The organism is Plebeiibacterium marinum (assembly GCF_026013615.1).
GTDB classification, from domain to species: Bacteria; Bacteroidota; Bacteroidia; order Bacteroidales; family Marinilabiliaceae; genus Saccharicrinis; species Saccharicrinis marinus_A.
Genome location: NZ_JAPDPI010000012.1, coordinates 1 through 57,671 on the forward strand (window position 1 = coordinate 1; position 57,671 = coordinate 57,671).

A 57,671-nucleotide genomic window follows, 5' to 3' on the forward strand; every position below is an offset into this window, starting at 1 on the left:
TTTTTATAAGTGTTAGATTATGAGATACTTAATAAAATCAACTCAAGTTAGGTAAAGATCTTATTTTAAGCATCTTGCAAATAAGTCTCTTATCTAAAATCTAAAATCTAACGATCTGTTATATATAAAACTCTTTATTAATGATATAATTCTAAAGATTAAACACTTACATAAACTTAATGAATTTGTGACCCGGAGAAAAGAAACTCAAAGCTCATATCTTTATTAAAACTAAAAAACTAATCTTCATGAGTTCGAAATTTATTTAAAAAAATATTAGCATATCTTTTCCCTAATTCACGCTGCCCTTCTGAGTTAAAATGCAGTTTATCTCCCCTGTCTGCTAAATCATTTGAATTTACAGCAACAGCGTACTTATCCTTCCTTGCATAACGCTGTATCCGGGCATTCATCTTTTTCCAGTTTTTAGGATCTTTTGAATAATTCCCCAACTTTCCCATTACAATCGGTAATTCTTTGTTCCCCGCCATTGTCCTGAATTGAGTAAATAAACTATCTAAATGTTCCTTACGTTTTTTTATTCTATCCGCTTTTATATCAGATTCACCCTGATGCCAGAGAACACCTTTAATTTCTCCATATTTTTGAGCAATTTCTACCTTTTCTTTAAAATTAGACAAAAGGGGGACACCCCGATGGGGAGCATCTGAAAGCCACTTTAAAATGGAACTTCCTCCTACTGCCGTTGGTACCATTAAAATGCTAATACTATCCGGTATATATGCCAATAATTCCCTGGCAAACGACATCCCACAATCTAAACCGGTCATTTTTGGTTCATAAAAATGCAAGGGTTCTTTGGCTAATATAACCTCGTTCGCCATATTTATGGTTAAAATACGGTTATCCGGGATAGTATCTCCAGGTTCTACAAAGCCTCTTCCTGCCATATTCGATTGTCCGGCCATCATAAACACCCAAACATTGTCTTTATCAGGAATCGTAACTGGCTTTAATTCTTCTTGAGGAAAATTTGCTTGCCTGTTTTGCGACCATGATACTGAAGAGATCGAAACAAAAATAAAAAAAATGATAATATTATTTTTATACATAACTAACTTTAAATATGTTTTAAAATTCAGGCCCTGGAATAAAGTACGGATAAAGTTGTGCAACAATATTAAGGCTTTTCATCATACATTTTCATATCATTCAAAGACAGTTGATGTCATATTTTGACCTTGTGCCATAATATACATTCTTTTTGATTAATATTGGAGTATACTATCGTAGTGAATAATAGTTGAACAGATCACTTATCAAACATAAATTTCAAGGTGAAAAAACTAAAACAATACACATTAGTTGTCCTTATATTTTTGGCTCTGGGTACAAATCTACTTTCAAACAGCCTTTTTTTTGAGAAAATAGAAGGCTTGCCTAATATGCCCAATACACCCATACATGGTATTGTCAAAGATTCTATTGGTTATATATGGTTTGGAACGGAAAACGGGTTATATCGTTTTAATGGATTGGATTTTGAATTATATATAAACTTAAAAAATGACTCAACCACAATACCAGAAAACCGTATCCGCAATATTATTCTGGATAAAGAAGAACAACTCTGGGTTTTAGATTTTAATAACCTATACACTAAATATAATTATTCATCCAACAATTTTATAAGAATTCCAGGCAGCCATGTAAACAACGCTGTAAAAGAAAAACTCAATAGCAGATCCTTCAAACTTAATTATGACAAGGTGATAAAAGACCATAGATTTTATTTATCGAATCACCATTTTTCATCTATAAATATTAAAACTCAAAAGGCCCATACCTATTTTTCTAATTATAAAAAACCAGGATGTTTAACAGAGGATTACATAACCTCTTTTTACATAGATAATCAGGATTTTATATGGATAGGCACCAGGGAAGGATCTATTTACAAAGTAGACTCTAAAAGAAAGCCCTTCGACTACAACCTGAATTTTAAAGCTCAAAATAAAAACACCTTTGAAACCTCTGTTAGAGCCATTCTTAAAACAGATGAAGAATTATGGCTTGCCTCAAACCATAGTGGCATTTCGGTTTATAGAGATGGTGAATTACAATTGAAGCATCCTTACTACAACTCTAATAACAAACAAAGACAAGTAAGAGTATTAACCAAAGACCATTATGGCAATATATGGATTGGAGGAGTTGATGGGCTGGGAATGTTTGACAATAAGAACCAAATAAAAGTCCCTGTTATTAATAAAGAAACAAAACCGGAATTTAACAGATGGTCGGTATACTGTTTGGCGGAGTCTGATTCTGGTTTTATTTGGGCGGGGGTGTTTAATAAACTAGTAAGGATAAATGTCCAAACCCACGAAACAACATATATATATCTGACGGAATTAATTGGAGAACATAGCATCACAGCAATACACCAGGATAGGAAAGGAAATATCTGGTTAGGGACAGAAGGCAGTGGCTTAATACGGCTAAAACGAAATGCTGAGGGTGAAATCAAAGATACCGTGATATTATCAGATGATGTGGTAATAGGAAACAGAATTTACGCCTTATATGAGGATAAACAGGGAACCATCTGGGTAGGGACATCTGAAGGCGTAAGTGCAATAAATCCAAATAATTTAAGCCACAAAGGGATATATTCCCTGAACCAAAATAAACCTTGTTATATTAGTTCAATCACAGGCGACAATGCCGGAAACATTTGGGTTACACATAAAGAAGGCTTATTTAAAATTGAGTTGAAGAATAATTTTACAACGCATTATAATCTGGGGACTCATGCTAACGATTGGGTATTTTTAAACGGAGCATCTTTTAACGACAAGGATAGCATACTTTATTTTGGAGCCAGAGAAGGGTATGTTAAATTTCAACCAAACAATATCCGGAAAGACAACCTGGCACCCAAATTATTTCTTTCTTCATTATCAGTTGCCGGAATTAAAATTGAACCACAAACACTTATTGATGGAAACGCGATTCTGGAGCATGCCCTTTTTAAAACCAAAAACATACGATTATCCAATAAAAACAGGAATTTCTCATTGGAAATGATTGCTTTTTATTACCAAAATCCTAATGGTGTAAAATACTATTATCAGCTCGATGGGATTGATGATAGCTGGCAAGAAACAAAGGAAAACAAAGTTGCATATAAAAAAATCCCCCCTGGAAATTACGTTTTTAAAGCAAAGGCTTTATCACCAGACGGCATTTGGTCTGATGAAAAACAACTGAAAATATTCGTTTCATCGCCTTGGTATGCTACAACACATGCTATAATTATATATATAGTACTGGTGCTTTCTGTATTATACTTAATATATTTTGAACTAAAAGCTCGTGAGAAATTAAAAAACAAGATTTTGCTAGAACGCTTAAACGCTGAGAAAAACGAAGAAATAAACACAGAGAAGTTAGAATTTTTCACCAATGTGTCACATGAATTAAGAACCCCTCTTACATTAATCACAGATCCGGTAAAGCAACTAAAATCTACGGATATAAGTCTCGACAAAAAACGTCTGTATATTGACATTATAGACAGAAATGTGACCCATCTTACATCATTAATTAATCAGATTTTAGATTTTAGAAAAACAGAGGCCGGTAAAATAAAGCTTAATTACGAAATAAAGGATGGTATAAAAATCATATATGAAACCATGAAAACCTTTGATGCCATGGCTAACCAAAGGCAAATTGAACTCAATTTTTCAACCAACTTCTTAACTTTTATAGGATTATTTGATGAAGATAAATTAAAAAAAATAGTCTTAAACATCATTTCAAATTCGTTTAAATACACACCCGATAAAGGAATTGTCAATGTAGATGTAACTATCAACCAAGAGGAAACACAGTTGAAAATCAAAATATCGGATAATGGGGTTGGCATAAGTAAAAATAAACTAAATAAAGTTTTTGATCCATTTAATAGTATAGGCACCAAACCTTTTCAGGGATCAACCTCAGGCATGGGGCTTGCCCTTACTAAAAAATGGATAGAACAATTAAATGGCAAAATTGACATTACAAGCCAACACAAAAAGGGAACCGCTGTAACTATTACACTACCCGTAAGGGGGCAAAACGACCAAATAGGAAAAGAAGTTGATGAGCTTGTTGATGAAAATATGGTTGGTGGAGAATACATAGATGCCATTGATGATTCAAAAACTGTTATTCTAATTGTTGAGGACAACCAGGATATCCTTTCTTACCTGAACCAGGAATTAAAAAAAGACAATTCCATACTTATGGCAAACAACGGACTTGAGGGACTGGATTTAGCATTTAAACATATTCCTGACATTATAATAACCGATGTAATGATGCCGGAAATGGATGGCATAGAGATGTGTTCAAAAATAAAAAACGATGAAAAAACTTCTCATATACCTGTAATTATGCTGACTGCAAAAACATCAAGCAACTCACAGGTGGAAGGATTAAAAACAGGTGCAGATGTTTATATCCCTAAACCTTTTAATATTGAAGTTATTAAAGCACAAGTAGAAAGCATCATTCAGAACCGGAAACGATTACAAGAAAAGCTCGCCGGAAGAAAATTTGCTTCTCAATTAAAAGAATCCATAAATCCTATTGACAGCGCCTTTTTAAACAAAGCAAATAAAGCTATTGAAGAAAACCTTGGCAAACCGGGTTTTAAACAAGAGGATCTGGCCCGGTTATTAAGAATAAGTACGCGACAATTATCCCGAAAGGTAAAGGCAACAACCGGAAATACGGTTCATGAATACATTACCAAAGTAAGGATGGAAAAGGCATCTGATCTGTTACTCAATTCAAATTTAAATATTACAGAAATAGCTTTTGAATTAGGGTTCTCTGAACAATCAAACTTTTCCAGATCTTTCTCAAAATATTTTGGATGCAGTCCATCAAAATACAAGGAGCAGCCTGTTTGAAACCTATTTACAATACAAACACAACACTACTGATTTACAATGCATTCGCAATACAGATCAGTTATACAGTAATAATATGATATATTTACTTGTCGTAAATTGATACAAGTTGTCTCAATTAGACATTCCTCATCCCCAAGATATTGGGTTACTTTACAATGAATAAAATTCAAATATTCACTGTACGATAAAACACTAAGGGAATTTAAATAATGAATCAGATGAGAACAACAAAGTCAACAGTTTTAATTTTATCTTTTGTGCTCTTTATGATGGGCATTGGTATAAATAGTTGTTATGCCAAACGAACGAAGTATAATTTCAACCATGGTTGGAAATTACATGTAGGAGATCAGGAAGGGGCAGAGAAAATTGGTTTTGATGACAACAGCTGGAAGCAAGTTACATTACCATATGCATGGAACCAGGATGAAGCTTTTAAGAAAGATATTGTTGACCTGTCCACCTCCATTGTTTGGTATCGCAAAACATTTCAATTACCTGAAACCAACAATCACGACAAGGTGTTTGTTGAATTTGAAGGTGTTCGACAAATGGGTGAAGTATATATCAATGGAAAATACATAGGTTTTCATGAAAACGGAGTGATGGCTTTTGGGTTTGACTTAACACCATTTTTAAGCCCTTATCCTGAAAAAAATGTGATTGCGGTAAAAACCGATAACGATTGGAAATACAAAGAACGTCATACCGGAAGTGGTTTTCAATGGAATGATAAAAACTTTAATGCCAATTACGGAGGTATCCCCAAAAATGTATTTTTACATACTACATCAAATGTTTATCAAACATTACCGTTATATACCTCTCTGGGAACAACTGGCACTTACGTATATGCAACCGATTTTGATATAAAAGCTAAAAAAGCAGTTGTAAATATTGACACCCAGGTAAAAAACGAATCTGAATCGATGGTTGATGTACAGCTAAATATCAAAATTGAAGATTTGGATGGTAATATTGTGAAAACTTTTACCGGAGATGTGTATAGCCTGTCACCTAATGGAATGCGTGAAATTCATGCTGCAGATACGGTAACAAATTTAAACTTTTGGAGCTGGGGATATGGTTATCTGTATAATGTATATTCTGAACTTAAAATTGATGGGAAAGTTGTTGACCAGGTTAAAGTTCGTACCGGATTCCGAAAAACAAAATTTGCCAACGGTATGATCTATCTTAATGATCGGGTTATCATGATGAAAGGTTATGCGCAAAGAACGAGTAATGAGTGGCCATCTGTGGGTATGTCTGTTCCTGCTTGGTTAAGTGATTATGGCAACAGTTTGATTACTGAAGGTAATGGAAATATGGTGCGTTGGATGCATGTTACACCATGGAAACAAGATGTAGAGTCGTTTGACAGGATGGGACTGATTCATGCCATGCCTGCCGGGGATGCAGAAAAAGACGTTACAGGAAGGCGCTGGGAACAAAGAAAAGAGCTGATGCGCGATGCCATTATCTACAATAGAAACAACCCCAGCATCCTGTTTTATGAGTGTGGAAATGAAAGCATCTCAGAAGAGCATATGGCAGAAATGAAAGCGATCCGAAACAAATATGATCCTTATGGAGGTAAAGCCATAGGCAGCAGGGAAATGCTGGATAGCAAAGTTGCAGAATATGGGGGTGAAATGCTTTATATCAATAAAAGTGCCGACATTCCTTTTTGGGCCATGGAATATAGCCGTGATGAGGGTTCCCGGAAATATTGGGACGATTTTACAGCTCCTTATCACAAAAATGGAGAAGGTGGAACTTTTGGTACTAATGTAAATGGCAGTAAAATCAAAGACGCTTCCCCATACAACCACAACCAGGATTCTCATGCCATAGAAGATGTTGTACGTTGGTACGATTACTGGGAAATGCGCCCGGGTACAGGAAAAAGGGTGAGTTCTGGTGGTGCCAACATTATTTTTAGTGATACCAACACACACTACCGTGGAGAGCAAAATTTTAGAAGAAGTGGAGAGGTTGATGCCATGCGCATACCCAAAGATAATTACTGGGCTCATAAAGTAATTTGGGATGGTTGGGTTGATACAGATACTGTTAGGGCCCATATATTAGGTCATTGGAATTATGAAAACAACGTAACCAAGGATATTATTGTTGTATCCACAGCTAATAAAGTGGAGTTGTTTAGAAATGGTAAAAGCCTTGGGAAAGGCCAACAGAGCCACAGGTTCCTATTTACCTTTAAGAATGTGAAATTTGAGAAAGGTACTTTAAAAGCCATAGGTTACAATGCTGAAGGCAAACCAGTTTGTGAGGACATAAATAAAACCGTAGGTGAACCATATTCTCTAAAGCTTACTTCAATCCAAAACCTCAATGGCATGGTGGCCGATGGCCAGGATTTAGCTATTGTTCAGGTTGAAGTGGTTGATGAATCAGGAAATCGCTGTCCAACAGCCTTAAACATGATCAATTTTGAGGTAAAAGGAGCTGGAGAATTTGTGGGTGGTATAGCCCATGGAAAAGATAATTATGTTGGAAATAAGCAATTACCTGTTGAATGTGGCGTAAACAGGATTTTTGTCCGCTCAATTGCCAATAAGGCAGGCAAAATTAGCATTCTGGCCACGTCAGATAATCTTAAAAAAGATAAAATCACAATTGAAACCAAGGGAACAGATACAAGGGCTCTTTCTGGAGTAATGCCAGATGATAACTTGCCATCTTACCTAAAAATGGGACCTACTCCCCAAACTCCTTCTTATGAAATATCCAGAATCCCTTTAAAAATAATTTCAGCAAACGCTTCCTCTAACCAGGATTCTGTTGAGTTATCATACGACGATAATGAATTTACAGAATGGCATAATGATGGGCACTTAAATACCGGGGTTATTGAATATGAACTGGAAAGAGAAGCAAACATTAATCAGGTGGTTGCAAAACTTAAGGGATGGCGAAGAAAAAGTTACCCCATAAGTATTTTTGTAGACAACAAGAAAGTGTTTGAAGGCCAATCTCCCCGCAGCCTTGGATATGTAACTTTTAACTTTAAGCCAACAAAAGGGAAAAAAGTTCGCATTGCTTTAACCGGAGCTGCTACCGATGATGATGCTTTTAACATTGTAGAAATAACCGGAAAAGTTGATCTGGCCGGCGTTGAAAAGGAAGGCTCCAAAGGGGGCAGTTTAAATATTTTAGAAATTGAGTTTTATGAACCCGTAGGAATGTAGCCTCCTGTATACATTCATTGAATTATAAAGCATTTGACTTTTAGGAGTCAAATGCTTTTTTGTTTTACAGATATTATTTACTTTCGTTTGAAACCTTAACTATTACAACATATAAACTCATCATTACATTTATATAAATCCTCAATTCTAAAAAAACTAACACAAACAAACCATGAAAAAGTATTTTTTATTTTTAGGCTTATCCTGTCTTATTTGTACCCTTGGCATTGCCCAAAACAACACCATTCATCGTCCCCAATATGAAACCAGTAACACATCATTATTTGAGATTGACAAAATAGAATTAAAGGATGATACTACCATATTGTATTGCGATGTGTACAACAGAGTTGGAATGTGGGTAAGGATTAGCTCCAACAGTTATTTAAAAGGACACTCGGGTCAGGTATATAAATTGCTATATTCGGAAGGCTTTGAACTGGACAAAGAGGTACCCATGCCCCCCTCCGGGAATATTAGTTTTAAACTATTCATGGAGCCTTTAGGTGTAAATGAAAATACCTTTGATTTTATGGAAGGTGAATATGAAAATGCCTTTAAAGTTTTTGGGATAAAAACATTTAAACCTCAAGCCTGTGATGCTCCTATACACTGCAAATTACAAGGAGAAGTGATAGGCCGCCCCCATAGTAGCCGTTTAGTACTCACCAAAGAACGGGGTGATGAGCGCATTTCAGCAATATATATTCCTATCCGGGATGGGAAATTTGAATACACCTTAAACTGCCAACATATAGAATCTTACGACTTAACTTTTTTTGATGAAATGCTAAACGGGGCATGGAGACCCATAAAATTCTTCTCCGACTCTGATTCTATTTCGTTTAAACTGTTTCCTGGTGAGGAGTTCAACAAAAACATAGTTATTGGAGGAACAACTAACAAGGAATACAGTACGCACTTGTCAAAAGCCGACTCAATATTTAATATTCAACAGGTACAACAGCAGTTTGACAGTTTAATGAAGGCAGGGAAATACAATTCTCCTGAATGTATTGAATTACAAAATGAAATCAACTTGGCAAACGACCGTAAACAAAAGGATAGCTTAGGCATATTATTATCACAAATGTATAATAACGGAGAAGCCTATACCCGGGAAGCAAACGAATTGATTTCTCATTCACAAAAACTAAGTCAACAAATTAAAGATTATGACACGGATTATATCAAAAACAATTCATCAATAATGGCCTATAGTTTATTGGTTAACAAAATACAAGAAGCCCTTGATAATCCGCAAGAAGATCTTAATGACTATATAGATTCATATAACATTTATGCAAAAAAATACCCCAAACACCCATATACCCAAAAGCTGTACAATATAGTTGAGAGCTATACTTCCATTAAAGTTGGAGGTTCGTTTATAGATGTTTCTGCTAAAGACTTCGATGGCAATCCTGTTGTTCTGTCTGAACAAATCAAAGGCAAAGTAGCTTTAGTAGACATGTGGGCCTCATGGTGCGGTCCGTGCCGGAAAAATGCCATAAGCATGATTCCTGTATATGAATCGTATAAAGACAAAGGGTTTACGGTTGTAGGTATTGCCAGGGAAAGGGAAATATCATCAGGAATTAACGCTGCTAAAAAAGATAAATACCCCTGGTTAAATCTAATTGAATTAAACGATTCCGGTAAAATTTGGGAAAAATATGGACTTGGAAATTCAGGAGGAAGCTCATTTTTAATAGATAAAGATGGAACTATCCTGGCAATTCACCCCAGTGCGGATGAACTGAAGAAAATACTTGATGGGCTGTTGAAATAGACGGAATATAAAACGCTTCACAATATTTCTCCATCTAAAAACATAAATCAGATTCGTTTTATAATTACGAAGAGGGTATCAAAACGACACCCTCTTTTCTTTTATTGCATTAACCCACTCGATAAAAACGCAACATACGCAATCCCTCCTTATTACCTGCTATTATCCTTTTGTGTTATTTCATTTAACAACCAGGATTCCAATCAAAAATACACACCTTGTCGCTTTTTGAATACTATTGTCCATTTATGATAGGTTTTATAAAATGACTCTCTATAGTTTTACTACAAAGCAAAGAACATAGTATATAAGACTGATTAATAAAGTGAATTTATGCAGAAAACTGCATATAATAAGTTTAAATCCATTTGTTAATTTATGTTACTTTTTGATAATTTATATTTATATTGAAGATCCGTTTTTTCAATTTACTCGGTCCTAAGTCTATGAAGAACTAAAAAAAACCACTAACAACAGCATATTGTTAAACATTAATCTATTATTTATGAAAAAGAACATTAGTTTTTCCGGATGTAATATCTCTGCAAAAAAGAGAGCATCCGGGATAATGAAATTTATGGCATTGCTTTTTGTCATATCCATGTGTAGCATTGTATCTGCAGCCTCTGAAAAAGGCTCATTAAAAACAGACGGCAGTAGCACCACTACTCAAGAATCTAAAGAAGTAAGGGGAATTGTAACTGATGAATCGGGAGAAGCGATACCCGGAGTAAATGTAATCATCAAAGGCACAACAGAAGGTACAATTACTGACATTAACGGAGAATACCTATTATCGAACGTTCCCAACGATGCCGTTTTGCTTTTTTCTTTTGTAGGAATGGAATCACAGGAAGTCGTAGTTGGAGGGAAAAGCATTCTGAATATTATCCTAAAAAGCAGTGCTATAGGTCTTGACGAAATAGTAGCTATTGGTTACGGAACAGCAAACAGAAAAGAAGTAACAGGATCAATTGCCTCGGTTAAATCGGATAATTTTGCAGATGCCCTGCCTATGGCTCCTGATCAGATTTTACAAGGAAAAGTAGCAGGGGTAAACATTGTACAGGCGAGTGGGTCACCTGGAGCTGCGTCTACAGTAAGAATCAGGGGTAGCAGTTCTATTTCTGCAGGTAATGATCCATTATATGTTGTAGATGGAGTACCCATGCAGTTTGGAAGTGCCAACAACAGCGTTAGTTTAGGAGCATCAGGAGGCACAACTCCCCTATCCAGTGATGTGTCAAATCCTTTAAACATCATCAACCCAAGCGATATTGAGAGTATTGATATTTTAAAGGATGCCTCGGCCACAGCTATATATGGATCCCGGGGTGCAAACGGGGTTATCATTATTACTACAAAAAACAAAGGAAGATCAAACGAATTTGTGTCATACGATGGCTTTATGGGAATATCCTATGTTCCAGAAAACCTTCCGTTTTTATCGGCCAGCGAATACCGAAAATTTGCAGAAGACAACGATTTGGCCTACCCCGATGAAGGTGCCAATACAAACTGGCAAGACCAAATATTCAGGACCGCAATCACCCAAAACCACAACCTTTCGATGGCCGGTGGGTCAGAAAACTCCAACTTCAGGGCCTCGTTTGGATACAGTGATGAAGAAGGTGTGATACTGTCATCCGGATTAACTAAATATACAAGTAGGCTGAATGGGATGCATAAAGCATTAGAGGGCAAGCTTCAAATTGATATAAACATGTCATATTCCCATATTGATGAAGACAAAACGCCAATATCATCTTCAATTGGAAATGAAGGAGGTAATATTTTAAAGGACGGGTTACGATGGGCACCTACCCTACCTGTATATAACGAAGATGGATCTTATTATCAAATTGGAGAATTACGTATCAACCCTGTATCCTGGGTTGAGGTGCTGGATGAAACAAAAACCGATGTTTTCTTAGGTAATATTAGTTTTGGTTATGATATTTTCGATTTCTTAAAATATAATTTAGACCTGGGAGTATCCAATGAATATACCAATCGCTATACTTGTATACCAGATACACATCCTGCCGGAGAAACTGAAGGAGGTAGGGCTTCTATCAGTAAATTCCAGAATTCATCAGTAATTGCTGAAACCAATTTTACGTTTGATAAAGATATATCAGACCACAGTCACATTACTGCTTTAGTAGGGTACTCTTACCAAAGGTTCCAAAACGAAAATACCTATACCCAGGCCAACCAGTTTGTATCTACAGTTACTAAATGGAACTTAATGCAATCGGGTACCATATTGGCAAACACATCTTTTAAAGAAGCCAACAGGCTGGCATCATATTATGGTAGGATTAACTATAAATTGAAAAACAAATACCTGTTAACTTTTACTCTACGACGGGACGGCTCCAGCAAGTTTGGAGGAAACAATAAGTGGGGTACTTTTCCCTCAGCTGCTTTAGCCTGGAATATTGCTGACGAAGAATTCCTGACCGGCACACAGGTAAGCAACTTAAAGCTACGCCTGGGTTTAGGGGTAACCGGTAACCAGGAAATTCCAAACTACCTGTACATGGAACAATTGGGTATAACAGGATCAAGCACCTATTATTTAAACGGATCTGCAGTTCCTGCCGTATTACCAACTAACTATGCCAACGAAGATTTGCAGTGGGAAGAAACCAAGCAGACCAATATCGGTGTTGACTTTGGCTTTTTTGCTGAAAGAATTTCCGGTTCTATTGACTATTACAGCAAAAGAACAACTGACCTGCTGCTAAGTTTTTCAACAGCTGCACCATCTGTTGTTTCAACCCAATGGGCCAATGTTGGTGAAGTTACCAATAAAGGTATTGAAGTGAATTTAAGTGGCGTGGTAGTGGATGGTTCCGATTTTACATGGAGAACAAACATCAACTTTGCCACCAATAAAAACAATGTTGAGTCGCTTTCAAATGAAACGTTCAAGCGTGATGAAATCAGAACAACAAACGGATCTGGTGTAGTAGCCAACAACAACAACATTAAAATCATTATTCCAGGAGAACCTTTGGGTACATTTATTGGCCGGAAATTTACAGGTCTCGACGAAAACGGTATGGAAACCTATTTAGATGGAGATGGAGATGGTACTGCTGATGAAGTAGTGATAGGCCATGTGGATCCTGATTTTACTTTTGGTTTCAATAACAATTTTAAATATAAAAACTTTGATGCTGCTATCAACATCAGGGGCGTTGTTGGAAACGATATATATAACAATACCGAAGCAGAATTTTCATATCCTTCCACTGCTCCTGGTGTTAATGTTTTACGTTCTGCTTTAACCTCAGGTACCAGCATGGATCAAACTTCTGAGTTTTCTTCGCGATGGATACAGGATGGAAGTTACCTGCGTGTGGATAATGTAAGCATTGGGTACACTATTGATGTATCAAAAATTGACTTTATTAAAAAAGCCAGGGTATATGTATCTGGCAAAAACTTACTAGTGATTACAAACTATTCCGGATTTGATCCTGAAGTAAACACCAGGTCTTCAGGTATTGACTATCTGTCATATCCAAGACCAAGAACTTTTATGGTTGGAGCAAGTCTTTCTTTCTAATGAATCATAAATAGTAAGAGCTTAATAAATAATGTAATTTAAAATATAAGTCAATGAAACGAGCCATGAGAAAATTTTCTCTCACAGGAAAAACATTATAGGCGAGTTCCCCGTCTGTACAAACGGACAGGCATCGAATACCTTTGGAAATAAAAATTATAATGAGATGAAAAAAATAGATATAAAAATCAATAACATATTAATAGGAGGATTGACTTTTTTCCTATTAATGATGTCGGGCTGTAGCCTTGAAGAAGACACCTATTCGATATACACACCTGATACATTTTATTCAAACGAAGAACAGGTGCTATCCTCTATGTCGGGCATATACAGAAACTTTACAGATATTGCCAGAATGGGTACCCAATACAGGTGTATGGAGTTATCGGGCGACCAGGTGGTTGTTCATGGAAAAATTCAGGGATGGTGGCAAAATGCCAGTTTCGAAAGTCTGATGCAGCATACCTGGGATGATGGCCATGCGTACATAAGAAGCACTTATGATTTCTTTTTTAACATTGTTGGTCAGGCCAATGCTTTAATTGCCTCATTAGAATCTTCTGGCCTGGATGATAAAGTAACCGGTCCCATTGCTGAATTAGTAACATTAAGAGCTTATTCTTATTTCTATCTAATGGACCTCTTTGGCAACGTACCCATCTTTACCGAAGAAAAAGTGGATCCGTTAAACCTGCCTGAACAAAATACAAGAAAACAGGTTTACGATTTTGTAATAGCTGAAATAGAAAGGGCAATCCCTGACTTGCCGGCAAAATCAGAAACTCCGGATAGCTATTACGGACGAATCACTAAAGAAGCTGCCTACGGCATATTGGCTGTTGTATATTTAAATGCAGAAGTATATACAGGAACTGCAGATTGGGATAATGTAATTAAATACACCGATTTGGTTATTAATTCAGGTTCATATAAGTTGTTGGATGATTACTTTGACAACTTTGTATACAACAATGAAAACAATGAAGAATTTATATTTGGTGGTGTATATACCCCGGACATTACCGGAGGTTTAGGCCATCCATTGGTTCAAAAAGTTTTACCTGGTATTTCTGGCGGACTGTTTGATTTGCCTTATACCCCTCAAAATGGTTTTGCCACCAGGCCATCAGCATACAACATTTATGAAGATGGAGATATAAGGAGAGATATGTTCCTGTATTATGGAGAATTAAAAGATCCAAGAAATGGAAATACGGTTATGGTTGAGGAACTAGTACCTGATGGTAATTCTGTTTTGTATGTTGAAGGAAAATCAACAAAAGGGCCTGTTCCATATGAAATTATTCCGGCTACCGGCATCCGTAACCAACCCATGAATGCAGGTATCAAATGGATAAAGTGGGGTATTGATCCCAATACTCAAGGTGGAAATGCCGGAAACGACATTGCCTACATCCGCTATGCCGACATTTTACTTATGAAAGCGGAGGCTTATGCAAGGAAAAATGATTTCTCATCAGCCTTACCTCTAATCAATACTGTAAGAAGAAGGAGTAATGCCGATGATATGGAATCCGTTACTCTTGAAGATGTTTTTGAGGAAAGGAGCAGGGAATTGGCATTTGAAATGCACCGCAGAAGGGATTTAATACGCTTTAACAAGTTTACTGATGCATGGGAATTTAAAGAAGTATCAGAGTCGTTCAGAAACTTATTCCCAATACCGAATACAGCATTGGATGCCAATGATAAATTAAAACAAAACGAGGGATATTAAGAGGGATTTAAGTTAGATAAAAGCCTGTTGGGAAACTTCAATTGTTTCTCAACAGGCTTTTTTTGATTAAATAAATATTCTAATTTACTTGCTCTTATTCTTTTTAGGCTTTAACTCATCGGGTGTGCCCACGGTATAAAGGTTTACTTTTTGTCGCTCTTTCTTTTCAAACAGTTCCAATACTGTTTCCGGTTTAACCTCATCTTTAGGATTAAATTCCGATGAGTTCATATATTTTGCAATGCTTTGGCGCAATTGAGCTGATGCCGGGCCATTATCCGGATCCAGATTTAAGGTTGATACAACCAACTTCCCTTTTCCTACCCTTACTTCAAACAACTGAGCGAGGCGACGGTTTAAAAACCAGGTATCAATAGGCTGAACCAAGGGTTTTAGCTGTGTTGGGAAACTATCAACGCACATAATTTGGCGGCCATTTAAAATTTCCCACCACTGATAATTCGTATGATAAGATGTTGGAAATTCGGAAAATACAGGATGATCTTCTTTTACCAGAATCCCTGTGGTATGCGGTGGTCGCATTTTAAACCATGAGGTATTCCAGAATACAGGCGTAAAATTGGCCACAACATCTTTTCCATTCTCAACTTTACCCGAGGCATCTAAAAATACCTTTCCGCCCTCTTTTAATTTATCCAGGGCCTTTTTATCAAGGTTGGTGGTGTAGTAAACCTCATCTTCAGATATAGGCGCTTGCCTGGATGGATATACCCAAAAATCCCAGCTATTAGTATAGTTAGCAACAGAAATTTCCAACTTGCATTGAACGGCCTTTTTTATTTCTGTCAATAAAAATTCTATTTCTCCTATACTATTCAACATTCCTGTTTTAATATCTGATGCCTGCAATTTGTCTGAAACCAGCGTATCTCCTTTTATTGTTGTAATGCAATATGATGGTTGTATATTATCAAGATCTGCTGGCCCATAATGGGAAACAGAAACCGGACATTTTAAACTTTCCTGGTTTGTATAAACAAATTTACTTAATTCGGCCAAAGGAACTGTTTGATTGCAGAACCGGCTAATTGCTTCTTTGGTTATATAATCCTTTTCTTCCCAAAACACATTTAACAACCCAATAATTGCCGATCCCTGGCCGGGGAAATCATTTAATCCCAAAAGCTGAAATCCATCCAGGGTGGTTGTTCGTAGCTGGGCCTCTATTTCCGCCTTATAACAAAGAGCCTGCAGTTTTCCTGAAGCCATTAAAAAGTCATGGCCCTGATCGCCCATATGCTTTTCTTCCAGCAGTTCCCTGAACATTTCAAAATTCCCGGCTTTGTATACCCCTGTATATTTTTCTATTTCAGAAAAGTCGGGGAACACACAATATTGCCCCATTTCATGGGTAATGTACGGACGGGATTCATCTGCAATCCTTTCTTCGTAATTAAAAATGGCATTAGGTTGTTTCTTAAACGGTAAACCTCGCGGAACCGAGCGTACAATAAACTGACTCTCCGGGTTTACACTCCAGCTTTTACCAATACAGGCTGCAGTATATATTCTTCTGGGGTCTTTAGTTTTCCACTCCACCAAACTTTTATCTAAAAACGGAACATAGTTTCCATACGGCTCATTGCAATATGCCCACAGCACAAATGAAGGATGGTTTCCATATGCCTTGATAATCCGTTCTGTTTCATTTAATACATACTGGTCTGTTGGTCGCCCGCCGCCTAAAGAAGTGCCATGATTTGGCCAACTTGCCGCCTCGGGTTGTAAGTAAATACCCAGCTTGTCTGCCGCATTAAAGGCAGCCTCGGGGGGACAATGGGAGTGGAACCGGATATGGTTTAACCCACTTTTTTTGCACACCTCAAAAATCCTTGCCCAACTCTCTTCATCTGTGGCTGGATATCCTGTTAACGGGAAGGTATTGCATTCCAGAGTACCCCGCATAAATACGGCCCTACCGTTAATTATTATCTTACCCTCTTTAATGGCCACTTCACGCATACCAAACACCTCCTTCTTTTCATCCAGGACTTTACCACCATCTTTAACAAGCACTTTCATTTGATAAAAATCAGGATTGAATTCATCCCATAATTTCATATCATCACCCATGGCATAGGCAATTTCTATCTTTTCAGTGCCTTTGTTCAACTGCAGTTTTTCACTTAACAAAGGTAAGGACGTGGATTCTCCGGAAACAAGCCGGACCTGCAAAACAACATCTGCCTCCACTACCGATTCCGATATGTTTTTCAGGCTAATAACCGTATGTACCATTTTGTTTTTCACATCAGGATACAGCTGAATATCTTCAACATAAACTTTTGAACCGGATTGAATGTACATATCCCCTACTATTCCATTCCAGTTTCCTTGTGTATGGTCTGAAACGGAATGAGAATCCGGCCCAACGTTTATCGAATCCGTCCTGTTATCAACGCAAATTGTAATGTAATTTGTGCCCGGTTTTGCCACATCGGTTATATTAAATTCATGAGGGGTGGAAAGACTGTTTTGATACCCTACTGGCTCATCATTTACCCAAACACGGGTTTGCCAATGGGGCCTTTCTAAATGGAGAACAACCCTTTTCCCATCCCAGTCTGACGGGATGTTTACCTCTTTACGATACCAGGCTGCACCTTTATAATATTTATTGGGAGTTAGCCAAAAAGGGAATTTTACATCACCTTCTTTTCTAAACTTATCATAGCCTGGATTAAAATAAAAGGAGCTATCATAAATAGTTCCTGTCCATGGCGTTTTTAAACCGGGGGTATCGCCTTTGCCATTGTCTTTCATGGAACCCGGCAAAACAACATTTTCAGGTAACGATTGTGAGTACCACTTCTCCTTTTGGCCTGTATCTGATGGATCGGCAGCAAATTGCCAATTACCCGACAAATCGATTCGTGAAGAAGTTTTATGATTACAAGACACCAAAAATACGGCAATACAAAAGGCAATAAATGATAGTTTCATATACACTATTTTATTAATATCAGGATTTAAGTAGTCTCTGCAAGAAAACTCCTGTTTTATAGAGCCCCCACCACTCACCCCCGTCCTCCCGAATACAAGTTCGGGACAGGCTCTGAAGAGGAAATCTCTCGCTCTGGGTGGGTTAGGAATCTCCCTTCAGGTACTTAATCATGATAGTTGATGTTTACACAATTCTACAAATTCAAAAATAGGATTATCCCTGTAGCTATAAAATGCAAAATCATATGAAATGATGGACTATATTATTAATTCATACTTCTATACTCACTAGGCGAAACACCAACGCTCTTTTTAAACATGCGGGTAAAATGCTGGGGGTATTTAAATCCTAGCTCATAGGCAACTTCGCTCACTGATTTTGTTTCGTCAAGCACCCGGTCTTTGGCAATATTCATCACTTTTAAATGGATGTACTCCAAAGCTGACTTGCCTGTTTCTTTTTTTACTAAATCGCCAAAATAGTTAGCCGATAGATGAAGCGCTTCGGCAAAGTACGATACCGATGGCAATCCTATGGTTTGAGGTTTTTCTGTTTCAAAATAATTATTCAGCTCCCTGTCGAACTGCTCTATAGAACCTTGATTCAGGTGTTCACGCGTAATAAACTGCCTGTCGTAAAACCGGATACAATAATCAAGGAACAACTGAATATTGTTTACAATCAGCTTTTTGCTGTGCTTATCAATAGGCTGGGCAATTTCATATGATATTTTGTCAAAACACTCTAAAACCATTCTCCGCTCGCGCTCTGAAATATGCAAAGCTTCGTTAATATCGTATGAAAAAAAGGTATATTCCGAAATGTGTCTTCCCAAACTTGTTCCATGTATTAAATCCGGATGAAATATTAATGCCCATCCCTTCCTTGTTGTCACTTCAGGGTTTCTGATTAATTCCAATAATTGTCCGGGAGAAATAAACACCAAACTTCCTTCTTCGTAATCGTATTTATTACGTCCATACCTAAGCTCACCGCAGTTTACCTCTTTAAGAAAAACAGCATAAACACCATAATAAAAATGGGTATGTTCAGAGAATTCTGAATCAACCTTTGAAAAATCAATAATACTAACCAAAGGATGTAAAGTTTCCACACCATTTATTTTATTATAATCCGCAACTTTTTCAATTCTGTATATATTTTTCATCGTTTATGTTTTTAGTATCAAAATATAAGTATCAAGTATCAAGATTAGTAGCGAGCGATTAAGCTAAAGCGAAGCGTCCTAAAGGCGTAGCCGTCCTATCAGCTATAAGCTATCAGCCATAACCTAATACAAATATACGCTCTTAATAAGTAGAAAAACAGCCTTTTAAACCGAATCAGTAATAATGGTATGTAAACCTGTAATTTGTATAATAACTGAGTAACGAAAGTGTAAGATATTTGTATCGGTAAAATTTGTAAAAGATATTTCGTTATGACAAAGAGTTTAATTGCGTACTATTCCCGCAAAGGTCAAAATTACGTTAATGGAAATATTGTTGACCTGCCGGTTGGCAACACAGAAGTAATTGCACAAAAAATTCAGTCGCTAACGGGTTCTGACCTATTTAAAATAGACACCATAAAAGAATATCCTGTTGATTATATGGAAACCACTCGGGTAGCTAAAGAGGAGCTCAATGCAAATGCCCGACCTGAATTAATTAACACTGTAGAAAATATGGATGAATACGATGTGGTTTATCTGGGCTATCCAAACTGGTGGGGCACTTTTCCCATGGCTGTATTTACATTTTTACAGTCGTACGATTTGTCAGGTAAAACCATTATTCCGTTTTGCACCCACGAGGGAAGCGGCATGGGAGGTTTAAGCGATATTAAACTATTATGCCCTACTGCAAAACTTGATAACGGCATTGCCATAAAGGGAAGCAGTGTTCATGGGGCCGACAAAGTGGTTAAAAACTGGATTTCGAAACTTTCCTATTAACTAAATTAATTTAATGATAGAAGATATTAAAGCAATAAATAAAAATGATCCGGCAGCAGGAGGTATATTATTTTTACTCTATCCGGGATTTTGGGCAATAACCGTGCACCGGTATATCTCACACCCGCTATATTGGATGGGCAACAAAATCAGGAATCCTTTTCATAAAGGTATATTCAGTTTTTTTGCTTTGCTGTTTGCTCAATTATCCCGTTTTATAACTCAAATAGAAATACATCCCGGGGCAAAAATTGGCAAAGGATTGTTTATAGACCATGGCAACGGGGTGGTGATTGGCGAAACTGCTGTAATTGGAGACAATTGTGTGATTTTTCATGGTGTTACCATTGGGGGAACAGGAAACCATACAGGCAAACGGCATCCAACTATCGGAAACAAGGTGTTTATTGGCACAGGAGCTACAATTCTGGGGCCCGTTACAATAGCTGACAATGTAAAAATTGGAGCGCAGAGTGTAATTGTAATGCATAATGTTCCTGCCAATGCAACGGTAATAGGATCTCCTGCCAGGATTGTAAAACTTAATGGCATTAAAACAGATCTTCCTTTAAAAAGAACTGACTATAAAAAAGACGAGAAAAAAATAACAATGCAGGTTTGGAAAAAAACATATCCTGCTTATAAATGTTGTAATGGATAAAACACCCCAATCGCTCATCCCGGCTCTTTAATACTTTTTATTTACATATTTGTTGTATGAAGTTATTGTGTCAGAAGGTTGAAAACCTGAACTGTACATCATGGAAATCAGCTCCCCGTCTGTCACCGGACAGGTCCTCCTTTAAAAGGAGGAGTACCTCGACGCAGGAGAGGGGAGGTGGTTTTATACCTATGTTATTTGAATTTAAAAAATGGAAATATAAGTATTTAAAACCACCTCCCGGTTCGTACCTCACCGTACTCCTCCTTTGTAAGGAGGAGAGCCAATTTACAGCTTGTAAGCACTATTAAACAATCAATAATAATACATGAAACGAACATGTAAATTTTAATCTTAAAAATTACACACAGGGAAATGATTAAAATTTCCTGAGAGTTCCATGTGGTAAATGAAAGAAAATAATATACACATGAAAGATAGTATCAAAATAATCATATTAGCCATCATCTGTTTTGTATTGGGAACTTCAGAGTTTGTTATTGTTGGCGTATTGGATAAAATAGCATCCAGTGCCCATATATCAATAGCCCAGGCAGGACAGCTAATCTCGGTATTTGCCATTACGGCAGCCGTAGGAACACCCATTGCCATCTTCTTTTTAAAAAATGTTCATCAGCGAAAAATTCTAATCCTGTCGCTTGCCATAATTTTAATTGCCTGTGTCATGATGTTTTTATCGTTAAACTATCAAATATTGCTTTTGGCAAGAATTATTATGGCCCTTGGAGTAGGGGTTTTCAATGTATATTGTTTTACAGTAGCCACCAGTCTGGCGCCGGCAAATAAACGAGCCAGTGCAATAGCTACCGTTACTGTAGGATATAATGCGGCATTAATTGTGGGCTTACCTATTGGAAGAATGGTAACTTCAATATGGGGATGGCAATCTATTTTTGCGTTTACAGCCGTATTTTGTTTATTGGCAATACCTGTTATTTACAAACAAATACCTGCAGCGTTTAATAAATCAGCCTCCGGTAATACCAATCAGTTTTCCATATTGTTAAAACCCAAAATCATATTAAATATTTTGGTATCGTTTTTCTGGATTCTGGGATATGCCATGCTTTATTCCTACATCACCCCATTCCTGACAAGCACAACTGCAATGAACGAAAACATTTTGAGCATTGCTTTATTTGCCTTTGGCGTGGCAACACTTATCGGAAATAAATCAGGCGGGTATTTTGGCGATAAAATTGGCAATTCAAAAACAACACTTTACAGCATGGTATTTCATGTAACTTCGTTGGTATTGTTGTCCGTTTTTACCGATGCCATATACTTTACCATATTTATTTTAATGCTTTGGGCTGTTTCTGCCTGGGCTGTTGGTCCTATACTCCGATTCAATGTGTTAGACCTGAGTCCGGAAGCCCCCCAGTTTATATTAAGCCTGTATAATTCGGTTATACAGCTGGGTTTTGCAACGGGTGCAGCCCTGGGCGGTGCTGAATTTGAGCACTTCTCCCCTATTATACTTAGCTGGACGGCAGCAGCCATGGTTTTTATTGCATTGATTTTTACCCTGGTAAATATTTACAGTTCATCCTTACGAACAATCTTGATTAGGAAGTAGTAACAATTAGTTATTGGCTGTTGGTTATTGGTTATTAGCCAATTCGTATTAAATGATAATTATTACATTTTCCAAAATTATGATTGCCATTCAATCAACAATCTAGCATCTCCGTTAGGCAGAAATTATAAATCAACAAATTAGGAAATAAAAATATGAAAACACGAAAATTAGGAAATCAGGGCTTAGAAGTTTCTGCGCTGGGTTTGGGTTGTATGGGACTCAGCTTTGGCTATGGACCGGCAACAGATACAAAAGAAGCCATTAAATTAATCAGGAAAGCCTACGAACTGGGCATAACCTTTTTTGATACAGCAGAAATATATGGCCCGTACATCAACGAAAGAGTAGTTGGCGAAGCTCTGGCACCTTTCAGAGACGAGGTTGTTATTGCCACCAAATTCGGATTTGATTATGCCGATGGTAAGGCTGTAGGACTGAACAGCAAACCTGCCCATATCAGGGAAGCTGTTGATGGTTGCTTACAACGGTTAAAAATAGATACGATTGACTTGCTTTACCAGCACAGAATTGACCCGGAAGTACCCATTGAAGATGTGGCCGGTACGGTTAAGGATTTGATTAAAGTAGGGAAAGTAAAATATTTTGGTATGTCAGAAGCTGGTGCTACCAATATCAGAAAGGCCCATGCCGTGCAACCTGTTTCTGCATTACAGAGTGAATATTCGTTATGGTGGCGCGAACCGGAAACAAAAACTTTTGCCACGCTCGAAGAACTGGGTATTGGCTTTGTCCCTTTCAGTCCGTTAGGCAAAGGGTTCCTTACCGGTAAAATGGATGAGAAAACAAGTTTTGATGCTACGGATTTCAGAAATGGGATTCCCCGTTTTTCTGTTGAAAACATGAAAGCCAACATGGCCTTGGTGGAGCTGATCAAAGAAATTGCCCAACAAAAGGAAGCTACCCCGGCACAAATTGCCTTGGCCTGGATTCATGCACAAAAACCCTGGATTGTACCTATTCCGGGAACAACAAAACTACACCGACTGGAAGAAAACGCTGGTGCAGATACAATAGAATTAAACAAGAACGATTTAGCAATGATCGAAACCATTCTTGCAAAGGTTAAAATCACCGGACATCGCTATCCGGAAAGCAGCGAAAAGATGGTGGACAAGGACTAAAACTGAAAATTTTGATTTTATACATTAATTGCATAGAAGACCATAGAAATCGCCTTTAGAAATAAATATATTTTGAAGTCGAGATTCCGACATCAGCAACGTAACTTGGGACCCACTTTTCTTTAATTTTGAAAAGACAGAAAGCTGTTTGAACGCAGTGAGTTCTTTCTGTCTCAAAATAAAGAAAATAGTGGGTAAGTGAGTGATGTCGTCGGCGGACTTTTTTGTTTACTTTTTTTGACTGCAGAAAAAAAGTAAAAGCCATTGCGGCTTGAGCAAATAAATGTTTTCTTGATATAAAAAGAGTGTTTTTTCTTAAAAGCGATTTCCCTGCATACAAAGCACATTTCTTCACAATCCGTAAAAATGGTATGCACTCCTGTAATCTGTATAACAATCAATAGCTTGTTTTTAAAGACCTTTGTATTATGAAATTTTAAATATTCAAAATCAGTATTTAATGGAAAATTTTAATTTTTATGTTCCAACAACCGTTCATTTCGGGAAAGGACAAATAGAAAATTTAGCTTCTTCAATCAAACAATTTGGTGGAAGCAAAGTGATGTTGGCGTATGGTGGTGGAAGTATTAAAAAAAATGGCATTTACGATACTGTCACCTCAGAATTAAAAAAAGCAGATATACCTTTTGTTGATTGCGATGGCATAAAACCCAATCCCCCGGTGGCCGACGTAAGAAAAGGAATTCAGATTTACCGTGATAATTCATGTGATTTTATTTTGGCCGTAGGTGGAGGTTCTACTATTGATGCAGCAAAAGCAATGGCTGCCGGAGTATGTTACGATGGTGATGTGATGGACTTAATGGCTGATGGCAAAGGCGAAATAACAGCTGCGGCTCCTTTAGCATCGGTACTAACCATGGCCGGAACAGGAAGTGAATTGGATCTGGGTGGCGTAATTACAGGTGAAGTAAACCACAAGAAGCACACCATTATGCATCCACTCCTGTATCCAAAATTCTCTATCCTTGATCCAACATTTTCTTTCTCAGTACCAGAGAAACATTCTATGGCCGGATCGTTTGATGCCCTGGATCATTTACTGGAATGCTATTTTATTGCCGGTAGTGAATCTACTGATGTGCAAAATATGATGAATGAAGGTTTGATGCGTTCTATCATTAAAAACGCTCCTAAGGTGCTGGCTAATCCTGAAGATTATGATGCCCGTGCTAACATTATGTGGGCAAGCTCCATGGCATTGGCAAGTTTTCAGTTTGCAGTAGGCAAAAAAGGTTCTAACTGGCCTATGCATGCCATGGGTCACGAATTATCGAGCTTATACGATATGACTCATGGTGTAACTTTGGCATTAATAGCACCTTCTTACTTGGCTTATACCCTTGAAAAAGCACCAGAATACACCTGGTTGTTTGCAAACTTTGCACGTAATGTATTTGGTGTAGTACAAGGTGATGATGCGTTGGCTGCAAAAGAAGGTATTGCAAAGGTGAAAGAATTTGCCGATACCATCAATATGCCTAAAAACCTGAAAGAAGCTGGTGTAGAAGAAGGTAAACTGGAATACCTGGCTGAAAAGGCAACCGAATGGGGAAATATTGGTGCATTATGCCCAATAGAAAAAGAAGATGCGCTTGAAATTTACAAAAGGGCATTTCTATAATTAAAGCACAAATTATTGCTTTAATTGCCTGAATACCTAACAACCAGAGTTCGATATAAAATTTCAACCGAACTCTGGTCTATATGTTGTATCCGTTCATTATTACATTTTCGGCTTATTGTTTAGGGGAAAAAATAATATTAGATGTTTTAATTGATTCGGATACAACAATTATAATTTTTTATTGCTTTATCCCTAAGATTTTATTAAACCGATAAAATGATTACCAAAGGTTAAAAACCTCTGATAATCATACATAAACTAATACAATCTAAAAATCAACTATTGTAATTTCCAGTAATCCTGCCATTTGACAACAGGTTTTTCCCCGCTAAAGGTTATAGGTAACCAGATATATCTGCCATCTATATGATATCCCGGATTCCATCTATCTCCCATAAAAATGTATTTATCATTCTGCCCTTGAACAGGCAACACAAAGGTGCTTTGCGAATTGAAAGTTAACTCCCCTCCTTTTCCAACACAGGGATTTCCTATCATTTCCCATGGCCCCCAGATAGTAGATGCCACAGCTGATCTTGCAGGGTTGGGATCCCATCCTGTACATCCGGATGTAATTAAATAATACTTATTATTGTGCTTAAAAATTGCTGGTGCTTCATTATGTCCTCCCGGGAACAAACGGGTATACTTACCAGTATAACCTAAATAATCCTTTGTAAGCTCGGCTATATGAATGGTCAGATTCTCTTCCGAAGAATAAATATGATATGCCTTACCATCATCATCCACAAATAAGGTCATATCTCTCGACATTTGTCCCCCACTAAAATCTCTTCTAACGAACAAACCATCTTCAACAGCTTTCCTCCATTCCGGAGTCCACCATTCTTTAAAATCAGCAATTGTGACATCCATAGTTTGTTGTTCTTCTGTCATATTCACAGGCCATTTACCTGCATTTGGTCTTAAAGCTTTAATAAAAGAATATGGTCCTGCAGGAGATTTACTGGTTGCAATACCTACTTTGGCGGCATCATACACTTGTCCTTTAAGTTCAAGATGAAAAAACATAACAAATTGTTTTGTTTCCTTATTATAAATAACCTTGGGACGCTCGATAGTACATCCTTTGGTAATCGGGCTCGAAGGATTATTCTTTACAACAGGTAATGCAACACCTTCATCCTTCCAGTTGTATAAATCCTCAGACGAATAACATCTTACCCCTATTAATGCAGCGCTGGTATTTGCGCTCTTATGCTCTCCAAACCAATAATAAATACCATCGTAAAACATAATGCCTCCACCATGTGCATTAATATGTTCTCCATTGTTATCGAGCCAAAGCTCTCCTGGATGGAAAGCCTGATATTTAAATTCCTCACATCCAAAAAAGTTTTTTAAAAGATCTATTTTATCCTTCAACGTTTTTGCCTCAATAATTTCAGATATCTTTTGAAATGAAAAATCAAATCGCTTGTTGTTACGACTAAACTTTTTATCTACTACAAAAACATTATTTACCTCAGATGTATTCCTGTCAGAACCAAAATCAAGACTTCCGGAAGAGCCGCCCACAGTGCAAAATACATTATTCTGTAATTGTGTTTTTTCTGGCCACTTATTTCCCCAATCACCCATTTTTAGAATACGATTGTCGATGGAATCGCTTTCTTTTGGATGCTGAACAATAAGGTTATTATAAATCATTGTGTTTTCTACCGGACCTGTAATATGAAAAACCGGAGTAAACCAACCAGCTTGCTTTGTAGGATAATTCCTAATACCATCATTAACACTTATATTATATCTGACAGTGGTATTTAAAGTTCCTATATTCCAAGGCTTACCTAAAGAGTTACCATCATTGCAAACCAACAGAAAACCTCCTGCATTATCATGACTGTAATTATATTGGATAATAGTGTTCCTGCAGTTGTAATCCGCATCAAAACCCTGCCCATCCCATTTTGCGTTATGACCACTCACCTCATTAAACTGAATCAAGGTATTATCACAACTCCAGGGCCAAATGCCTGCAGCTGCTTCATCTGGAGATAAAACATCAGGACAATTCCGCATAACATTGTATTCAATAACAGCACCATCACAAGCAATAGGCACAATACCATCTCCCGGTACCTCTTCAATCATATTTTTTCGAACAATTGTGTTCGTACTATATCTTCCATAATCCCTATCGCTTGGCGCACTCCAAATAATCGCATTACGTTCGCAACGGCGGATAACACAATTCTCTATTAAAAGACTATCATATAATGATGCCTTTTCTTCACCTCCGGAAACGATAAGAATACCTGAACCTCCCCCTTCATTTTTAACCAAACTTCCATTTACATCGTGGATATCCAGAGCATTAAGGGTGATGCTACGTGATATGCCATGGTTTTCAGAAAGCACCTTTATTCCTGTTCTACCAGGCAACCTTGATGTTCCTGTATTAATGATCTCCAGGTTCTGAACCGTAAGGTAATCCGAATTTTTCACCTGAACGGCAAACAAAGAGCTGTCTGGAGCTGATATACAAGGTTTATTCCCGGAACCATAAGCATCAACTACAATTCCACAATCAGAACGCCCCTGAGCAGTAATTTCCAGCCTATCTCCAAATACAGAACCTCTTCGTAACAGAATGCTGTCTCCGGCTTTCAGCTGGATATTGTCAATATTACCGAAACTCTTCCAGGCTTTGCCTTCAGATAATCCGTTGTTTTCGTCACTCCCGTCTATACTATCAAAGTAGTAGTTTGTCCCCTCTTTTTCTTCAGTTGATAAGCCACAACCACACATTAACATGGTTACTAAAATGCTCAATGATATAATCTTAAAGTTCATTACTTATACCTTTTTGTTAAATTCAATTTTTATCATTCTCAAATATTCAAGCAAATTATTGCTTATAGCTAACTTTTGGGTATTTAAATAAAAAATAACTGTACCCTTCTATAGAAATATAGGAAAAGAGAGTTCCTTTTCAAATTAAAACAAGAAGGCCATCCCAAAACAAGTTTTTGAACAACCTCCTATTTCAATTATTAACAATCAGGACTCTATTCTTAAAATCGATTTAAATTCTTACTTATTGTTGACAACAAGATACTATTGTACCTTGTTGTCATTTATAAACACTTAGTGATTACTGTACCACTTTACGAACCCATCCCAAGCTTCCTTTGACTATTAACAGTCTGCTGGATTTTGGAACTGATGTTTTATATATACCTGCCTGTTTATCATCTTTTAAAATCAACTCACCTGTCACCGAATAAACTTCAACAACTTCTTGATTCGGGCTGTCAACTGTAAGAATATTATCCTTTAAGGTTAAAACAACTTTCGACTCCTGTTTACTGATACCTGTATAAACAGATACATTTACTAAACAACTTGCAACAACAGATCCATCAGCTGTTTCAAGGCTTATTGTTGCAGATCCTTGTCCACTAGCAGTAACCATACCATCAACTACACCTGCTACACTTGCGTCAGTTGTTTTCCAAACCAAATCAGCAGTATTTGCATTATCAGGAAAAAACGTTGAAGACAATTGATAACTTTCATCAACCAGTAATTCCAAACTATTGGGAGAAAGGGTAAGTGAATATACACTTTCATCCATCACAGCATTGATTTCATCATCATTTAATGCTCTGTTGTAAATTCTGAATTCATCGAACATACAAGTTGTATACGAATCTGAAGACCATCTTGATTTTACCAGGTAATTATACAAGTTCTCTCCCATATCAGATGGATAAACTGTCGCATTATTATCCTCTAGTATAAGCTCTCCATTCATATACATTTTAAAAGTTGTTCCTTGTTGGCTTAGGGCAAGATTGACCCACTCGCCGGTTGGAATAGAATATCCGCTGGCTGTTACATCATAAGTACCTGCGGCACATGTAATCTTGTACCTTAATCCGGTTGATAACATCATAAATGTGCTTGTAGAGTTACCAAAATCAAAAATACGAGAACCCTTTGTGGTTAAGTTACCCCAGAAAGAGATCGTAAAATCATCCAGATCACTTGTAAGACCACTTGCTAACTGTACATATGATTTATCATCTGCAACAAAATCTACCGCATTATTTTTCACTCCTGTTACACTTGCTGTTGCATTTGGCGTTCCATTGTATCCACCCCAGGAATCATAATATGTTCCACTTGTTTCGTCAAAATTGAAATATGCATATTGCCCGTACTTTGGAGTTATCTGGTAAACAACAGGATCAACAAATTCACCTGCAGTATTAAACGCTGCTACTTTGTAAAAATATATTTGCCCATTAGTCAGTTCCTTATCTGCATAACGGGTTGCATCAATATTATCTGCAATCATCACAAAATTTCCATCTTCACTATCCGAACGATAGATTCGATACAATACATCATATTGAAAATCCCATGTCAAAGCTATTTGTGAATCGCCACTTGAAGCAAACACTCCGGAAATAGCTGTTGGTACTACAATTGTATTAGTTGTTACAGTAACAGGCTCTGAATCTTCAGTTTCGCCAAGATTGTTTACTGATGAAATTTTGTAATAGTAAGTAGTACCTTCTGCTAATTCGGAATCTCTATACGTAAGTCCTGTAAGATAACTACCTATTGTTTCATATGTTCCATCAACAGTTGCAGATCGTTTTAAGTTGTATGATCTGGCTCCATCAACAGCAGACCACGATAGATCAATAATTGATGAAGAAACAACTGTACCACTTAAATCTATTGGAGCCGTAACTTCCGGATCCAATGTTAGAGTAACAATACGCGAATAAATTGATTCTGTATCCTTATAACTAACTGCTTTTACTCTGTACTCAGCTGAATTTGTAATAGGATCGGAATATGTAACATTGCTACCATAGGTATAATCATCTCCCGGAACCAAAGTAGCCAAAGTTGTAAAGTCACTCTCTCCTTCAAGCTTTCTTTCTATAATATAGCTTGTTCCTGTCTCTCCATTATGATCGTACCATTTTAGAATACATGAGCTATAATCATCCGAAAGAGTGTAACTTGGTAAAGGAGGTGCAATATGCCATGTATGGATATACTCTTTCGTCTTGGAAAAACCGACTTTTGATTTGTAATCTGCAAAATATTCTCCTGCAGGAGTCAACTTACCTCCTAATGCGACTGCACGTGCATCTTGCACCCAATTATAAAAAGCGTGACGTTCCAAATACTCACAACGATCAAGTCCATCCAATGCATCTTGAATCCATGCCAACTGTTTTGCAGCATTTTCTGGAGACAATGGCCTTGTTACTTCAGTCGTATTGCCATCTTCATCATAAATAATATTCATATCAGCATCCCTCTGCGGTCCTGAAGCAGTAGGCCATGTTTCACTCGTCCAGTTTGCACCGTTGTTCCACTCTGTAATCCACATCGGGCGTCCTCCATACAAGTTCGTACATACATCTGTAATACTATTATAAAGCCCTTGCCCGGTTTGTCCACTCCAGTACATATGACCAGCCACAAAGTCTACACGATAATTCAAACTGTCGGCCATTTCCAGAAAATCTACCAACCATTGTTTACGGATAGCATCCGGTGCTGGTGATCCAAGTCTCAATCCGGACTTAAACAATTCCGGCCATTGCCTGATAGCTTCTTCTACTGTCATGTTAGCCTGATCGGTATGGGACGGTTCATTATACCCTAATACATGAGATACATTAGTTCTGGAATTAATCACATCAAAGGAAGCCCAGCCTGCATTATGACGCATTGGAACATATTCATAATCTGAATACCCTGTGCTTGCAGATGCTCCCCAATCATAAAACCAGGAAGAATTGGTTATTCCCGGAAGACTTCCACAAATTCCCTTTTTACTAATCCATTCCCAACGGAGTACACGAACAAAAGAAACAAAATCCAAACCTTCAGGCATTACCGGCACCTCTAAGTCGCTATCACTTGCAATATAAACGCGAGAAAAACCTGTTCCATTCTCATTGTTTGCAAAGGTACAAGAATAACCTTTTTTCAATTTGAAAGAACGAACATTATTATCAAAAGAACCCAGTTCAGCAGACCTATAATAATTATTAATCTCAAACTGCATGGATTCTCCAGAAAAATCTGTTCCATTGTATATAGTTAATGCTTGTTGGGCATCTACTTTTCCATTAGGAATAATAACTGTACCCCCACCATAAATTGCAATCCTATCTGTTTCTTCATTAAAATCAGCTCCGTTAATTTTAATATTACTTAAATATTCGGCAATAACTGTGGATGGTTTTACTGCATCTAAATAAAGCCATGAGTCAACAGATTCAAGGTTAATAGAACTTTCTAACAAGGGTTCTGTTGAAGTAAGATGCAACTCTGATGTACCGCTAACTGTAATGTTCATATATTTAGCAGCTGTAATACTAACCTGATCATTGTTTATAGTAAGATCTACCATAACAGGATTCTCCTGAGTAACAAACCTGGCATAAAGAGTTGTATTTTCAGAAACAGAATTAGTAAAATCGAATGGTACAGAATAAGTATTATCGGTATACCAGCCAGCAAATACATAACCATCTTTTGTTGGTTCGTCAGGTTCAACAATAGTGTATGACTCTCCATCTGCAAAGTACTGCTTGGCGATTGAACTACCTCCATCAGTATCAAACACTACGGATAGAGCATTTTCAGCTTCTGTAATATAAAAATCCCAGGCAACATTCCTGTCTGATCCATTGGTGGTTTGCCAAACCATATAATATGTACCATCAACATCGGCCGAGAAAAAGAAACTAAAGGCTGTGTTTGTACTCCACTTAGGTGCAATTAATGTTTGGGAATTTAGCATTGTCCCCGAAGCATCACTAGTAGAGTTAATCCCAAACATAGTAGTAACCGCCCCATTGATGTTTGAGTTAGTACATGAGAATTGATAAATACTGCCAGCTTTTAACTCAATGGGAAATGAAAATACATTATCGTTTGCAGGATGTGTAAATGCGCGCCCTACCCCAAGGTTATCCCTGTATCTATAAGCATAATTGTCATTATCATTAGAGGCATCTACCCAGGTAACAGAACTGCTACATGCCCAACCAAAGTCGCTGGGAACATCTGTAGTTGTGCCAATTCCATTTCCATCCCAACCAGTCATATAGTTGAACTTAAAAACTACAGTATATGTTTTTGTTGAACCATTGCCGGCAGTTACAATAACTGTACCCGAACCAGGAATTGCAGATGCCTGTGTAATATCTATCGTTGCAGCATCATTGGCGGTAGCAGAAACCGTTGGTATAGCAGAATTTGGCGCAAGATCATAAACATAATCCTGAATATTAGCATCAAAACCATCAATATCAGAACTATTTACCAAAAGACTTAACAGACTAGCATCCTGATAGTTTGAAATAGCATCAGTTAAGGAGTCAAGAGCAATGGATACTTGCTCTACTGTAGCTGATACATCATCTACTACAGTTTGGGCGCTGGTAATTTCATCATTAAGATAAGACTGCCCCGTTGGGGTTCCGCCAGTAAGCAATCCTTCAGCCTCTGTAATTAGTGCAGATAATTCTCCTTTAATATCATTCCACCTGGCATAAATAGTGGTACCGGTTGTTACTGATGCTGAGAAATCAAAGGCACTAGTCAATGCTTCATCCGAATACCAACCTTCAAAAATATATCCAGTTTTGATTGGTGTTGACGGTGTACTAACTGTATAAGATTCCCCCTCTAAAAAATACTGGCTCTCTACTTCACTGCCTCCATTGGTATTAAAAACAACCGGAATGGCATTTCCTAATTCTGTTATATTTAACAACCAAATCCCGGCATCGTTCCATGTTCCACTGTTTACATGAACATCCCAGAGAAAGTAACCACTCGTAAAGCCTTCTGGTACAGCCAACCTCAAATCACTGAAGGTACTTACAACATTATTACCGGTAACTGTCAAAGATGTTTCCGAAACAGGATCAGATCCCAAAAGATCTTCTGCCAAACAAAAATTGAATGCTACGCTTCCCGTTGATCCGTTTCGCCTCCAGGCCTTACCTGCAAGACCATATACTTTGCCTTCGGTAACCGTTACAGGATAACCATACTTTGTGTCTGCCAGGGTAATATACAACATTGGATCAGAACCATTATAAACAGGACTACCCAAATTGGTTCGATACCTGTTATCGGAACCATTCAGTGTTCCCCAGGTAACAGAAATGCTACCATCAACCCGCCAACCGGCATCATAAGGAGTGCCGGCTGTATCATCCCAGCCTTCTAGTATATTTTGCGCCTGGGTATTAATAATCCCAATACAAAACATAACAGACATAAAAATCATTGTAGAAAATCTCTTCATGCGTACATAAATTTAAATAGTTAATAACTTGTTGAGGGGCAATATTCCTTAATAAAAATGTATACCTATATAAGTTTGCCTATTGCCGCCTTCAACTTCTGTTTTCTTAAATTATTTCAATAAAGCTTTAAGGGTTTGGCAACTCACTGCAGCGTTGTAGATGTAGATACTATTAAGCGGCTTACCCACTTCTATTGCCTTGAGTTTAAAACTATCTATAGTTATGGATTGACTTAGTAATCCGTTTATATAAATATTTAGTATTCCGTTTTTGCTTGTTAATGATAATTGTACCTTCGAATATTTTACAGGTTCACGCCATTTCCCACCAGTACCTTTATCATATTCTTTCCAGGAATCGGAATTTCCTAAAATATTATTGCTCTGATATTTTTGTCCGCCAACCATTAAATATGGTTTCAAAGTTTCTCCATTAAGTTGATATTCAATATCTCCTGCCTTAATAAGTAAACCTTTATAATTATCCGGCTCCAAAGCAATATCTGCAACTACTGAAAACTCAGTTAATGTTCCAGGAATTTTTATCTTTTTTACATTCTCTTCTTGTTTATATTCCTTTTTATGAACCAGTCCTTTTGTTGTATCAACACTTTTGCTATATAAATCATAATCAGATTTAATAGAAGTACAATACCCTAACGGACGCTTTTTACTCACAATCCAATCATAATAATTTCCATACATCCATACCATACTTAAAGGGCTATCTCCCCTATTGGGAATAATGTAAGGACGTACATTATTTAGTTTTGAATCTCTGGTTAACGTATCTGTTTTTATAATTTCTTTATTCTCTCCAAGTATATATCTTACTATTTCATATACCTTTCCATTCTTACCTTCTACAGGAACTGAGCAATAAATTTCATTGGTATTCTGATCGTCAATGGCCATTCCCCCGCTATAACACTTTTCAATATGGGGTGTTTGATGAAAATGTCCTCCTGCATTGGATAAGAAAACCTTTTTCCATTGATTCCCATCCCAGTAAGCATAATAATAATCGTGAGAAGTTTTATCTCCATTGATAGTTACCATGGCAATAACAGGCTTTTGTTCCTTATCTAATACAACTTGCCACAACCAGTCACGTAATTGGCTTGCATCAACAACAGCATCCGGGTAAGATTTTTGATAATCGACAGTAGCCGCTATATGATGCAAGTCCTCCCCTATTTTTGACAAAACATTTTCTTTAATATCCTTTAATTCGAATGTGTTTATATCGATATAATTCAGGTATATATAATTAGGCATTGTAGGATCAGGGTGCCCTGTTGTATAGGCCATATAGATTTTATCTTTCCCATTACTGGTATATTTGGCATAGGGCCTGGAAGCTGTAGACTGCACAATTTGTTTGGGTCCCCATACAGTTTTCACTGCTCCTTTTTCATCAGGTAATGTAATTTTTGCAATTGTTGGATGCCAGCTAACGCCTCTCCATAATAAGTAAAAATGGTCAGGGTCATCCGATAAAATAAAAGGAGAAGGATATGTAGTATTTTTTTGTGTATGTATCTTATATTCTGTTCCTAATGTGGTAATATCTCCTTTTTTCTCCGAAACCCTGTAGTAAAAACATCTTTCATCAGTATGGCGCGAATAAAAGACCATTACCCGTTCATCCGGAAGTACCAGAAATGTAGGATTATTATGGTCATCCGGCTGGAACCACGACCGAATTAAAACCTCTTCCGTTTCACCTGTTATAAAGTCGTGCTGGGTAGCTTTAATATTTCCATGAATATCGATATAACCAATATAACTTTTGTTAATTGAACCATTTTCATTTTTATAATGTATGGCGCGTGGATCTGCAAACCAACACCATGCGCCTTCTTTTGCAACTTCATATTCTCCTTTTATTTTGTCCTTGGCCATTATTGGCTGAGCAATTGAAAACAAAACAATTACAACATGAATGATTAAAATATATTTCTTCATTATTATGTATTTTCTCTAGTAAAAGGGGACTTAAAATAAATGTAATTCTTTTGCGATGAGATATACACGCTATGCGCCACATCTGCACCTGAAAAAAAATAATAAAATCCCATTGTTTCAGAACGCATAACCAGCATAAAATGCCCCAACAGCTTATGAGATCTTTGAAATACTCCTACAAGCTAACGCAATATGTGCAATAGCATTAATTTAGCTTATCAATAAACTTATACATTTCTGCAGCTGCAATTAAAAAGGCCCCCACTCCAAAATTTGCAGTTGAGTTCTCATCAACCTGCTGACCCGGTATTGCACGTTCTCCGATTGGCTGAACATAACCTAATCGACCATCTTGTTGCAATGCAACATTGGTTAGATATTTCCAGGATTTTTCAATCACACCTGAATATTCGTCTTTATTTAAAAGACCATTATTTATCCCCCACAAATAACCATACGTAAAAAATGCAGTTCCACTTGTTTCTGGTCCCGGGGCATGCTCTGGGTCTAACAGGCTTCTGGTCCAATAACCATCAGGTTGCTGAGCTCCTTTTAAGGCGACGGCCATTTTCTGATATATTTCAATAAATTCTATCTTATGTGCATAAGTCTCTGGCATATCCTGAATAATCTTGGCCAAACCGGCAAATACCCATCCATCTCCCCTGGCCCAAAAATCTTTTTTCCCATTTACCGATTTATGCTTTGGGTAAGTATATTTGGCATCCCTGAAAAACAATCCCGTTTCTTCATCATACATAATTGATTGGGCATACTTAAAATATTCATATAATTTCTCCAGGTATAGTTCATTTTCTGTAACATGATACATTTTTACCATAACCGGCATTACCATATACAAACCATCGGCCCACCACCAATAATCATTTCTAGCTGTACCCATCTGGTATTCCATAACCTCTCTGGCACGGGCTATCATTGAAGAATCTTTTTCTGCAGAAAGGTTAAACAAATCAACATAGGTTTGGAAACAGATTTGCCAGTCGCCAAATAAAACATATTCGGGAGATTCGCCATAACCGGATTTCCATAATTCTTTATTATCAGATGTTGCGCCTTTCCAATTGTTGTGCTGAGCCCACGCAAGTGAATACTCTTTATATTTTTCAAGCCCGGTAACTTCATAGGCAGCTATATTACCGGTATGATAAGCTGCATGATCCCAAAAAGCACGCTTTTTACTCGTATTGTGTGTTTGCCAATAATCATTTACTTTTATGATAACATCTTTAATATCCTGCTTTGTAAAATTATTACAAATTGAATTGTTCTTTTCCCTTTGGGTACATGATAACAATAAGACAGAAACCACTACTAATATCCACTCTTTCATCACTATATTATTTTATTCAACAGCCAGGTACCAATCTGTTTGTACAGATCAGAAACTCACTACAATTGTTATTTTCAGGGGATGATACAATCCATATCCTGGCTCGTATTACCTAAATATTATTTGTTGTAAAAAAGGTGGTTCCAAAACAAAAAAATCAAACGTGCCCAAATGGAACCACCTCTTCTTAATCAACTATAAAAAGTCATAAAATTCTATTATTCAACTTTACTCTCGTCAGCTACTGCATCCTCCCAGTTCTGCCATACCGTAACATCCGCATCATATCCATCATACCCGAAATTTTGAGAAAGGATATCCTTTGAGTTTTGTGTAATTGAACTATTGGGGACAGGCCAGTATAAGTTCTTTTTATTTATTTTATAAGTATAAATACCCCCTGAGTTATTACTGTTAATTGTGATGCCATCATTACCTAGCTGATAAAAATCATTATAATGAATAACACGTTGATACCAGTAACTTCCTCCTACCTGGTCAGTACCTTCTTGCATATCATAGGTATTGATATCATAAGTGTTACCCCATTCATCAGGCTGACCACTTAGTGCTAAACAAAGCGATACACGGCTCAATTCAACATGTCTGAATTCCTCAAGGTATAACTCCCTTGCTCTTTCATCCATTATATCACCAATAGTAAAAGAAGCATCTTCAGGGTATAAGTAACTACACTTAGCCCTTTTTCGAACCTCGTTAACATCTTTGGCTGCTAAGGCCGCATTACCTAAATAATAATTTGCTTCAGCCCGCAGCAAATAGGTCTCTGCCAAACGATAAATATACCAATGCGCAACACTTCCTAAACTGGCACCTGCAAAGTTTGTTGAATTTAACTTACTTTCTGCAACTTCATCCTTTAAATATATTTTATATAACGGGAAGTCAAAGTAAGCGCGGATAGTGTCCGGACAACTGGCTGGAACATCAGCAAATGATTGTCCGTAGTAATTTGATGAAGGATTGTTATATTTAAGAGAATCCATAGGAAACCAGTTTCCTACAGTACTGTTGTGCCTCAAATCACCATCATCAACAGAACCATCCAAATGCCAAACCGATGTGGTTGCAAAATAACTTGGCCTAACATCAGCAATACCCCTGCCAATAGCTCTCAAAAAGTCAAGCTCCTCATTATAGGACCCATGTGTCCTTGAATAATTTTTTACGGCAGATACCCCGTCAGGATCCTTTAACTTACTATCGTTCCAAAATGGGCCATACCTACGCATGGTACTGAAACCTGAAAACGAATCTCCACTACCCATATTAACAGCTCCCAAAAGTACTTCCTTATTGGCCTTTATCAACTTATTTTCAGGTCTGTGCAAATCCCAGATAACATTTCGTGTAATATTCCATGTTTGTGGCTCACCACTGTTGATAAAGCTGCCAAAACCATCTTGCATTAAAGCAAAACCTGATTGATCAATCAAAATATCTGCCTGCTCCTTAGCTTTTTGAAACTGTCCTGTAGCAAGGTAACATTTAATCAATAGTTGACGACATGCACCTTTGTTAACCATTCCATATGTATCCATATCTGCCTGCTCCGGAACCCACTCTACAGCAAACTCCATATCCTTTGTTATCATTTCAAGAATAGCTTCTTTAGAAGTGGATTTAAAGTTAATCTTAGGCACCTCAATCAGTTTAGTTAACAATGGAACATCATTAAACTGAAATGCCAGCATAAGATAACGGAAGGAACGGTGAAAATAGGCTCTTCCAAGATAGGCATTCCGGGTTGCCTCATCCAACCCTTCTACCAAGTCAATATAACTACATACTGTATTAGCATATTTAATTCCGGCATATCCTTCGCTCCAAAACCAACCAACAGATTCCTTTAATTGTGTTGGCGTTAAACGCTCATCCACATTGGTAAACATATTTTTATCATCCGTTTTTCCTCTTACTCCCATATCTGAAAACAACAACTCCGTTTTTAAAGGATCACCTGTAACATAGTAATCGCGGATGTGCTTATCTGATGTTGTTAACGCTGCTTTTAAACCTGATTCTGTTGTATAGGTAGCAGCCGGTTCATAAAATGATAATGGATCCTGATCCAGAAAGCTATCAGAGCAGCCTGTAGCGATAATTGAGCCTAATGCAACCGTTGCGCAAGTTTTTAATGACAATCTTGCTAACTTAAAATTATATATCTTCTTCATTTTAATTTTCTGTTTAAAAAGTTAAGTCTAAACCAAGCGTATAAACACGGGTCATAAGCCCTTTAGTTTCCACATCACCATACTCATATTTATCCTTTTCCCAACTTCCTACGTTACGAATTGTACCAAATACTTTCATGGATTTTACATTCCATCGCGACAATAAGGACTTTGGCAACCTATATCCTAATGAAATGCTCTCTAGTCGTATAAAAGTACGGTTCCTCAACATCCCGGGGCTTTCTGCACCTGTAGGCCCCTTGGCTCCAAGACGTGCATATTTATTGGTAAGATTACCTGGCGTCCAATATTCTTTTTTAGACCTGTTTGCTCCATAGGTTAACAGGTTACTTCCGTTGTCAGCATTCAGATAATTATAGTCCAAATATTTTGATCCCATGTATGAATACATATTAAATGAAAAGTCAATATTCTTTTTAAATGTAAAGCTGTTTCTCATGGACCAATTAATTGGTGAAGTTGTAGTTCCTAAAAACTCTTTATCCTTATCGTTATATACAGGCGTAATGGTACCATCATCATTTACAACATCATCTTTTGTATAATTATTGGCAACCTTAGGATCTCCTGGCAACTGTCCATGTCTTTTAGCTTCTTCAAGTTCATCCGCTTGCCAAATTCCGGTTACACGGTAACTCCATATGGTATTAATATCCTTACCAATAAACCATTTTCCATACTCATCTCTTTCCTGTGTTCCGATAACATTTCCATCATCATCAAGCACATCTTCATACTCATAATACAGGTGTTTGATTTTGTTTTTATTGTATGAAAAGTTAAAAGTAGTATTCCATTCCAGCTTATCGGTTTTGATGTTTTGCGAGTTAATAGTAAACTCGAAACCTTTATTTTGTACTTCACCCAGGTTTGTAGCTATTGATCCAAAACCTGTGAATCCCGGCAATTGCTTCGCCAAAATCATATCTTTAGTAACAATGTTATAAACATCAACATTACCACTTAAACGATTATCAAGAAAACCAAAATCCAACCCTACATTTAAAGCCTCACTCTTTTCCCACTCTAAGTTCGGACTACCTAACCTATCCACAAGAAGATATTGTCCTTCGGTAAGATTCCCTGATGAATTCAGGTATCCATATAGTTTTACGCCATTTCTTAAGTTAGATAGTGATATATATGGGTTAGATAAAGCCCTGTTTCCATTTTTCCCCCAGGAAACCCTCAACTTACCAACCGTCATTGCTTTCCAGTTAAAGAACTTTTCATTTTTAAATGACCACCCCAAAGCCAACGATGGGAATGTGGCATATGGATTATTACGTCCAAATGCTGAATATCCATCCCTACGTACTGATGCCGTTAACATATATCGGTTATCGTATGAATAAAAAAGCCTTCCTAGCAAACCATTTGCAGTATGATGGGTATCGGTTGATGAAAAGGAGCTTTCCTCTTTACCTGCATTCGCTGTATTATGAAAACCCAGGGCATCCGAAGGCTGTATATTGTTGGCATCAATATTATCTGCCCAACTACGAAATTCTTCTGCCTCCTGCACCAAGGTAACATTTACATGATGTACCCCGTCAAACTCATAATCCCAATTGATGGTATTATTTAAGGACCAATCAAACCTTTTGCTTTGTCCCCTGTCAACACCAGTATTTACAGATTCCCAATCAGGATGTTCTGTAGAATGGAACTGACGGTTGTAATAAAACTGGTAACGCGGAGAAGCATTAAAAGTATAAGTTATATTAAAGGGCAACGATATTTTTGTAGAAAAAATACTATTAAAAATAGTGTACCCCTTTTCAAAATCAATATACTTTCTGTCAAAATCATAATTATACCCTTTAAAATAAGGGGCTCCATCCCCCATTGGGTGCACAGCCAGGTTTCCATCACTATCCCTGTAATTAGCATATGGACTATTATTCAGGATTGAACCTACATCTATCGACAAGTCCTCATCTGATCGATCCTGAAAGTTGATATTACTACTAATTTCCAGCCAATTAGTTACTTTACCTGATAATTTTAAATTAGCCCGGATTGCGCTGTATTCATCCCCCCGAACAACACCTTCGTTATTTAAATAACCAACTGACATATAGTAATTCATCTTATCATTGGCACCAGAAATACTGGCATTATAATCTTGATTTACCCCAGTTTGAAATGCATAATCATACCAATCAAATGTTTTGCCTGCCAGATAATTTTCAAGAACCACATCATCAAGATCCAAACGCCTTGCATATAAGCTCAAATCCGATTCCCCTTCAATAGCTGTTAAAGCACCATTATTACGCCAGTCTTCAAGGCTAACCCCTTCGGGCAATCTATCCGGCCTGTCATAATACCCTAACGGAGCAACCGGATTACCTTTACTATCTACTGCCTGATATGCCTCATATCCACCTGTTGTAGCATTAAGACCATATGAGGAAGTCCTGTACCAATCTTCGCGATAGTCCATATACCCTTCTGGTCCCCATACATCGCGATAATCAGCCTTAGTAACAAAACCAATATTAGTTCTAAAGCTCACTACCGGCTTACCCACTTTACCCTTTTTGGTTGTGATTATAATTACACCGTTGGCAGCTTTTGCTCCATATACCGCTGCTGCAGAGGCATCTTTTAGCACATCTATCTGCCCGATATCATCAGGGTTAATTTCTGAAAGTTCCCCGTAAAAAGGCATCCCATCCAATATTAACAAGGGATCAGATAATGATGTTCCGGAAACAGATCTCGCCCCACGTATTTGCATAGAACCACCACCTTTTGCAGAAGTGCTTATTCCTACTTTTAATCCGGGAACACCCCTTAAAAGATCCTGAACTGTATTTGGTGCTTCGGCAGCTACATTATCGGGCTTAATTTGAATAACAGATCCAGTCAGATCCTTTTTTTTCATGGTTCCATACCCAACAACCACAACTTCACCCAGTTCAGTCAGGTCATCCTTTAGCGTTACATTAATCTCTCTTTTTCCATCAGTGGAAATTATTTGTGTTTCAAATCCAATAAAGGAAAACACTAAATTCTTTCCTTGAGGAACAGTGATAGAATAATCACCATTTACATCTGTAATGGTACCTATATTAGTGTTTTCAACCAATATAGAAACTCCAATAACAGACTGTCCCGACACATCCGTAACCTTACCGGTTATTTTGTCACCTTCTTGCGCATATACATTTCCATAAAGAAAATTTATTGTCAAGAAAGATACCATCAACACAAGATATTTATATTGCGTTAATAATGATTTTCTTTTTTCGTTTCTTTTTTTCATTGTAATAGAATTAATTTAAACAGATTCTTAAAATTCTTCTTCATTCCTTTCCTTACTTTTAATAAAGCCTCTTTTTGTCATTTCATTTTTAAACACCCTTTTAACTTTTTTAACATTACAAATGTGACTTTATTATTCCTCAAACGAGTTCAAAGTTTTTTCTATTACGTAGAAATATTATTCAACGCTCTAAGCCCGGTAAACACAAGCATAATGAATATATTTCCAACTTATTGGAATATTATTTCAACCTTATTTTCTATTTACATTGCTTATTTTTAAATTTATTAAGGAATGAATCATTTATCAACTTAGTTAGAAAGAAATTTATCCCATATGAAATTCCAAATATCTGTCATACTAATATTTACGTCTATAATTAACACAAGCCTATCGCAAAACATCACAATAAAAAAATTAGATATACTAGATCAGTTACCCTCTAATTCTGTTGAAAGAATTTTTCAGGATAAAGAAGGATATACTTGGATTGGCTCCAAAGAAGGATTGTGCAGGTACGACGGTTACAGGGTTAAAACATTCAGATCAGATATACATAATCCAGAACTATTATCGAATAACCATATTACCAGTATTGAAGAGGCAGCTTCTGAAAAAATCATTATTGGCACTCAGAGAGGATTAAATATTTTAGACAAAAAAACCTACCACATCACCCCCTTCCCTGATTCAACTCTATTCGACAAAAGCATTAAGGCCCTGCTATATGATAGTGATTCATCTTTATGGGTAAGTTACAACAATGGTTTAAACAGGTACGACAAGAATAACAAATTATTTACAAAATACATGTCACCAGGAAACAGGTATAAACTACCAACCGGGGCTGCCAATATATTTAAAGATTCCTACAATAACGTATGGATTACTGTATGGGGGAAAGGACTTTTTAAGTTTAACCGAAATCTTAATAATTTCATTAAATATCCCCAAATAGGTAAAAGTGACAATCCATTCTGTCTATATCAGGATAATAAAAACAATTATTGGATAGGCACATGGAGAGAAGGACTATATCAATTCTTCCCAAATTCAAACCTTGAAAATCCATATAAAAAAATTCCGTTACCCACATGGATGAACAAATATTATAACACTGCCTTTTATTCTATCATTCAGGATAATAATTTAAACTATTTATGGGTAATGACCCTAAATGGCATAATTACTTACAAATACAACGAAAACGGCAATATTGAACCCATAGATACAAGAGAAATATTTAAATCTTCAAATAATATTTTTAGCGAAATAAAGAAAGATAACAAAGGGGACCTGTGGATTGCATCATTTAGTGAGGGAATTTCAAAAATTTCATTCAAATATCCATTAATAAACAATTTCCCATTAACAAAATTAGAGGATAACGGTAATGTTTCTCCTTCTTTTATCTCCTTATGCGAAGATAATGACAAAGATATTTGGATAAAACAAAACAGAGAAAGTTGTTATATTTATTCAGAAAAATACGATCAAATTAAAAATTTAACTGAGTATCCGGAATTATCCCTTATTCCGGATTTTACCTTTATTAATTACGTGACCTATATATCAAGTTTAAAAGAAATATGGGCTTGTAGTTCAACGAATCCCGTAATATATAAAATCAAAAAAAACAACCATAAAATCACAAAAGTAACATCTGCCAGAATTGATCAGGAACAAGATTTTAATGTTTTCGTAACCTCTATTTATGAGGATCATAATGCAAATATTTGGATTGGATCAAGGAATTCAATATACCTTCAACCTTCAGGTTCTGATAAAATTAAACTTGTAAAAAAGAATATCGGTAATATTTCCTCAATCTCTGTAGATATATATAATAACCTGTGGGTAAGTACAAATAATAATGGATGCTTCAGGTTAGAGCTTCCAAACAAGCTTAACGACTTCACCGCAAAAGAGCTAAACGCCAGGTTTAAGCAATACAACTTATTTGGAAATAAAATAAACTCACTAACTACGGACTATAGTGGTAATTTATGGCTTGCGAACGAAGAGGGACATCTGATTATATACAATATAATTAATAAAACCCATTCGTACGAGACAAGCAATTGCGGATTAGAAGGAGAAACTATCTTAGACTTGATTGTTGACCAATTTAATCAACTTTGGATCATCACCTATAAAAATGTGATAAAATATAATCCTGACAACAAAGCTTCTTATTCCTATAACATTCATAATGGTTTTCTTGTAAACTCACATTATAAAGGAGCTTACTATTTATCTAAAGAATCCGGCAAAATTATATTTGGTGGAAATAAAGGTTATTCTTATATATACCCATCAAATGAACTAAAGCAAGAAACAGAGCAAACTGAAACTATAATTTCAGATATTAAAATACACCATAAATCAATTTTAGGGAGTGAAATTGCGGAAAAATTTAATAGCCAGTCCAAAACATTAACTCTTTCTCCACACGATAAAAATATAGAATTATACTTCTCAACATTGAATTATAATAATCCACAAAAGATTAGATATGCCTATAAACTTGAAGGTGTTGATAATAATTGGGTTGAGTTAAAATCAGATCGTCAATTTGCAATTTATAGTGAATTAAAAAAAGGTGAGTATTTATTTAGAGTAAAATCAACCGATATTTATAATATATGGAGAAACAAAGAAACACAATTAACCATTATAAAGAAACCGGCCTACTACGAAACCAGATTAGCATTTTTCCTATACTTCATCATTCTAACGGGATCAATGGCCCTATTGATATACATCATCAAAAGCAGAATTACTTTCAGAAATAAAATGAATATTTCTGAACTTGAAAAGAAAAAAACAGATGAACTAACGCAAACTAAATTGAAATATTTCACCAATATTTCTCATGATTTATTAACACCATTAACCATAATATCCTGTATCATTGACGATATTGAAATCTCTGATAAACCTCAAAAATTTCAACTATCAACAATGAGATCAAATATTGTGAGACTGAAAAGGTTGCTACAGCAAATATTAGACTTTAAAAGAGTTGAAAACGGAAAAATGCAGCTACATATTAGTAATACAGATATAAGCTCTTTTATTAAAAACATCTGCTATAGTCACTTCGTGCCTTTGTTCGAAAAAAAACATATAAATTTTAATCTCAACTCCCTTTCTAATGAAATCGATGCATATTTTGATGCAGACAAGATTGATAAAGTGATATTTAACTTATTGTCTAACGCATTAAAATTCACTCCTGAACATGGCTCTATTAGTGTAAAACTTGATACAATTGAACAAAACAACATAGAACTTTTAAAAATTGAAATAAGCGATACAGGTATTGGAATCCCCCCTCAGGATATCAAAAATATTTTCACTCGATTTTATACAAATCGAAAAATGAATGCCAGTGATACACATGGAATTGGGCTCTCTTTATGTAAAGATCTTATTGAAATTCATCATGGATCCATCTCTGTAAAGAGTACCGTAAACAAAGGAACTACGTTTAATATTACTATTCCAATAAATAAAGGAAGTTATTCTCCGGCTGAAAGATCTACTGAATCCATAATTGAAATCCAGGAAACTGCTTCTATTACAGAATTCAATGAAAATGAAAGCCCTCAACACACAAACGATATTAATATTCTCATCGTTGAAGATAATATGGAGCTTCTCCTGGTCATGAAGAATATATTATCTAAAACATATAACGTCTATACTGCAATAAATGGAATTGAAGCTCTCGAAATAACAAAAACGAATGAGATACACATCATGATAAGTGATGTAATGATGCCGGAAATGGATGGCTTAGAATTATGCAAAACTATTAAGAACAACATTGAGAGCAGCCACATATCTGTAATTTTATTAACAGCAAAAAACAGCACTCAAGATCGTATTGAATGCTATAATGCAGGTGCTGATGCCTATATTTCTAAACCATTTGAATCAAATATCCTTTTAGCCAGAATTAATAATTTTATCAAACAAAAGCAAAACAAACAAAAGGAGTTTAAGGATAATTTAGAAATTAATATTTCGTCGTTAGAAAATCATGAATTAGACAAACAGTTTCTTAAAAATGCAGTTGATATTATTGAAAAAAAACTATCTGTAATAGATTTTGACAACAATATGTTTGCCAAGGAATTAAATATGTCAAAATCTTCATTATACAGAAAAATAAAGACCCTTACCGGATTGTCACCAATTGAGTTTGCAAGAAATATTAAACTGAAACATGCCTGTATTCTTTTAAAAAACAATACAGCATCAATAACAGATGTTGCTTATGCCGTAGGCTTCTCTGATCCAAAGTATTTCTCCACATGTTTTAAAAATGAGTTTAATATGACTCCAAGCCTATTTCAAAAAGAAAACCTGTAAATTAAAAATTATACCCCCAATAGGACCATATGCAGGTTACGGTGTCTTAATTTTAAAGAGCTGTAGAAATACCATGAAACATTTCCTTATTTCACAATAAAACTATAAAACAAGCTATCTTTGGGCTTTTAGGATATTTTTTCCTGAATGAATCATGTTTTGATAAACCAATTTAAAACAAAAAATATGAACACAAATCCTTTAAGAATCATTCCGCTATCGTTACTGTTGATGAGTACTTTAATGGTAAATGCCATAACTCCTGAGAAAAAGAATGCTGCTACTCAGGAAACAGATTCTGTTTCTTCTGAAAAAATTGTTTACCGATGGGAAGCCAAGGGCAATCCGATTGTTACGCACAAATATACCTGCGACCCTGCTGCTCTTGTATATAACGACACCCTGTTTATTTTTTCCGGTGAAGATGCTGCCGGTGGACAAAAATGGTACAACATTGAAAAATGGTGTTGCTTTGCGACTACTGACATGAAAAATTTCTGGGAATATAAAATGCCTCTCAGAGCTACTGATTTTGCCTGGGGCGAAACCAATGCAGCATGGGCAAGCCAGGTAATAGAACGAAACGGTAAATTTTACTGGTACAACAGTTCGCAGACTACAGGTATTGGCGTTGCAGTAGCTGACCGCCCCGAAGGCCCGTATAAAGATGCGCTGGGACATGCCCTATTGACCAATGAAGATAGTAAAGGGAAAAAACACAGCTGGCGCACCATTGACCCTACCGTATATATTGATGGTAACGATCAGGCCTGGTTGTTATGGGGTAACGGTGCCTGTTGGATTGTAAAACTAAACGAAGATATGGTTTCGTATGATGAAGACTATGGCGTAAAAGAGATTGATATCAAAGGAGAAATGGAATTCCCATTTACAGAAGCTCCCTGGTTACACGAAAAAGACGGTCGTTATTACCTTTCCTTTGCCATTGGGTTTCCGGAACGTATAGCCTATGCGGTAAGTGATAAAGTTGATGGCCCATATGAATACAAAGGAATCATCAATGAAATTGCCGGCAATAGCAATACCAACCACCAATCCATCATTGAGTATAAAGGAAACTGGTATTTCATCTATCACAATGGAGGGATACAAACTGATGGGGGAAGCTTTAGCCGCAGTTTATGTATCGACAAATTAGAATATGACAAAAAAGGCATGTACAAGCCAATCCTAATGACCACCAAAGGGGTTGAAAAGATAAAGTAAAGAGGGCTTGTAAACTCTTTATTCTACAGAGACTCCAGGACACACAGAATAACAATATCTTAAGCTTTGTTATTCTATGTGCTCTTGGAGTTTTTTTGTGGTTATGTTTTTTTTTAATATTGTGATATAATTTTATCAGCATGGGCTTCGAAGAAAACCGGTTTTCAGAACCGTTTACTAACAACTTTGATTATACAAGTTTTAATGAACTTTTCAACTTGTATTACCCCCGTCTTTGTGCTTATGCTTATCAAATTACTAAAAACCCCACTGCCTCAGAAGACATTGTTCAGGAGGTTTTTATCCGGCTTTGGAAAGGCAGAAAGGAACTTAACATTAAAGGCGATATATTTAATTATCTGCTAAAAGCATGCAAGAATGCTTCCCTCAACTTCCTGCGTAGCGAATCATCCCGGCGAAAAACCTTAGAAGAAATTCCTGAAAAAGATTCCATAAATGATATGGATCTGATAGAAGAACAAGAATTGGTTGATTTTGTGCAACAATGTATTGATTTGCTCCCCCAACGAAGCAGACAAGTGTTTTTAATGAGCCGGTTTGAGGGTTTAAAGCAACAGGAAATAGCGGAAAGGCTTGGAACCTCAATTAAAACAATTAAAAACCAGATTTGGAAATCGCTCCAATATTTAAGGACTTGTCTTAAAGAAAAAGATGCTATTTAATTTCTTTAAAAAATTACTTTCCCGATAGGACCATTTTTATTTCGTTGTGTCTTACTTTAAAAGAGCACTAAATGAGTCCTGACAATAAGATAAAAGAACACATAATTGATCATCTAACAGGTGAACAAAATCCATCTGATGAATTAAATGAATGGAAAAATCAATCACCTGAAAACGACAAAACACTTTCTGATTTCCAAAAAATATGGAGAGCAACTGACTTTGTTTCTAATATGCAAAAGTTTGATTCAAAACATGCCTGGAGAAAGGTTGGGGCTACAATCCTAAGGGAACAAAAACGAAAAACCAATTTTCAGAAAGCCATTTATGCTTTTTCCGGAATGGCAGCTTCTCTGATATTGGTATTCAGTCTGACAATTTTTAATCAACCCAATATCAATCATCAGAACCCAATTACATTATCCACAGAAAATGGAAGCAAAGCAGAAATTACCCTGCCCGATGGAACTGAAGTAACTTTAAATTCAGGAAGTTCTATCTCCTATTTATCCAATCTGTCAGATGGCATCAGAGATGTTTCTTTTTCAGGAGAAGCATTTTTTAAGGTTGCTAAAAGTAAAGTCCCATTTGTTGTGCAGACTGCTTCCGGAATGAAACTAAAGGTTCTTGGTACACAGTTCAATCTTTCTACATACGCCGAAAACAACCATATTGAAACTACTTTGCTCGAAGGTAAAGTTGAATTAACCAGTCCTAACGGTAATAATTTAATCCTGGAACCCGGACAGATGGGGTCATATAACCAATCAACCCAGAATTTGGCTTATAAAATAGGAACGCCTTCCCATGAAATAGGTTGGCTTAATAATAAAATATACCTTGACAATACCTCTCTGGAGAGTTTAACCAGTTTACTTGAACGCCAGTTTAATGTTCAGATTCTGTTAGTCCCAACTAAACTGGGTACTGATATACACTATACGGGAGTTTTAGAAGAAAAAACAATTACAGACATATTGGATGCTTTAACCCAATTAAGCGACATTAAATACAAAATAAAAGGAACAGAAATTATTATATCAGCTAAATAATATTGCGGGAGTTTTACCCACTCCCGCAATTGTCATAATCAAAAGTCTAATGCGGTAACATTAGACAATGTCTAATAATTAAAACGTTTCAAATTTATGAAAAAAAAACATGACTTAAAGAACTCTACAAATTGGTTCTTTACAAGGTTTGTACTCAGGGCAAAGCTAACTTGCCTCATCTTACTGATGCTTGGCTGGCATTTAACTGCAAATGCCGGATTCCAAAACCCACAATTAAATCTCAGTTTAAAAGGAAAAACCATCAAAGAAGCTCTCCATGAAATTGAGGAAAAAAGTGAATTCAGATTTATTTATGAAAATGAAAAAATAGACCTGAATAAAAAAATCAATAATGATGTAAGTGAAGGTTCGGTAGAGGACATTCTAAAACAGATCTTCACAAATGAATCAATAGATTTCTCTATTACAGAAAATAATCTGATCCTTATTAAACCTACCCCAAAAACGCAGGATCAAAATACGAATAAAACCATTAAGGGAAAAGTCTCCGATACTACAGGAGCACCCCTTCCGGGAGTAACTGTTATTATTAAAGGGAGTACCAATGGAACAGTAACCGACTATGATGGTAATTATGTGCTTAGTGATGTTCCTTCGGGAGCCATATTGGTATTTTCGTTTATAGGAATGGATACCCAGGAGAAAACTGTAGGAAATAATTTAGTTATAGATGTTGTTCTGCAATCCAACACTATTGGTTTAGAGGAAGTGGTTGCCATTGGATATGGTGTCCAGAAAAAAGCGACTTTATCAGGTTCTGTTACAAACCTGGAGGGAGAAAAACTGGCCGAGTCGCCGGTTACCAATGTGAGCCAGGGCATTGCCGGAAGGCTGCCGGGGGTTGTGGCAACATCCAACGGTGGCGAACCGGGTTACGATGGTACAACTTTAAGAATCAGGGGTGTTAATACTTTTGGTAATGCAGCTCCATTAATTGTGGTTGATGGTGTTCCTGGTCGTTCGTTAGACCGCATTGACCCAAGCACTATTGAAAGTGTGGCTGTTATGAAAGATGCTTCTGCTGCCATTTATGGTGCTCAGGCTGCTAATGGGGTTATATTAATTACAACAAAACGGGGTACAATAGGAAAACCCAGCGTAAAATTTTCGTACAACTACGGAATGGCCAGGCCTACCAAATTGCCTGAGCTGACAAATGCAGCAGAATACGCCACATTGCTGAATGAAATTGATGAGTACAATGGCGCAAACCCAAGGTACACAAATGAAGAAATACAAAAATTTAGTGATGGGTCTGATCCCTGGGGATATCCTGACACCGATTGGTTTGATGAAACATTAAAACCATGGTCGGATCAAACTTATGGCAATGTTTCAATAGATGGTGGTTCTGAATTTGTAAAATACTTTGTTAGCATATCCGAAAAATCACAGGATGGTTTTTATAAGAATAGCGCGTCCAAGTATAACCAGTATGACTTCAAATCAAATCTTGATGTTAAGATTAATAAATACTTAAAACTTTTCATCAATACGACTGGCAGGTTTGAGGACAGAAATTTTCCTGTAAGGTCCGCCGAAAATATTTTCAGGATGATCATGCGTTCCAAGCCTACCATGCCTGCCTATTGGCCCAACGGACTTCCCGGACCTGACATTGAGTTTGGCGACAACCCGGTTGTAATTAGCACCAAACAAACAGGTTATCAACGCGACAAACGGTACATTTTTAATGGTGATTTTGGCGTTGATTTTTCGGTTCCCGGTATTGAGGGCTTAACGGTTAAAGCAACGGCTTCATTGGATAAAACCTTCCGATTTAATAAAGTATGGCAAAAACCATGGTATCTGTATACCTGGGATAGGGAATCGTACGATGAAAACGGCACCCCTCTTTTGGTAAAAGGTCAAAAAGGCTTTACTGACCCTAGGTTATCAGAGTCAATGGAAGACAACCAGAGCATTTTATTAAATGGGATTTTGAATTACAAAAAATCAATTGGAGACCATTCCATAAACCTAATGGCTGGTGCTGAAAAAATTACAGGAAAAGGTGATAGCTTTTCTGCGTACAGGAGATATTTCTTGTCTGATGCTATTGACCAATTATTTGCAGGTGGACAAGAAGAAATTAACAATGATGGATCCGGCTATGAGGAAGCACGATTAAATTATTTTGGAAGGGTAAATTATAGTTTCCAAAATAAATATTTAGCCGAATTCGTATGGAGGTATCAGGGTTCATACATCTTTGAGGAATCGAGCCGGTTCGGATTTTTCCCCGGTGTATCTTTGGGGTATGTGATTTCAGAAGAAAGCTTCTGGAAGCAAAACATTCCACTTATCAATTACGCCAAAATCAGGGCTTCATGGGGAGAAACAGGGAATGACCTGATCTCTGCTTATCAATACCTTGCCACCTACACTTTAAACGGCTTAAACTATTATACCAACGGAGGGGCTACTGCCAATCAGGGATTATACGAAACCCGTATTCCAAACACAGGGGTGACCTGGGAATCTGCTGTTCAAAAAAACATTGGTGTTGACATGCAGTTTTTAGATGGGAAATTTGCGCTCACAGCTGATTATTTTGTAAACACACGCGATGATATTCTTTGGTCACGGGAAGCTACTTTGCCTAGTACTTCAGGAGTTACCATGCCTGCAGAAAATATTGGTAAATGCGAAAATAAAGGCCTCGACTTTTCTTTGGATTATCATAAACGCTCTGGTGAACTCAAATTTGGAGCCGGCATAAACGGGGTATTTTCAAAAAACAAAATTCTTTATTGGGCAGAATCGCCGGGAGCACCCAAATATCAACAGTCCACAGGACGCCCTATTGGTGCCAGCCTTTATTATAATGCAATCGGCGTTTTTAAAGATCAGGCTGCAGTTGATGCCTACCCACATTGGGATGGCGCACGTCCGGGAGATATAATATTTGAAGATTATAACAAAGATGGCGTTATTGATGCCAATGACCGTGTAATGCACGATAAAAGTTCTGCCCCAACCTTTACCGGTGGACTAAACTTTGATGCGCAATACAAAGGGTTTGACTTGTCGGTGTTATTTCAGGGAGCAACAGGAGGTGTGTTTTATTACGATAGTGAGTCAGGGGACTTTGCCAATTATTTTAAGAGTTTCTACGATAAAAGATGGACCAAAGAAAATCCCAACTCAAAACATCCAAGAACTTTTAACCGTACTGGTGAATACTGGAAAAGCAACAGCAACACATACTGGCTGCATAAAACAGATTACATTCGGCTAAAAAACGTAGAGATTGGATATACTATTCCAAAATCAATCACTCAAAAATATTTAATCCAAAATTTCCGTATGTACATAAGTGCGTTTAACTTACTTACATACAGTCCGGACATGAAGGATTTTGATCCGGAGAACACCAGTTCCAGGGGATACAATTATCCATTAAACAAAGTGATCAATTTTGGATTTAATATAACCTTTTAATTGGATCAGAAACAAGTAAAACCGGATTTTGAATTATAAAAACTGTTGAAAGCTTGTTTTACCTGACAATTAAAAATCAAATTTAAACAATAATGAAAAAGTTTATAATATTAATATTTGCAATAAACCTTCTATTTGCCTCGTGTAGCACGGATTTTTTAGAAGTTAAGCCTCAAGACAAATATTCAGATGCTGATGTATGGTCGAATGAAGATCTTGTGGAGGCCTTTGTTAACAACATATACATCGACCTGTACTATGGTTTTCAAACTGTTATGTTGTCCTCACTATGCGATGAATCAATGGAAGTCTGGGGATGGGAATCGGCTCCGATTTTAAACAGCCAGATTACAGATAGTTACCTGGGCATCTTAAACCAGGGTCATTGGACAGGAGCTTTTAATAACTTAGGATGGGACAGAACCTATCAAACCATTCGCGAATGCAACTACTATTTAGATAAAATTCAGGACTCGGAACTTTCCGGAAATGCCATTGATCAACTAACAGGAGAGGTTTACTTTTTAAGGGCTTATCTGTACCACTGGCTACTTAGTTTTTATGGGGGTGTTCCGATTGTTGATAAAGCTTATGATCCTACTACAGATGATTTGACAATTGCCAGAAACACACTGGCCGAAACGGTTGACTTTATTGTTGCAGACTGTAACACTGCTGCAAATCTGCTACCCCTTGATGGTGATAAGGCACGCGCAACTAAAGGAGCTGCATTAACTCTGAAATCTAAAGTCCTACTGTATGCTGCCAGCGACCTGTATAACTCAGAAGGTTCATGGACAGATGGATATGAGCATCCTGAATTAATAAGTTATATTGATGGAGACAGAACTGAGCGCTGGCAAAAAGCCAAAGACGCAGCTTATGCTGTGATGCAACTTGGTATTTACGATTTGTATGGAGGTACCAGTGCAAAATCAGCAGAACAAGCAAGTGACGACTATATTAATATTTTTCTGAATCATGGGAATATTGAAGATATCTTCCTAAGGTATTATGACAATATTAATGATAATAACTGGACCTCTCCAAGTCCGGGTTTATTTAACGGCCCCAATGGCTATCACAACTGGGGAGGAAACACGCCAACGGGTCAGTTGGTAGACTCTTATGAAATGGCTGATGGAACAGCTTTTGACTGGAACAATCCCCTGCATAAAGCAAATCCTTATGCTAATCGCGACCCAAGGTTTTATGCGAGCATTTTATATAACGGAGCACAATGGAGGGAGCGCCCCGATGATACCAGAGGTATAGATCCGGAAGGTATTGTTCAAACAGGATATTACGAAAATGAAGATGGCTCCTATTCACCAGGACTGGATACTCGACAAGGCCCAATAGAAGATTGGAATGGAACGTATACAGGCTACTACTTACGCAAGTTTATTGATCCGGCAATCAACCACCAATATGAAAGACAGAAATTACCCTGGCGCGAAATGCGCTATGCCGAAGTTATATTAAATTATGCCGAAGCATGTTTGGGACTGGATCAGGAAACAGAAGCCAGAACGTATATAAATATGATTAGGGCAAGATCCGGGATGCCAGCCATTCCCGAATCAGAAACAGGTAATAAACTTATCCAGCGATATAGAAATGAACGCAAAATTGAACTGGCATACGAAAATCACAGATACTTTGACATTCGCAGGTGGATGATTGCCACTGAGGTAATAAAAAATGCTGAAGGAGTAGACATTAGATATCCTTATGGGACTAATACACCTAACTATTCAATTATTGAAGTTCAGGATAGAAACTGGAATAATAACAAATCTTTTTTCTTACCAATTCTTTTAGATGAATTGAATAGAAATGATTTATTGATTCAGAATCCGGGGTATTAGACATTTAAATAAATTGGGCATACATTTAATCATGATAAAGTAATCAATTGTATGCCCAATTCTTTTTATTTTAGATATGAAATGGATTTTCAAGGGACATAGAAATATTATAAACTATAGATAACCGAAAAATATTCAATTAAAAATAAAATATGACGACAAAGAGGATATTATTCGCTGGAATAATAATGATGCTTTCAATTGGATTCATCTCTTGTAAGCAACAAGCACAAAGCATAAAGCGAAAGCATTTTTTTAGTAATGACTGGAAATTTCAGTTGGGTAGTATTGATGATGCTCAGTCTGTTGATATGGACCATTCGAACTGGCGAGCACTTGATTTACCACATGACTGGAGTATTGAAGGACAAATTGACCAATCCAACCCTACCAGTAATGACGGGGGTTACTTTCCGGCAGGAATTGGTTGGTACAGAAAAGCTTTTGACGTTCCATCTGAATGGAAGGACATGAAAACAGCCATCTACTTTGAAGGTGTTTATATGAATGCTGAAGTTTTCATCAACGGCAAATCACTTGGAGTCCATCCTTATGGATATACTTCTTTTAAACACGACCTTACTCCATTTCTGCAATTTGGAAAAGAGAATTTAATTGCTGTAAAAGTTGATAATTCGATCCAAAAAAATTGCAGATGGTATAGTGGTTCAGGTATATACCGTCATGTATGGCTTCAGGTAACGGATCCGGTACATCTTGATTCATGGGATATCGCCATTACCAGTCCTGTTGCAACCGAAGAACAAGCTTTGGTGAATATCAAATCTAAAATCCATAACGAAACCAAATTAAAGAAGAAAGCTTTAATAAAGATTTCGATAAAAGATAAATCCAATCAAGTTGTAACCTCAACAAAGAAAAATATCCAATTGTTACCAGACGCTGTTGTGGACTTTGAGCAGGAAATAAATATCGAACATCCCTTATTGTGGTCTCCTGATGTGCCCGATTTATATACTGCTGATATCTCAGTGGAATCAGAAGGAATAGTATTGGATCAATTATCAGAAACTTTTGGCATCAGAACCATATCATTCAGTGCAGAGAAAGGCTTTTTACTAAATGGAAAACCCACCATTTTAAACGGAGGATGTGTTCACCACGACAACGGATGCTTAGGTGCTGCGGCTTATGACAGAGCAGAGGAAAAAAAAGTGGAACTCCTTAAAGAAGCCGGATTTAATGCGGTTAGAACATCACACAATCCACCTTCTGAAGCATTCCTGTCGGCTTGCGACAAGCTGGGATTGCTGGTTATTGATGAAGTGTTTGATGGGTGGAGAACTGCAAAGGCTCCACAAGCACCCATGGATTATTCTCTTCATTTTGACAAATGGTGGAAGAAAGATATAGAAGCCATGGTACTCAGGGATAGAAATCATCCATCAATCATTATGTGGAGTATTGGCAACGAAATAATTGAAAGAAAGAGTCCTGAAGCGGTGGAAACAGCACGTATGCTGGCAACGCATGTACGCAAGATAGATCAAACACGCCCTGTTACATCGGCCATGACATCCTGGGGTGAAGGGTGGAAAATTTTTGATCCGCTAATGGCAGAGCATGATGTTTGTGGATACAACTATATGTTGCACATGGCTAAATCCGATCACCAAAGAGTTCCTTCACGTGTTATTTTCAGCACAGAATCTTATCCCAGAGATGCTTTTTATTATTACAATTTAATCAATAATAACAGCTTTATCCTGGGTGATTTTGTATGGACTGCTATGGATTACCTTGGAGAATCAGGAATAGGGGGATACTATTACCCTGATGAACACGCCGATGAGCATTACAGGAGTGATCGGTACCCATGGCATGGTGCTTATTGCGGGGATATTGATATCACAGGCTGGAGAAAACCAATATCGCATTACAGAAGTATGCTGTATAATGACAATGAAAAACTTTATATGGCCATTAAAGAGCCAAATCCTGAAAATGGAAAAATAAAAGTTACAGCATGGGGCATTTGGCCAACCTGGGAAAGCTGGACATGGCCTGGTATGGAAGGAAAAGAAATTCAGGTAGAGGTGTATTCAAAATATGAATCCGTTAATTTGTACCTGAATAATAAGTTAATACAAAATCTTCCTACTTCAAAAGAGCAAGAATTTAAAGCTGTATTTACCCTACCCTATTCACCTGGAGAACTAAAAGCTGTTGGTGTTAATGATGGAAAAGAGGTTGAATCTACTGTTTTAAAAACAGCGAAAAAAGCAAGCCAAATGAAATTAACTGCAGATCGTGAAGTTCTTCATGCCAACGGACAGGATTTATCATTTGTTACCATAGAGATTTGTGATGAAGATGGAAACTTAGTCCCCTATGCAGAAAACGAATTGAGCTTTTCAATTGAAGGAGAAGGTGAAATTATTGCTGTTGCTAACGCAAACATGAAGGATACTGATCCATATGTTGGGCATACCCGAAAAGCTTGGAAAGGAAGGGCAATGGTAGTGGTTAAAACAAAACATAAAAGTGGAGCCATTAATTTAACTGCAAATTCAACTGGTCTGCTAAAATCTGAATTGAACCTACAATCACAATAAAGATGAATAAAGGTTGTAAGGCCTTACTCAATTCTAAATTA

The 57,671-nt window shown here is 36.9% G+C and carries 26 protein-coding genes; 17 read left to right on the top strand and 9 right to left on the bottom strand.

What is annotated here, in order from left to right:
* Positions 1-239 precede the first annotated feature (239 nt).
* Positions 240-1,073 carry a sialate O-acetylesterase gene (locus OM074_RS07560; protein WP_301198852.1) on the bottom strand — a complete coding sequence of 278 codons (834 nt, stop codon included), beginning with the start codon at positions 1,071-1,073 and terminating at the stop codon, positions 240-242.
* 225 nt (positions 1,074-1,298) lie between these two features.
* On the opposite strand from OM074_RS07560, the gene OM074_RS07565 reads away from it, so the two are divergent.
* From OM074_RS07565 to OM074_RS07585, 5 genes are all read left to right on the top strand, one after another.
* Positions 1,299-4,928 carry a hybrid sensor histidine kinase/response regulator transcription factor gene (locus OM074_RS07565; protein WP_301198853.1) on the top strand — a complete coding sequence of 1,210 codons (3,630 nt, stop codon included), beginning with the start codon at positions 1,299-1,301 and terminating at the stop codon, positions 4,926-4,928.
* Positions 4,929-5,149: 221 nt separating this feature from the next.
* Positions 5,150-8,146: a glycoside hydrolase family 2 protein gene (locus tag OM074_RS07570; protein WP_301198854.1), complete on the top strand. Its 2,997-nt coding sequence runs from the start codon at positions 5,150-5,152 to the stop codon at positions 8,144-8,146.
* Positions 8,147-8,318: 172 nt separating this feature from the next.
* Entirely contained in the window at positions 8,319-9,938 is a 1,620-nt protein-coding gene (locus OM074_RS07575) for a TlpA family protein disulfide reductase (protein ID WP_301198855.1), read from the top strand.
* A gap of 505 nt (positions 9,939-10,443) precedes the next feature.
* Positions 10,444-13,518 (top strand): SusC/RagA family TonB-linked outer membrane protein, encoded by a 3,075-nt coding sequence (locus OM074_RS07580; protein WP_301198856.1) that lies wholly within the window; start codon positions 10,444-10,446, stop codon positions 13,516-13,518.
* A gap of 166 nt (positions 13,519-13,684) precedes the next feature.
* The gene (locus tag OM074_RS07585; RefSeq protein ID WP_301198857.1) at positions 13,685-15,259 is read left to right on the top strand and encodes a RagB/SusD family nutrient uptake outer membrane protein; all 1,575 of its coding nucleotides are present in this window, start codon (positions 13,685-13,687) and stop codon (positions 15,257-15,259) included.
* 84 nt (positions 15,260-15,343) lie between these two features.
* Here OM074_RS07585 and OM074_RS07590 read toward each other — a convergent pair whose 3' ends face one another.
* Positions 15,344-18,223, bottom strand: coding sequence for an exo-beta-1,4-galactosidase (locus tag OM074_RS07590; RefSeq protein WP_301198858.1), 2,880 nt, complete (start codon positions 18,221-18,223; stop codon positions 15,344-15,346).
* A 266-nt stretch (positions 18,224-18,489) separates the two neighbouring features.
* Positions 18,490-19,392: a helix-turn-helix domain-containing protein gene (locus OM074_RS07595; RefSeq protein WP_301198859.1), complete on the bottom strand. Its 903-nt coding sequence runs from the start codon at positions 19,390-19,392 to the stop codon at positions 18,490-18,492.
* A 273-nt stretch (positions 19,393-19,665) separates the two neighbouring features.
* On the opposite strand from OM074_RS07595, the gene OM074_RS07600 reads away from it, so the two are divergent.
* From OM074_RS07600 to OM074_RS07620, 5 genes are all read left to right on the top strand, one after another.
* Positions 19,666-20,181 (top strand): flavodoxin, encoded by a 516-nt coding sequence (locus OM074_RS07600; protein ID WP_301198860.1) that lies wholly within the window; start codon positions 19,666-19,668, stop codon positions 20,179-20,181.
* Positions 20,182-20,194: 13 nt separating this feature from the next.
* Positions 20,195-20,842: a serine O-acetyltransferase EpsC gene (epsC, locus tag OM074_RS07605; RefSeq protein WP_301198861.1), complete on the top strand. Its 648-nt coding sequence runs from the start codon at positions 20,195-20,197 to the stop codon at positions 20,840-20,842.
* A gap of 430 nt (positions 20,843-21,272) precedes the next feature.
* On the top strand, positions 21,273-22,442 hold the full coding sequence (locus OM074_RS07610) for an MFS transporter (RefSeq protein ID WP_301198862.1): 1,170 nt from the start codon (positions 21,273-21,275) through the stop codon (positions 22,440-22,442).
* Positions 22,443-22,597: 155 nt separating this feature from the next.
* On the top strand, positions 22,598-23,587 hold the full coding sequence (locus OM074_RS07615) for an aldo/keto reductase (protein ID WP_301198863.1): 990 nt from the start codon (positions 22,598-22,600) through the stop codon (positions 23,585-23,587).
* 460 nt (positions 23,588-24,047) lie between these two features.
* On the top strand, positions 24,048-25,232 hold the full coding sequence (locus OM074_RS07620) for an iron-containing alcohol dehydrogenase (protein ID WP_301198864.1): 1,185 nt from the start codon (positions 24,048-24,050) through the stop codon (positions 25,230-25,232).
* A 282-nt stretch (positions 25,233-25,514) separates the two neighbouring features.
* Here OM074_RS07620 and OM074_RS07625 read toward each other — a convergent pair whose 3' ends face one another.
* The 6 genes from OM074_RS07625 to OM074_RS07650 all read right to left on the bottom strand — a co-directional run bounded on the left by OM074_RS07625 (position 25,515) and on the right by OM074_RS07650 (position 42,376).
* Entirely contained in the window at positions 25,515-28,052 is a 2,538-nt protein-coding gene (locus OM074_RS07625) for a family 43 glycosylhydrolase (protein ID WP_301198865.1), read from the bottom strand.
* Positions 28,053-28,353: 301 nt separating this feature from the next.
* Positions 28,354-33,561: an InlB B-repeat-containing protein gene (locus OM074_RS07630; RefSeq protein ID WP_301198866.1), complete on the bottom strand. Its 5,208-nt coding sequence runs from the start codon at positions 33,559-33,561 to the stop codon at positions 28,354-28,356.
* A gap of 111 nt (positions 33,562-33,672) precedes the next feature.
* On the bottom strand, positions 33,673-35,529 hold the full coding sequence (locus OM074_RS07635) for a BNR repeat-containing protein (protein ID WP_301198867.1): 1,857 nt from the start codon (positions 35,527-35,529) through the stop codon (positions 33,673-33,675).
* 205 nt (positions 35,530-35,734) lie between these two features.
* Positions 35,735-36,883: a glycoside hydrolase family 88/105 protein gene (locus tag OM074_RS07640; RefSeq protein WP_301198868.1), complete on the bottom strand. Its 1,149-nt coding sequence runs from the start codon at positions 36,881-36,883 to the stop codon at positions 35,735-35,737.
* A 218-nt stretch (positions 36,884-37,101) separates the two neighbouring features.
* Positions 37,102-39,081 carry a RagB/SusD family nutrient uptake outer membrane protein gene (locus tag OM074_RS07645; RefSeq protein WP_301198869.1) on the bottom strand — a complete coding sequence of 660 codons (1,980 nt, stop codon included), beginning with the start codon at positions 39,079-39,081 and terminating at the stop codon, positions 37,102-37,104.
* A 13-nt stretch (positions 39,082-39,094) separates the two neighbouring features.
* Positions 39,095-42,376: a SusC/RagA family TonB-linked outer membrane protein gene (locus OM074_RS07650; protein ID WP_301198870.1), complete on the bottom strand. Its 3,282-nt coding sequence runs from the start codon at positions 42,374-42,376 to the stop codon at positions 39,095-39,097.
* 336 nt (positions 42,377-42,712) lie between these two features.
* Here OM074_RS07650 and OM074_RS07655 point away from each other — a divergent pair, with 336 nt between their 5' ends.
* From OM074_RS07655 to OM074_RS07685, 7 genes are all read left to right on the top strand, one after another.
* Positions 42,713-46,756, top strand: a complete 4,044-nt coding sequence (locus OM074_RS07655; RefSeq protein WP_301198871.1) for an ATP-binding protein — start codon at positions 42,713-42,715, stop codon at positions 46,754-46,756.
* A 186-nt stretch (positions 46,757-46,942) separates the two neighbouring features.
* Positions 46,943-47,983 (top strand): glycoside hydrolase family 43 protein, encoded by a 1,041-nt coding sequence (locus tag OM074_RS07660; RefSeq protein WP_301198872.1) that lies wholly within the window; start codon positions 46,943-46,945, stop codon positions 47,981-47,983.
* A 140-nt stretch (positions 47,984-48,123) separates the two neighbouring features.
* Positions 48,124-48,666: an RNA polymerase sigma factor gene (locus tag OM074_RS07665; RefSeq protein WP_301198873.1), complete on the top strand. Its 543-nt coding sequence runs from the start codon at positions 48,124-48,126 to the stop codon at positions 48,664-48,666.
* Between the two features lie 71 nt (positions 48,667-48,737).
* Positions 48,738-49,718: a FecR family protein gene (locus OM074_RS07670; protein ID WP_301198874.1), complete on the top strand. Its 981-nt coding sequence runs from the start codon at positions 48,738-48,740 to the stop codon at positions 49,716-49,718.
* 96 nt (positions 49,719-49,814) lie between these two features.
* Entirely contained in the window at positions 49,815-53,183 is a 3,369-nt protein-coding gene (locus OM074_RS07675) for a TonB-dependent receptor (protein WP_301198875.1), read from the top strand.
* A gap of 92 nt (positions 53,184-53,275) precedes the next feature.
* Positions 53,276-55,054 (top strand): RagB/SusD family nutrient uptake outer membrane protein, encoded by a 1,779-nt coding sequence (locus tag OM074_RS07680; protein WP_301198876.1) that lies wholly within the window; start codon positions 53,276-53,278, stop codon positions 55,052-55,054.
* A 152-nt stretch (positions 55,055-55,206) separates the two neighbouring features.
* Complete coding sequence (locus OM074_RS07685; RefSeq protein WP_301198877.1) at positions 55,207-57,630, top strand: glycoside hydrolase family 2 TIM barrel-domain containing protein; 2,424 nt, start codon at positions 55,207-55,209, stop codon at positions 57,628-57,630.
* The last annotated feature ends 41 nt before the right edge of the window (positions 57,631-57,671 follow it).

Excerpts from the sequence above, each read along its gene's own strand:
- OM074_RS07660 (WP_301198872.1), top strand. The coding sequence starts at position 46,943 with ATGAACACAAATCCTTTAAGAATCATTCCGCTATCGTTACTGTTGATG.
- OM074_RS07575 (WP_301198855.1), top strand. The coding sequence starts at position 8,319 with ATGAAAAAGTATTTTTTATTTTTAGGCTTATCCTGTCTTATTTGTACC.
- OM074_RS07580 (WP_301198856.1), top strand. The coding sequence starts at position 10,444 with ATGAAAAAGAACATTAGTTTTTCCGGATGTAATATCTCTGCAAAAAAG.
- OM074_RS07675 (WP_301198875.1), top strand. The coding sequence starts at position 49,815 with ATGAAAAAAAAACATGACTTAAAGAACTCTACAAATTGGTTCTTTACA.
- OM074_RS07650 (WP_301198870.1), bottom strand. The coding sequence starts at position 42,376 with ATGAAAAAAAGAAACGAAAAAAGAAAATCATTATTAACGCAATATAAA.
- OM074_RS07680 (WP_301198876.1), top strand. The coding sequence starts at position 53,276 with ATGAAAAAGTTTATAATATTAATATTTGCAATAAACCTTCTATTTGCC.
- OM074_RS07630 (WP_301198866.1), bottom strand. The coding sequence starts at position 33,561 with ATGAAGAGATTTTCTACAATGATTTTTATGTCTGTTATGTTTTGTATT.
- OM074_RS07595 (WP_301198859.1), bottom strand. The coding sequence starts at position 19,392 with ATGAAAAATATATACAGAATTGAAAAAGTTGCGGATTATAATAAAATA.
- OM074_RS07620 (WP_301198864.1), top strand. The coding sequence starts at position 24,048 with ATGGAAAATTTTAATTTTTATGTTCCAACAACCGTTCATTTCGGGAAA.
- OM074_RS07610 (WP_301198862.1), top strand. The coding sequence starts at position 21,273 with ATGAAAGATAGTATCAAAATAATCATATTAGCCATCATCTGTTTTGTA.
- OM074_RS07615 (WP_301198863.1), top strand. The coding sequence starts at position 22,598 with ATGAAAACACGAAAATTAGGAAATCAGGGCTTAGAAGTTTCTGCGCTG.
- OM074_RS07585 (WP_301198857.1), top strand. The coding sequence starts at position 13,685 with ATGAAAAAAATAGATATAAAAATCAATAACATATTAATAGGAGGATTG.
- OM074_RS07590 (WP_301198858.1), bottom strand. The coding sequence starts at position 18,223 with ATGAAACTATCATTTATTGCCTTTTGTATTGCCGTATTTTTGGTGTCT.
- OM074_RS07665 (WP_301198873.1), top strand. The coding sequence starts at position 48,124 with ATGGGCTTCGAAGAAAACCGGTTTTCAGAACCGTTTACTAACAACTTT.
- OM074_RS07670 (WP_301198874.1), top strand. The coding sequence starts at position 48,738 with ATGAGTCCTGACAATAAGATAAAAGAACACATAATTGATCATCTAACA.
- OM074_RS07685 (WP_301198877.1), top strand. The coding sequence starts at position 55,207 with ATGACGACAAAGAGGATATTATTCGCTGGAATAATAATGATGCTTTCA.
- epsC (WP_301198861.1), top strand. The coding sequence starts at position 20,195 with ATGATAGAAGATATTAAAGCAATAAATAAAAATGATCCGGCAGCAGGA.
- OM074_RS07640 (WP_301198868.1), bottom strand. The coding sequence starts at position 36,883 with ATGAAAGAGTGGATATTAGTAGTGGTTTCTGTCTTATTGTTATCATGT.
- OM074_RS07625 (WP_301198865.1), bottom strand. The coding sequence starts at position 28,052 with ATGAACTTTAAGATTATATCATTGAGCATTTTAGTAACCATGTTAATG.
- OM074_RS07645 (WP_301198869.1), bottom strand. The coding sequence starts at position 39,081 with ATGAAGAAGATATATAATTTTAAGTTAGCAAGATTGTCATTAAAAACT.
- OM074_RS07655 (WP_301198871.1), top strand. The coding sequence starts at position 42,713 with ATGAAATTCCAAATATCTGTCATACTAATATTTACGTCTATAATTAAC.
- OM074_RS07560 (WP_301198852.1), bottom strand. The coding sequence starts at position 1,073 with ATGTATAAAAATAATATTATCATTTTTTTTATTTTTGTTTCGATCTCT.
- OM074_RS07635 (WP_301198867.1), bottom strand. The coding sequence starts at position 35,529 with ATGAAGAAATATATTTTAATCATTCATGTTGTAATTGTTTTGTTTTCA.
- OM074_RS07600 (WP_301198860.1), top strand. The coding sequence starts at position 19,666 with ATGACAAAGAGTTTAATTGCGTACTATTCCCGCAAAGGTCAAAATTAC.
- OM074_RS07570 (WP_301198854.1), top strand. The coding sequence starts at position 5,150 with ATGAGAACAACAAAGTCAACAGTTTTAATTTTATCTTTTGTGCTCTTT.